Source organism: Maribellus luteus (assembly GCF_003576475.1).
Taxonomy (GTDB): Bacteria; Bacteroidota; Bacteroidia; order Bacteroidales; family Prolixibacteraceae; genus Draconibacterium; species Draconibacterium luteum.
This window is the reverse complement of sequence record NZ_QWGR01000018.1, coordinates 1-57,671: the sequence shown is the minus strand read 5'-3', so window position 1 is coordinate 57,671 and position 57,671 is coordinate 1. Positions and strand designations below refer to the sequence as shown.

Sequence of the window (57,671 nt, the reverse complement as noted above, 5' to 3'; positions counted from 1 at the left end):
ACTACCTGGTGGCGCTGATCGTTCTGGAACCGGTTTGGAAATACCGTTTTCTGTACTTGCTGGTGGCTGCCACATTTATTCCTTTGTTTTTTAAGAACGGCCCCACAGCAGCCTACCAGCCGGTCAACATTACGCTGGCTGTTCTTACGATCTTATTAAGCATCTCATTGTTGTTCTCGGGTTACCGGTTTAGAAAAGGAGAAATGTAAAATGGTAAAACTTAGCCGATACATATTAGTACTTATTGCCATAACCGGCTTGGCAATTGTCCTTCCGAAACTTTACTGGATGGCCTTTGCCCAACCCGTAAAAAGTCCCTTTGTCCAGTACAGTGCAGTTGACAATGATTTCTTGATCCTTCGCAACGAAGAGAAAACGGTTTTTACCAACACAAAAGGAGAAACATTTACACGCGAAGAGTACGAAGCCCGGCTTCCATTTGTGTATACACGACAGCTACTAATGAACCGGACTTTGCCCGATTCGATAAACGGCGTGGAGATGGACCCGCACCAGATTAGTAAATACCGTTCCATTTTCAGGTTAAAGCCGGAAGACATTCGCGCTCCCCAGCCCTCGCTGTTTCCCTTGTTTGAGTCGCAATCGGGCCGTGTAAATCTTGAAATGCCCGAAGATTTTTTCAGGATCACCTGGCGAATGGAGTTTATCGATGCCGAGACCAACCAAATTAACGAAGAGAAAAGCCGCATGTTTTCAGCCGTTTTGTACAAACGCGGCTTTCAGTTTCCGGCCACCTCCATCAGCGGGATTCCCACCACCTTGAAATCGTGCGACGAAGGTTACCTGGTGATCGATTCGGCCAATCAGCTCTTTCATATAAAAATGGTGGAAGGAAAACCTTTTGTCCGCAGGGTTGATTTACCCGAAGGACTGAAGTTCAAAACCATTCAGTGTACCGACAACAGCGACAAACTTTATTATGCCTACCTTTTTTCGGAAGATAAGCACCTGTACATGCTAACACAGTACGATTATCTGCTGGAACATTTCCCGGTGGATGACATCGACCCCGAAAAGCACGAAATACGTATATACGGCGATCTGCTGAATTTCAATGTCAGTGTTTTGGGCGAAGGCTTTGTCCGCTCGCATATTTTCGACCGCGACCTGAATCCGGTGGATGAATATTCAGAAATCTGGCCGGTTCAAAGTCAACGAAAAGAAGGAAAAATAGCCGCTGCTCTGTTTCCCGTTCAACTAAGTATGACCAATCCCAACTCCGGATTCATCAACTTTTATTTTCAACCAAGTCCTGCTTTTTATTGGCTTGCGGTAAGCCTTCTGCTTGCCATTGTTCAGTTTATTCTTATCCGGAAAAGAAAACAAAAATTAAGAAGTCAGCTGCCCGATCTGCTGATTATCTGCTTAACAGGAATCTTTGGCTTTTTAGCCGTGAATTTCTTCCCCAATAAATTTTTCAGCTAGAAGGAAAAAGCAAAAAATAGTGGCAGCCATTCGATACCCGGATGGCTGTTTTTTTTATACCTTCACAAAAAATTTTCCCATGGACTACAAAAAAGTAAGCATCGAAATAACCCCCTTTCAGGAATGGCTTCGCGAAGTGTTGACAGCACAGCTTGCCGACATTGGGTTTGATAGTTTTGTTGATTCAGAAATGGGATTCGACGCATATATTCCGGCCACTGCATACAACAAAGGAGAATTGAACGGGGTGTTGAATGAGTTCTCGGAAGACTTTTGTTTTGATGTAAAATCAGAACTCATTGAGGACCAGAACTGGAACGAAGAATGGGAGAAAAATTATTTTAAACCACTGGTGATTGCCAACGAATGCGTGGTCAGGGCTCCTTTTCATACCGATTACCCAAAGCTGAAATACGAGATTGTGATTGAGCCCAACATGGCTTTCGGAACCGGCAACCACGAAACTACCTCGCTGGTGCTGGAGTCGATACTTCAGAACGATATGTCAGGAAAATCGGTGCTTGACATGGGTTGCGGAACAGGAATACTCGGCATTATGGCCTCGATGAAAGGTGCGGATAAAATCACGGCCATCGACATCGACAAGTGGTCGTACGAAGGGAGCCAGGAAAATGCAAAACTCAACAACATCCAAAACCTCGATGTAAAGCTGGGCGACGCCAAATTGCTGAACGATGAGTCTTACGATGTGATTTTTGCCAATATCCAGCGCAATGTGTTACTCAACGACCTGCCCGCCTACAACCACGTTCTGAACGACGGCGGAATCCTGATCATGAGCGGTTTTTACAAAGAGGATATTCCGGCCATCAAAACAAAAGCAGAGAGTTTGGGCTTGAAAGATGCCGGGTTCAAAGAAAAAAACAACTGGGTGGCCTATTCATTTAAAAAGTAGGAGCCACTTCGTCTCTTGGAATTTGCCAAACTTCCAGGTCGCGTATTTCCTTCCCGTCAATTGTAAAACGCACGGCAGTGCACACTTTGTGAAAGCCTTTGTATCCGGCAGCCCCGGGGTTTATGTGCAGAAAATTATATTTCTGATCGTAAATCACTTTCAGAATGTGTGAGTGCCCGCTGATAAACAGATCGGGTGAGTTGGTAAAAATATCCGGTTTTACATAGCGTTCGTACCGCCCGGGGTAACCACCAATGTGTGTCATCCAAACATCCACCTGTTCGCATTTAAAACGCTGGTGCATGGGGTGAACAATCCGCACATCCTGCCCGTCGATGTTGCCGTAAACTGCTTTTAAGGGTTTAAAGGCTGCCAGCCGGTCGGCAGTTTGAATGTTGCCGATATCGCCTGCGTGCCAAATCTCGTCCACCTTTTCAAAAAAAGTAAAAATCCGCTCGTGAATAAATCCGTGTGTGTCTGATAAAAGTCCAATGCGCCTCATCTCTGTATTTTCTATTGCAATAAATTAAGTTAAATTTGCTTCAACCAAAATCAAATAACCAAAAATAATAAGCATGATTTCAATAGTAGCCAAATTTACGGTAAAGCAGGGAAAAGAAACAAGTTTCTTACAATTGATTAATGAACTCGGAGAAGCATCGAGAGCCGAAGCAGGGTGCATCGAATACATTTTGCATAAAGATCTCAAAAGCAATTCTGTTTTCTGTTTGATTGAGAAATGGAAAGACCAGGCAGCCGTTGATTTTCATAATAACACACCCCATTTTACAGGTATTGTTCCCCAAATAGTTGAACTCGCGCAGGCTGAAATTGACGTTTACGAAACAATTTAAGCGCCGCGAACAAACTGTCGGAATGTTTTTTACGTAAACTTTCAGTCTAAATACATGCGGTATGAAAAGAGTAATTATTGTTCGCCACGGAAAAGCCGTTCCTTACGGATACGATGATGATTTTAGCCGCGACCTTCAGGATCGGGGAAAAAGCGATGCTGCGCTGGTAAGCTCCGAATTAAACCAGCGCAAGGTTGCACCCGACCTTATGGTATCGAGCCCGGCGAAAAGAGCCCTTAAAACCGCACGTATTTTTGCCGATAACTTAGGCTTTAGCCAAAATAAGATTCAGGAAGTAGAAGATATTTACGACGGACTTACAACCGGTGAGTTCGTCGACCTTATCCGGGAATTGCCCGAAGAAGCAGAAACGGTTTTCTTTTTCGGGCATAATCCGGGGTTTTATTATTATGTAGCCAACCTGTTGCAGTCGTTTCACGGCGACATGCCCACCACCTCCACCGTTGGGATCGATTTCGATGTGGATTCGTGGAAAGATGTAAAAGCGCGCAGTGGTTCGCTGGCTTTTCATTTGGTGCCGCGGATGTTAAAATAATGCCTTTGAAAGTAGTGAGTATTTAAGCGGTATTAACGTCTTATCCCCAAACACCGTAAACTCCCTTTTAACTATCACCTGTAAATATTATGCGCTAAGCGGCTAAATCCGTTAAGCGCTGACAAGGCACGGCAATACGGGCATACTCAATCAATCACGCCCAAAGGACGTGATTTACCAGTAAAAACACAATTATTGTTCTTTCTCGCATTGATTTGACTTATACCTTAACTCCGCAGCGGAATTTAACGTCTCGCAGATAACGCAGATCTACGCAGAAAATAATTCCATCCAGATGGGTGAGATAAAATTTGCGATAATCAGCGCAATCAGCGTGAAATAAAAAGTACTTGCGAAATGACGATAATACTCGAAAGCGAAATGCAGTGCTTCCCTGACCACGCTCAGAGAACGTGAATTTATCAACGTCTTATCCCCAAACACCGTAAACTCCCTTTTAACTATCACCTGTAAATATTATGCGCTAAGCGGCTAAATCCGTTAAGCGCTGACAAGGCACGGCAATACAGCTTCACAGCAAAACTAAAACTCAATTAACGGAATACATCCAACGTTAAATCTGCTTTTTTACACTGACATCTGATCGTTCTTAATATCCAAACTATCAAAATATTGCCACCTCCTCCTTCGGCAATCGATGTTAACTTTTTCCACTTCATCAAACCGAAATCCATTTAGAACGTTGATGAATGTGAAAACAGTTACAAACAATTAATTCTACAACATGGATGCATTTATGGCTGCCCGTATGCAAATGGGGGTTTCGCTCGGATTTCATATCATTTTTGCCTGTATTGGTATGGTGATGCCCTGGTTTATGTTTGTGGCCGAATGGAAATGGCTGCGAACCAACAACCCGGTTTATCTCGATCTGGCCAAGGCCTGGTCGAAAGGAGTGGCAATTTTCTTTGCCGTTGGTGCCGTTTCGGGTACCGTTTTATCGTTTGAACTGGGCATGCTTTGGCCCGGTTTTATGGAACACGCCGGCCCCATTTTCGGGATGCCTTTTTCGTGGGAAGGAACCGCCTTTTTTGTGGAAGCCATTGCGCTTGGTTTGTTCCTTTACGGATGGAAACGACTGAATAAATGGGTGCACCTGTACACGGGGCTCATCGTAGGAATTGCCGGGGTACTTTCGGGAATTTTTGTAGTGGCCGCCAATGGTTGGATGAATGCTCCTTCGGGCTTCGACTGGATAGATGGAAAAGCCTATAATATCGACCCGGTAAAAGCAATGTTTAACAAAGCCTGGTTCTCGCAGGCGCATCACATGACCATTGCAGCCTTCTCGGCCACAGGCTTTGCCGTAGCGGGTGTACATGCCATTCTTTATTTAAAAAACAAACTGGAGATTCACGCAAAAGCGATTACCATTGCATTGACTTTTGCTTCGGCAGCTGCGATTCTGCAACCCATAAGTGGCGACCTGGCAGCAAAAAATGTGGCCAAACTGCAACCCGCAAAGCTGGCTGCTTTTGAGTCTCACTTTGAAACCCAGGAACGTGCGCCGCTTATTATTGGCGGAATACCCGATGTGGAAAATGAAACCGTAAAATACGCCATCAAACTTCCGGGATTCCTGAGTTTTCTGGCACATGGCGATTTCAATGCCGAGGTAAAAGGTTTGGACCAGTTCCCAAAAGATGAATGGCCACCCATTCCGATCACGCATTATTCGTTTCAGATTATGGTGGGGATCGGTATGTTTCTGATGCTGATTGCGGCAATTTTCCTGGCCGCTACCTTCAAATACAAACACTGGCTGGAAAAGAAATGGTGGCTGAGAATGTTGTTTATTGCCACGCCGCTCGGTTTTATTGCGGTAGAAGCCGGCTGGATTGTTACCGAAGTGGGCCGTCAACCCTGGATTATTTACGGCATTATGAAAACAAAGGACTCGCTCACTCCCATGCCGGGAATTCAATACACTTTTTACACCATATCGGCGGTTTACCTCATCCTGAGCTTTGTGGTTATCTGGCTCTTAAGCAGGCAAATCAAAGTTTTACAAGCTAAATATCTGTCCAATGGTTGAAATAAATTTCCTGATAATGGTTATCAGCCTCTTCTTGTACGTGCTGCTCGGAGGGGCCGATTTTGGAGGTGGAATCCTTGAATTATTTACCCGCGGAAAAGCGGCCAAGATTGTTACCAAAGCCATTGCGCCGGTTTGGGAGGCCAACCATATGTGGCTGATCCTGGTGGTGGTGATCCTTTTTGTTGGCTTTCCAACGGTTTACTCCACGGTTCTGACCGCCTTGCATATTCCGGTCTTGATGGTGCTGCTGGGCATCATCATGCGCGGATCGGCTTTTACCTTCAGGCATTACGACATTGATGAGAAGCGCCCGATGAAGATCTATTCAGCTATCTTTCAGTATTCCAGTCTTGTTACCACCTTCTTTTTAGGTGTTACGCTGGGCGGAATTATTCTGGGCGAAATCACGCTCGACTACCGCGAAGGCTTTTTCGAGGTGTACATTCATCCCTGGCTGAATCTCTTTTCGATGAGCATGGGCTTGTTCCTGGTTTTGCTGTTCGCATTTCTGGCTGGCATTTTTACGGTTAGCGAGATAAAAAACGAAGAATACGTGCAGTATTTTGCCAAAGTTACCAAACGCCTGCTGTTGGGACTGGTACTCACCGGAGCCTTGGTTTTTCTCACCGCCGAACTCGAAGGGCACCCTTTGCTGATGGAATTTATCCAGTCGCCGGTAAGTATTGCAGCCATTGTGCTGGCAACACTCGCCCTGCCCTTTTTGTGGAAATACCTGAATAACCCGAACCGTTTAATGCTTCGGCTGATCGGAGGTTTTCAAACCACTATGATCGTAATTGGCTGGTTTGCCATACAGTTCCCGATTATTGTAAACATCAAAGACGCGCCGGATATCACCCTGCAAAATGCCGGGGCACCGTACAAAGTCCAGCTGTATTTGCTGATCGCACTCGTGGTGGGGGTTATAATTATCCTTCCGTCGGTTGCCTACCTTTACAAGGTTTTCAAATTCGAAGAAAAGTCGGTCAGAGAAAATGAATAAACCACTGCCCAATGGAAAGGTGAGCACTAAAGCATGATTTGATTACTTTTGTGTAAATCAGAAATCGAAACAAAATGCAGCTTTTTTACATCCCGGAAATTACAGGAAATACAGTCGCGCTCGATGCCGATGAATCGAAACATGCGGTAAAAGTACTGCGCTTATCCGGTGGCGACCAAATACAGATTGTGGACGGGAAGGGTGGTTTTTACCAGGCCGAAATACTCGATGCCCACCCCAAAAGCTGCAGCATCTCGATTCTGGAAACCCATAAAGAATTTGAAAAGCGCGACTTTAGCCTGCACCTGGCCATTGCCCCGACCAAAAACATCGACCGTTTTGAATGGTGTTTGGAGAAATGCACCGAAATTGGTGTTGATACGATTACGCCCTTGCTTTCGTCGCATTCAGAACGAAAAATCATCAAACCCGAGCGGTTGGAAAAGATCCTTGTTTCGGCGATGAAACAATCGGTTAAAGCATACCTTCCGAAGCTCAACGAACTCACCCGTTTTGAAGATTTGATCAATGCTGGTTTTCAGGGAGAAAAGTACATTGCACACTGTAACGACGGCGAAAAACCACATTTAAAGAAGCTGGTTTCAAAAGGAAAAAATGTTTTGCTACTGATTGGCCCCGAGGGTGATTTCAGCCCAGAAGAAGTAGAGCAGGCCAAAGCTGCGGGTTTTACGGAGATTTCGCTTGGGAAAGCCCGGCTGCGCACCGAAACCGCCGGCGTGGTGGCCTGCCACATTGTAAACCTGGCCAACGAATAAAGCCGCAAGCCTGAACATTGAACGAAAGAATTTCGTTTCAGAAAGATTAAAACAGAAAATACCATGAAGACAACAAGAATGATGGCTGCTTTTATTCTACTTATTTTTGTTCAGGCAACGGCATCCGCACAATCGAACCACCTAAAATGGCTCGATCTGGAGCTAACAAATTATGACTACCCGTATCCGGTTGAATACCTTCGGTTAAATGTGCAATTGCAAAACCTGAAAATGGCTTACATGGATGTTAAGCCCGACAATTACAACGGAAAAAACATCGTACTTCTTCATGGAAAAAATTTCAACGGAGCTTACTGGAAAACCACGATCGAAGCTCTGACAAAAGAAGGTTTCCGGGTGATTGTGCCCGATCAGGTCGGCTTTGGAAAGTCGTCGAAACCCGAACATTTTCATTATACATTTCAGCAACTGGCAATCAATACAAAAATGCTCCTGGATTATCTTCAGGTTACAAAAACTGCCGTTTTGGGGCACTCCATGGGCGGAATGCTGGCCACCCGTTTTGCGTTGATGTTTCCGGAAACAACCGAGAAACTGATCCTTGAAAATCCGATCGGACTGGAAGACTGGAAACTGGTTGCCCCTTACAAACCGGTGGAATGGTGGTACGAAAACGAGCTTAAAAAAAGCTATCAGCAAATAAAAGATTACCAGCTGGCAAGTTATTACGATGGAAAATGGAGCCCTGATTACGATGAATGGGTAAACCTTTTGGCCGGATGGACATTAAATTCGGATTACCCGCGTATCGCCTGGAATGCAGCACTAACCTACGATATGATTTTCACCCAACCGGTATTATATGAATTTCCGCAGGTGCAGGTGCCTACCCTGCTGATTATCGGAACCCGTGACCGGACGGCCCTGGGAAAAGGACTGGTTTCGGAAGAAGTCAGGGAAAAAATGGGATTGTATGAAGAACTTGGCAAAAAAACACAGGCAGCCATCCCCCACTCTGAATTGGTAGAGATTCCGAATATCGGTCATCTTCCGCACATTGAAAGCTTTGATCAATTCATTACTCCGTTAACGAAATTCCTGAAACAATAGCCCCATAAATCCTCTTTCGATCCGAATTCTGCCGCCTCTTTTTGGGGCAATGTTAGCAGTATGTAACTAAAGCTGAAATACCCGTTGTTTTGACAGTTAAATTTTTATTCCCCTTTATATTGGATAGCTTTGCCCAAAATTTTGGAGATGGATTGTACGATTGTTCAAAAGGAGATTGAGGAGATTAAGCCAAGCAACATTCTCTCTCAAACACCTTTCTGGGGAAGATTAAAGGATAAGCAAGGCTTTCAACCCAAAGGATTTGAAATTTCAGTGTCAAAAGATACGCTTTTCAGCCATGGCGATGTGCAGGGAAATGAAAGTGATGATCTTTTGGTGCTTATCAAGTACATCGATGCCACCCATTGTTTTGCCTATGTTCCGTACGGTCCGGAACTGGAGCCGGAGTTTGAAAACCAGGGTGTTTTCCTGGAACAACTGTCGGAAACCATCAAACCTTACCTTCCGCGCAACTGTATTTTCATCCGCTACGACCTTGCCTGGCAAAACCAGTGGTCGGCCGATGACGATTATTTTGATGCCCATGGAAACTGGACCGGGCCACCCGATGAGCAGGTTCAGGAGTTCAGGGTTAATTATAAAACCATTAACTGGAGACTGAAAAAAAGCCCGAGCGACATTCTCCCCAAGAATACTTTTTTTCTGGATCTCACCCAGCAGGAAGATACCCTTTTGTCGAACATGCGCTACAACACCCGCTACAACGTAAAACGGGCGCTGAACCAGGGTATCAGGGTTCAGGAATACGGCATTGAACACATCAGCGAGTGGTACAGGTTGTATTACGATACAGCGGTTCGGCACAACCTGCCTTTGCAAAACGAACAGTATTTTCTGAGCATCCTAAAAAAACAGGATAACAACAAAAAAGGGGTGAAAGTAAAAATGCTAATGGCCGACTGGGAAGGAGAATTCATGGCTTCAATGTTTTTGGCATTGTCGCACAAGCGCGGCACCTATCTTTACGGAGCTTCAGCCACCAATAAACAAAATATCATGGCCAGTTATGCCTTGCAATGGGAATCCATAAAAATGGCAAAAAACTGGGGCTGTTCCGAGTACGATATGTTTGGTTCGGCTCCCAACATCAACCAAAGCCATCCTTTGCACGGGATTCATATTTACAAGAAAGGTTTCGGCGGCAATTTGTATCACCGCATGGGGTGTTGGGATTATCCTTATTCGCAAAAACACTACGATTTATTCATCGTTCAGGAACTCTGCAACTGATGGGTTGAAGAATTAGAGCCACCAACCCCATCTCCTTTAAAAAGTGAAGGAATAGTTTTGGGTTTCAGATTCGTGTTGTATTTTTCGGAAAAATTAAGATATGCGGTTTCAATTGATAATGTGGATGATTTTGGGGGCGATGGCTGTCAATGCACAAAACAGTGCCGTAAAAATAGCCTTGCTGAAATACAACGGGGGTGGCGACTGGTATTCTGACCCCACTGCGCTTCCGAACCTGATCGAATACTGCAACCGCACGATAAATACCAACATCCAGACCGAACCGTCTACCATTGAAGTAGGCAGTCCCGAAATTTTTAATTTCCCGTTTGTTAGTTTAACCGGTCACGGCAATATTATTTTTTCGGAAAGCGATGCCATGAACCTGCGCCACTACCTCGAAGGCGGCGGCTTTTTATATGCGGACGATAATTACGGAATGGATGAATATTTTCGCCGGGAAATGAAAAAAGTTTTCCCCGAAAAAGAGTTGGTTGAATTACCACCTTCGCACCCGGTTTTTCACCAGAAGTTTGATTTTCCCAACGGAATTCCGAAAATCCATGAACACGACGGAAAACCTGCGCAGGCCTTTGGAATTTTTATTGAAGACCGCCTCGTTTGTTTGTATACTTACGAATGTGATCTGGGCGATGGCTGGGAAGACGAAGCCGTACACAACGACCCACCCGAGCTCCGTGAGAAAGCACTTCAAATGGGTGCCAACATCATTTCATTTGTGTTTAATCAGTAACAGAAGAAATGCGTGAATGCTGAAATGCATAAATGCAAGAATACTGAAAAACAACCGCGATTCAGCACAAACTGAATAAGCTAAAACCTACAGCTATTTTATGACCAATTAGCTTACATATTGAGATAAATAATTATAAAGCATTAACGCATTCAAGCATTTTAGCATTAATTATGAAGATAGTAGCCATAAACGGAAGTCCCCGCAGAAACGGAAACACTGCACTTTTGATCCATGAAATGTTCAAAATTTTTGAAGCAGAAGGTTTCCAAACCGAACTGGTACAACTGGGGAACAAACCCGTGCACGGCTGCACCGCTTGTGCCAAATGCAAGGAAGAGCAGGACGGACGGTGCCACATCAAAAACGATCACCTGAACTTGTGCATCGAGAAAATGCTGGAAGCAGATGGGATCATCATCGGATCGCCGGTGTATTTTGCCGATGTTACCACGGAAATTAAAGCCCTGATTGACGTAGCCGGATATGCAACCCGTGCCGGCGGCCATCTTCTGAAAAGAAAAGTTGGGGCCGGAGTTATTGCAGTGCGTCGCGGCGGAGCGCTCCACGCCTTTGAAACAATCAACAACTTTTTTCTGATCAACCAAATGATCGTTCCGGGATCGAGTTACTGGAACTTTGCCATCGGGCGCAATCCGGGAGATGTGCTAAACGATGACGAAGGGATGCAAACCATCCGCACTCTGGCCGACAACATGGTCTGGCTCCTTAATCAACTAAAAAAGTAGCCCTTATTTAGTTACAATCACCAAAAACTTCGAAGCGTTCCAGAAAATATTTTGGTTGTCGATAAACAAAGTATCGGCTGTTTTTTCACCCGAAATATGAAACGATCCGGCCGGATGAACCGTGATCACCTCTGCTTTTTTGGTATTTAACGGGATATAGGCAAAGTCGCGAATATCAACCGCGGTAAACACTTCTTTATTGAAATCTTCTTTTACCACCGATGTACGGCCAATTCCCATGAAACCGCCACTCCGGTCAACTACCCCACTTTCCTCCAGTTCTTTGCGGCTGCCAATTACAAAAAAGGCCTTGTTGAGCTCCTGTACCTGTCTGTCAATGGTATTCGATTTCTCCTGGCTTTCGGTTTCCATCACCGCAATCTTCTCGTTCAGCTGAATTACATCACGGCTCAGGTTCTGAACGTCGGTATTCAAACGCGCAATTTCTGCATCCTTTTCGTCTACCTGTTTTTGCAAACTGCTTACCAGCCGTTCAAGCTCGGCAATGGTCGAATTCAGCTTTCCAACTTTGTAGTTCGCGTTGTTCAGCTTTTTTTGCAAGGCAGCCAACTGCTCCTTGTTCTTTTGCAACATCTCATTCAGCAGTGCCACATCATCCAGTATCGCCTGTTTCTGGGTGTAACTCATCTCACGTTGTCCGCTCGATTTTACGGTCACCAGCTTTTCCATTGTTTTAATGGAATCGAGCGTAGCCATTATCTCGTTAAAATCTTCGAGATAGCCTGTTACCGCGGAATCCTTTAACTCGGCCTCCCGGGCAATGCTGTCTCTTTCCTGGGTAAGTTTTGATACATCCTTTTTATAATTCTGGCACGAAACTGCTACCGTTAACAAGATCGCTGCAATAAATAACCTGTTCATCTCTTTCTGATTTTTATTACGCTATATTAACGAATTTCGCGCTCATAATGATACGTTACCTGGCAGAAGTTTTGAAATGAAAGCAAAACGTGAAAACGGAATGCTGACAACACTGATTTTGGAAGATAATCACTGATAAAACAGCGAAAAACAGTAGTATCTGAGTTATCGGTTTTCTATTTGCTTTAAATTATTTCTTCTGTTTTTCGAACAGCCCCGCCGAAATAATACAACTGTATTTTGTCGCTGATTTTGGCAGATAAAAAAGGCCATCCGTCAATTGACGGACAGCCTTGCTATAATATACTATATAGTCTAATTGAGTCTTACTTATTTTGCTCGAATTTCAGCGTTTCGGTAGTAAGGTCGCAAACCTCGGTTGGTCCAAAATACTGGATCGGGCCCGGGTAAACAAAGTCGGTATTGTAAGCCCACTCCCCTCTTTTCGATACAAAGTATTTGAACGGAGCTCCTTCCAGTTCAACCAATGCTTTTTGAATCACCGGTTTCATATGGCCGTGACGTTTCTCCATGTTCATCATCATGGTTACAGGCACACCACCGGCAATCCACTTATCAGCCGGAGCAGTGGTGTTTCTTACCGATGACATATAACCGGTTTTTCCGGCAGCCACTAAAACAGAAGCTGTGTAACCCAAAGAATAGCAGTAGTCGGCATCGAAATTCGACGGAGCAGCACAACGTCCTTCGTAACCGAAGAAGTGGTATTGTGTACCGAATTTACCAACGTATTCTCCGTTTGCTTTCATTTCATCCAAACGGGTGCTAACCATTTCGCCCAGTAACTTTTCAGTTTCAATCAATGAAACCTGAACGTTTCCGTGCGGGTCACGATCAAGCGTTAACTGGGTAGCAATACCATCGGGCAATGAACGGAATACGCTCGAAGAAATTTCGGTCAGGTGCGTAGCAACCCACTCGTTACGGTGGCTTTTACGCAACATTTTGAATTCCTTTTCTGAATCAGTGCCTTCAGCCAGCAGGTCGTTCAATTCCGAAATCAACACTTTCATTTCAGGAATAAATTCAACCAAACCTTCAGGAATTAGTGCTACACCAAAATTATCGCCGTTGTCGGCACGTTTGGCAACCACCTTTGCCATGTAGTCAACCACTTCGCCCAAAGTCAGTTTCTTGTCGGCAATTTCTTCTGAAATAAGCGTGATGTTGGGTTGTGTTTTTAACGCACACTCCAAACCGATATGCGAAGCTGAACGCCCCATCAGTTTAATAAAGTGCCAGTATTTTTTAGCAGAATTGGCATCACGCTGGATGTTACCGATCAGCTCAGAATAAACTTTTGTAGCGGTATCGAAACCAAACGAAGTTTCAATCATTTCGTTTTTCAGGTCACCGTCAATGGTTTTCGGACAACCGATTACCTGCACACCAGCATTGATTCTAGCATAGTATTCAGCCAACACACAGGCATTGGTGTTCGAATCGTCGCCACCAATAATAACCAGCGCATTCAGGTTCAGGTCTTTGGCAATTTCCAGACCTTTGTCGAACTGGGCTTCGTCTTCCAGTTTTGTACGGCCCGAACCAATGATGTCAAAACCACCGGTGTTGCGGTATTCATCCACAATCTCGGCAGTCAGCTCAACATATTTATGATCTACCAATCCGCCTGGACCACCTAAAAATCCAAAAAGTTTGCTGTCGGGATGAATGTTTTTGATGCCGTCAAAAATTCCGGAAATCACATTGTGTCCACCCGGAGCCTGACCACCCGAAAGAATTACACCCACATTAACAGGAGCACTTTCAGCAGCCTTTCCACCTTCTTCAAACGTAAGGATCGGCATGCCGTAGGTGTTCGGGAACAAGGCTGCAATCTCCTTCTGATCGGCAACCGATTCGGTTTTTGCACCTTCCACCACTTTAACAGCTCCTTTTAACGATTTCGGGAGTTTTGGCTGGTATTTGGCCCTTTCTTTTTGTAATGCGCTAATATTCATTTTAATATGTATTAATTGATTTTTCGAAAAGCGTCCCAAAAATACGGGGAATTTGGCAGGATGGCTCCTCTTAACAAGTTTAAAGTAAACGATTTAAAGTAAAGTTAAAAGGGGACCAAAATTCAGGAAAAAGAAAAACGCTAGGAGCTGAGAGCCACGATCTTTCGCCATCGTTTGCAATTTGCCGGCTATGCTCCAAACTTCAGACAAAGCGCTCTATTCGGTATAAACAAAAATTCACCGGCTGAACAGCTATCAACCGGTGAATTTCATATAGTGTTCAAGCCAAAAATCAGATTGAATTGGCTTTAATAAAGTCGATGATTTCCTGTTGGTAACCAAAGGCCATTCCTACCACCGTGTCGGCGGCACCGTAATAAACAGCTACTTTTTCTCCGTCGCTAAGGGCAGCACACGGGAAAACTACATTCGGCACATCACCGGCCAGTTCGTACGATTCTGCAGGAGCCAGCAAATACGGTTGTGTGCGGTACAGCACTTTCGAAGGATCTTCCAAATCGAGCAGAGCAGCACCCATCGAATAGCGGAAACCATTGCAGGTATTGATTACACCGTGATAAAATTCCAGCCAGCCGTCTTTTGTTTTGATCGGCACCGAACCGGCTCCGATTTTGGTACACTGCCAGGCACTTAGTTCAAAAGGAGTAACTTTCATAACACAGCGGTGTTCGCCCCAGTATTTCATATCCGGGCTGTAACTGATCCAGATGTCGCCAAACGGCGTGTGTCCGTTGTCGCTGGGGCGGCTTAGCATGGCATATTTTCCATTGATCTTTTCAGGGAAAAGCACTCCGTTCCGGTTAAAAGGAAGAAAAGCATTTTCGCACTGATGAAAAGTCTTAAAATCGAAAGTATAGGCAATCCCGATGGTTGGGCCGTGATAGCCGTTGCACCAGGTAACCCAGTAGCGGTCCTCGATCCAGGTTACGCGCGGATCGTATTTATAAGCCGATTCAATCATTTCAGTATTTCCTGCTATCATTTCGATGGGCTCGTGATTGATCTCCCAGTTAATACCGTCTTTGCTAAACCCGGCAAAAATATTCATCTGAACCGCTTTGTTGTCGCAACGGAAAACACCGGCAAAACCATCTTCAAACGGAACTACCGCACTGTTAAAAATACTGTTCGAAGTAGGAATGTGGTAACGACCGATCACCGGATTTTGTGAGTAGCGCCACATTACATCGGGACACCCCTGCGGGCGCTCTTCAAAAGGAATTTGAATCTTACTCATAATCATTGATTTTTATGTTGTTTCTTTTTTGAATCGTCATACGTGAAGGGGATAAAATAAGTTATCAGGAATGCCGGGATTGTGGCAATGAGCACATAGATAAAGAAGTCGCGGTATCCAAGTAAATCACTAAAATAACCACTTGCCATTCCCGGAAGCATTACTCCCAGGTTCATAATCCCGGAAGCAAAGGCATAATGCGACATCTGGTGTTTTCCGGGAGCAATCTGTTGCATCATAAACAATATTAAGCCCACAAAACCAAATCCATAGCCAAAATATTCCAGGGTGATGCAACTTCCGATTAAATAAAGATTAGTGGGCTGTGTAACTGCCAGAAATGTGTAAGCCATAAAAGGAAGGTTAAACACACAACACAGGGTAAAAAGAGTTCTCTTCAGCCCGAACCGGGAAACATAAATGCCAGCCAGTAAAGAACCAAGCACAAAGGCACCAGAACCAAAAACACCATTCAGCGTCCCAATCTCGGTTAGCGTCAGTCCAAGTCCGCCCACGTCTCTTGAGGCCCGTAAAAACAAAGGTGCAATCTTCATGATAAAGCCTTCGCCCAAGCGGTACAAAATAATAAAGCCGATATAGTAGAGAATGTGTTTTTTGGTAAAGAAATTGGCAATTACAGCAACAAGTTCCCGCCTCACTTCACGCGATGTTTTTTTTGCGGTTGACGGAACCTGCGTGGACGGCAAAACCCGTATGTGATACATTCCTATCAAAACCATTACTGCACCAATAACGCCGAAAATAATCATCCAGGCCGACAAATAAGCTTCCTTGTTCACACTTAAAGAAGCTCCCTCGATGGCTCCAAAATGCTCGGCCAATGCCCCGGCCAATGCCACCAAACCTCCGTTGGCTACCAGTTTGGCCACATTGTAAAAAGCGCCTTGCACTCCTATGTATTTTGCCTGTGTTTCTTTATCGAGTTCGGCCATGTAAACGCCGTCGCAGGCAATGTCGTGGGTGGCTCCACTAAAGGCAATCACCGCCATGGTAGAAATGCTGATCGCAAAAAAGTAGTCGAAAAACAGGGAAAAAGCTACGATTCCAAATAAAACGCCGCTTGTTAACTGCGTTATTACTACAAAGAACTTTTTGGTCCGGTACATTTCAAGAAAAGGGCTCCACAAGAACTTCAGTGTCCAGGGCATCATAATAAGAGAGGTCCAAAATGCAATTTGTGTATCCGAGACTCCCAGATCCTTGAACATAAATACGGAGACCAGATTAATGGCAATAAAAGGAAGGCCCATCGCAAAATAAGCAGTTGGGACCCAAAATGCCGGCTTTACCTGTTTCTTTCTTTCTTTCAGCATGTAATTGATTTTAATTCATCCGGTTGATTGATTCTTCTTAAATAACGAGGATTCGAAATTACATTATAATTTAGTTATTTTTAGAGATCCAACGAAAGATTTTAAATTTCTTTAAAAAGTTTTTAAATTCAATGAGGAAAAGCAATATTTTTACCCGCATAATTTAAGCTGTACATCATGAAACAATCCTTTCTTTTGATTTTAACCCTTGCCGTTTTGCAAATCTTTTCAGGCTGTAATCCGGCACCGAAACCCAAAACAGAAGCCCAGGCAGCCAACACCTCCAAAGATTACATGGTGGTAGCGTACGTGGCAGGCTACCGCAACTTTGATTTCTCGACCATTGATGTATCGGGAATTACGCACATCAATTATGCCTTTGGAAACATTCGCGATGGAGAAGCCATTTTTGACACCACAAAAATTGACGGGAAAAACCTGACTCCCGCTGACATTGTAAAGCTAAACTCGCTGAAATCAAAAAATCCCGAACTGAAAGTTTTGGTTTCTATCGGAGGCTGGTCATGGTCGGGTGGTTTTTCTGATGCGGCACTAAGCGAAGCATCGCGTGCCCGCTTTGCCCAAAGTTGTGCAAAGTTTGTAAAAGATTATCAACTCGATGGCATCGATCTCGACTGGGAATACCCCAACCAAACCGGAGCCGGAAATATCCACCGTCCGGAAGACGTTCAGAACTTCACGCTAATGCTGAAGGTTGTTCGGGAAGAACTGGACAAAATGGCCAGCGAAGAAGGCAAGGGCAAACATTATCTGCTTAGTATTGCAACGGGAGCCGATCAGGCTTATGTAGACAACACCGAACTGGGAAAATTGGGCGAATACCTCGATTTTCTGAATATTATGAATTACGATTTTTACAATGGATTGCATACCGTTAACGGGCACCACAGCAACCTTTATCCTTCGGCCCAACCGGAGCTGGACATGAACAGCGTGGTGAATGCGGTGGACATGCATACCAAAGCAGGTTTCCCGGTTGAAAAAATCAACCTGGGCATTCCTTTTTATGGCCGCATCTGGAAAGGTGTGAAAGCAAATAGTGACAAAATCCTGTTTAACAAGGCAGAAACCGTTGGTATGGGAATTGACTACGTTAATTTTTACCAAAACATAGATGCAAACGGCTATACCCGCTACTGGGACGATACAGCCAAAGCACCTTACCTCTGGAATGCGGAAGAAAAGACTTTTATCTCGTACGAAGACGAGCAGTCGATTGCGCTGAAAGTTGATTATCTGAAAAAACGCGGGCTGGCCGGTGTGATGTTTTGGGAATACAGTGCCGACCACGAGCAGCAACTGCTAAACGCCGTACTTTCCAATTTAGAAAAGTAGTTGTAACACTCTCATAAATGCAAAAAAGGATCCAATCTCGTTAAAAAGATTGGATCCTTTTTTTATTGTTCTCCATCTGCTTCTCACAGAAACTAAAACCGACAAAACTAATTGGTCAGGAAATCGAGTACATTGCTGGCACCACTCGAACGACCACCTTTGTAAAATTCGGTATAGCCACATCGTTTGCAGGATACAGCCGTAAACCGCCGGTTTTGAATATTAAAAAACTTGGTAAAACCAGCGCCGGTAGTGCGAATTTCATCTACTTCATAATCCCAGCCACTGCATTTCGGACAACTAAAAGCTTTTTTCATGACGTTTATTTTTGATTTTTCTGTTTCCTCCTTATCAGTATCACTTTTAAAAAGAAATTACTAATGAAATCAGCGACACAACCATCGAAAGAATAATGAAAACTCACCGCGTCTTTATTTTACTGCTTGCCGAAAAGCAAAGTTTTTCCCGATCGCTCTTACACCTATCTGTTTTTGCTTATTCGCTGTTCTTTTTTAAGCGTTTGGCGTCTTTTAATGCATTGTAAACAATCCATTCCAACTGCCCGTTAATACTCCGAAAATCATCAGCCGCCCATTTTTCCACTGCTTCCATCAGATCCGGGCTGATGCGTAACACAAATGTTTTCTTCTTTGACATTTCAAGCTGTTTTTTTCCCTTTCATCACTTTATCCATCGCGTATATAATGGCTTGCTTTTTCTGTGTGCCTATAAGTATTTTTTTCCCATTTTTCAGGTGTAACTGAAGTCCGGTTCTCCCCGAAATAATGTATGCCTTTCCTTTTCGCCTGCGATCCTTGATCCCATATCCGCCGTATTCCCGGTACGGTCTGTACTTTCTTAAACGGTAAGAATGAATGCCGGACACACTAATTTTTTCCCATCTCTTTTTATAGGGGAAATACCTGACATATATGCCGTCTTTGTCGATTTTAGTCTGCAAACGCGAAACTGAATTAATGACAATGACCATAGTCAGTATAGCTAAAAACAGTAAAACAACTACCATAAAAGCCGGATCCGAAAAAACTTCCCCCGTAACTCTTTTCCTGCTGTAGCCGAGACGGATAAACCAAAAACCCAGTATTCCCGTTCCGAACAGAGTTGTAATCAATATGGTTTTCAGCATCCTTCGTTGGCCTACCTGTTGTTCTTCCAGAAATAGTGGTTTTTCCATTCTTATCGTTTATTCTGAATTAATCCCTTATTGCGCCTGCATCATCTTCTTTATGGCGGATTCAATTGCCTGCTTTTTTTGTGTTCCAAATAAAATTTTCCGACCATCCGTAAGATAAAGTTGCAAACCAATATTTCCGGTTGCATTCAATGCCTTATTCCGCCGGCTTCCTTTTATCCCCCATCCTCCGTATTCTGTGATCGGATTGTATTTTCGAACCTTAAAACTTTCGATTTCACTTTTACCGACAAGCTTCCATTTTCTGATAATCGGAGGATAGCGGTATCTAATGCACTCTTCACTTATCTCAACAATAAGTTTCATTTTTGCAACAAGCCAGATGATACCTGACATTAAAACCATAACCAAAGAAAGCACAACAACCAAGTCAGAAATACTTCCTGAATGATTTCCGCAATGTTTTCCAACAACCACTTGTAAAAAAATGCAATAAATAAAAGGAAGAGTTGATATCAGCGTAACCGGTATAAGCAGCATCCATAACCATCGCTGAGAGAATTTCTGTTCTTCCCGAAAAAGAACTTTATCCATAACATTAATATAATGTTCCGGTATTTACGATGGGTGTGGCATCTTTATCTCCGCAAAGCACCACCATCAGGTTACTGACCATGGTTGCTTTTTTCTCTTCATCCAGGTCCACAATTTTCTTTTGGCTAAGTTCGTCAAGCGCCATTTCAACCATGCTAACCGCGCCTTCCACAATTTTGTAACGTGCCGCAACAATCGCCGTTGCCTGCTGGCGTTTCAACATTGCCTGGGCAATTTCCTGGGCGTAGGCAATGTGGTTTATCCGCGCTTCAATAACATGAATACCGGCAATATCGAGCCTTTCTACAATTTCCCGCTCCAGCTCGTTGTTCACTTCCTCGGTTCCGTCGCGCAAAGTAACCTTGGCGGTTTCGTCCTCTATATTATCGTACGGATAAAGACCAGCCAGTTTTCGAAGTGCGGCCTCGCTCTGTACCAGCACAAAATGCTCGTATTCATCCACGCCGAAAGCAGCTTTGTAGGTGTCTTCCACTTTCCAAACCAGCACCAAACCAATCATGATCGGGTTCCCCAGCTTGTCATTCACTTTAATGGTCTCACTGTCAAAATTCCGTGCACGCAGCGAGATTTTCTTCTTCGAAAAAAACGGATTAACCCAGTAAAACCCGTTCGTTTTAATGGTTCCTTTATAGGCACCAAATAAAACCAACACACAGCTCTGATTCGGATCTACAACCGTAAATCCGATGGCTCCGAGAATAAAAATCGGAATTAATACTACTGCAGGAACAATCATTTCCACCAGAAACCCTGCAACGATGAGTACTAAAATAACCAGTTCCAATAACAGAACCAGATAACCCGACAAACCAGAATATTGCTTTTCCATGACATTAATACTTTAGTAATTTGATATTATTTTAATATCACGAAGTTAAGATATTTTATCAGCATGACAATATTTGTCCGGTAATTTTTATTTTTGACATTTGAAAAGCAGGGTTATTATCACACAATTCAACATCTGAATTCTATATATGAATAAATCATCCATCAAGTTTATTAAAGAGCCAATCAATCAATTTATTAAGCTCGAAACATCCAGCAGTATCATTCTGTTTGGCACCACAATAGCAGCCTTAGTTCTCGCTAACAGTCCATTAAGCCAAGATTTTCTTGGTTTTTGGAAAGAGTACATAACTTTTAGCTTGCCCGGCTTTGAGCTATCAAAACCCATTTACAAATGGATTAACGATGGTTTAATGGCCATTTTCTTTTTCCTGATCGGGCTGGAAATTAAGCGCGAAGTTCTTACTGGAGAGCTGAGCCACATAAAAAAAGCATCGCTTCCGCTATTTGCTGCGGTTGGCGGGATGATAATCCCCGCAGCGCTTTTTACCATTTTAAATAAAGGAAATGCAGGTGGCGAAGGCTGGGGTATTCCCATGGCTGCCGACATCGCCTTCTCTCTGGGAATCCTGACTTTACTGGGAAAAAGAGTCCCTCCGGGAATAAAGGTTTTCCTGATGGCTTTTGCCATTATCGACGACCTGGGAGCAGTTCTGGTAATCGCCTTCTTTTACAGCACCAACCTGATTTGGACCAACATTTTCGTTGGGCTGGGCATTATCGTTATCCTCGGTCTTCTGACGAGATTCAATTACTACTCAAAATACCTTTTCTTCATCGCCGGTATGATTGTTTGGATATTGTTCCTTAAATCAGGAATCCATGCAACCATTGCTGGTGTGCTTATGGCACTTACCATTCCTTTGCAAAGGAAAACCAATACCCTTTCGTTCTATCGCAAAAGCAAGGAGCACCTCGATGCATTTATCGAAGAGTGTGATGAAAAAGAAGAAACAGCGGTACTAAGTAAGAAACAACTTCATATTATCGATGACCTGCAGGAGCTGACCGAAACAACTTCGTCGCCGCTTCAAAACCTGGAGCACCACTTGCACGGCTGGGTTTCGTACCTGATTATGCCGCTTTTTGCACTGGCAAATGCCGGGGTTATCTTCAGCTTCTCCGGCGACTCAAATGTGGCTTTGTCCGTCAACCTTGCCATCAGCATGATCATCGGAAACTTTATCGGAATCTTTACGTTCTCCTGGCTGTCCATAAAATTGAACATTGCTGAACTTCCTCAGAATGTAGGATTCAAACAGCTGGCAGGTGTATCCTTTTTGGGAGGACTTGGCTTTACCATGTCGTTGTTTATCAACAGCCTTGCGTACAGCGACACGGTCCTTATCGATTCGGCCAAAATGGGAATCCTCATCGGTTCAACCATTGCCGGAATACTTGGATACGTTACCATACGCTTAACAGCTAAAAAGGAAGAATAAAAGGTACATTTGAAAACAAAAAAAGTAGTGCGTCTAACTCAAGATGCACTACTTTTTTTTGCTCCAATTGGCTCTGAATAGCTGCTGAAATACGGTTCGAAGCAACCAACAGGAAATAAAAAAGGCACCGATTGGTGCCTTGCAATTAATTTAAAATCATTTCTACATATCCCGCCGATTCTGTCTCTAAAACATCGTAAGAGCGGGCAAAATCCAGAATGTTCCGGATGGACTTTTCTGATGGTCCCATTTCTTCAGTTTCTAAAAGATCAACCTCATTCTCAGTTTCTGAGTTACCGATAAAATCGACATTACTATGAATATGGCTGATACAATAAATCAAGGTAGAGAACTTTTGCATAGGCACTTTCATTTTTTATTTACCTACAAAACGCCCCCTGTTTGTTATTATTGTGTTAACGGAAGTTAAATCATTGTTAACGACAATTTCTTCTTATCTATCAGTTTCCGAAGATTAATCAGCGCATAGCGCATCCGTCCCAAAGCCGTATTGATACTTACATCTGTTTGTTCCGCTATCTCCTTAAAGCTCAGCCCCATATAATGCCGCATATAAATCACTTGCTGCTGATCTTCAGGCAATTCGCGGATCAAATCCTTAACCTCGCTTAATATTTGGGTATTTACCATTTCGTCCTCAATGGTCTGTTCCGAATATTTCTGAGAGTTAAAAATATCCACCTCCGAACTGTCGTTTGAGACGGTTCCTTTTAGCTTTACCTTTCTGAAATGATCGATGATCAGGTTGTGCGAGATGCGCAACACCCAGGAAATAAATTTTCCGTTCTCGATGTATTTTCCCTTTTTCAGCGAACGTATCACTTTTATGAACGTTTCCTGAAAAATATCTTCAGCCAGTTCCTGATTTTTAACAACCAACAGAATATACGAGAACACCCTGTTCTTGTGTCTTAAAATTAATGTTTCCAGAGATTCTTGATCGCCGTCCACAAACCTTCGAACGAGCTCATTGTCGTTCAGTGAGTTAAGTTTGAGCATTACCTTCTATTTAAGTGTAAACAAAAAGTAAAATTTTTCTATAGGCGTCAATTTTTAAGTGTGGTACAACTATTATTGTAATTTTGTGTGATCCAAAAATGGAACATTTCAACGAAAAATACAAGTTTTTTTAACGGATTATTGCATTTATCATCAAAATTATGTCCAATAGTAAAAGCTCAAAATACATAGAAATTCAAAATGCCAGGGTCCACAACCTAAAGAACATCAGTTTAAAGATTCCCCGGAATAAGTTCATTGTTGTCACAGGAGTATCCGGATCAGGCAAGTCGTCGCTGGCTTTTGACACGCTTTTTGCTGAAGGACAGCGCCGGTATGTGGAGAGTCTTTCTTCCTATGCGCGTCAGTTCCTCGGAAGGATTAACAAACCTGAAGTTGACTTCATCAACGGGATTCCGCCGGCCATTGCAATTGAACAAAAGGTAAATACAAGAAATCCGCGATCCACAGTCGGTACCTCCACCGAGATTTACGACTACCTGAAACTTTTGTTTGCGCGCATTGGAAAAACCTACTCCCCTGTATCCGGACAAACAGTAAGCAGGCACAGCGTAACCGATGTAGTGGACTTTATCAATTCGTTTGAAGAAGGCACCCGCATCATTATTGCATCGCCGCTGATTCCCAAAAACGGAAGAAGCATTTTGGAGGAAGCCGAACTTTTGATGCAACAGGGATTTTCGCGCCTCGAGACCAACGATGAAATAATAAAGATCGACGAGCTGATTTTGGCCAAAAACAATGATTTCTGCAAAGGAAGCTGCAACCTGGTTATCGATCGGCTGTCGGTACAGCGCGACGAAGATACCCAAAGCCGGATGGCCGACTCGGTTCAAACCGCTTTTTTTGAAGGACGTGGCGAATGCACCGTAAAAGCCTTTTTATCCGGCGAAGTGGAAAGCGCACAATTTTCCAATCGTTTTGAAGCCGACGGTATGGAGTTCGAAGAGCCAAGCGTTCACATGTTCAGCTTTAACAACCCGGTTGGTGCCTGCCCCACCTGCGAAGGCTACGGGAAAGTAATCGGGATCGATGAAGACCTGGTTATTCCCAACAAGTCGCTTTCGATTTACCAAGACGCCGTTGCCTGCTGGAAAGGGGAAAAAATGAGCGAATGGAAAAACGAACTGATCTACTCGGCCGAAAAATTCGGATTCCCGATCCACAAACCCTTTTACGAGCTCACCGAAGAGCAAAAATTCCTGATCTGGACCGGCAACCAGTATTTCCAGGGATTAAATGCCTTCTTTAAATTTCTGGAAGAAAACAGCTACAAAATACAATACCGCGTAATGTTGTCGCGCTACCGCGGAAAGACAGTTTGCCCCGAATGCAAAGGCAGCCGCTTGAAACGCGAAGCCGGTTATGTAAAAATCGCCGGAAAATCGCTTCAGGAGCTGGTTTTGATGCCTGTTACCGAATTGCGGGAGTTTTTCCTTCAATTAGAGCTAACACCTCACGATGTTGAAATTGCCAAAAGAATCCTCATCGAAATCAACAACCGGCTGGTATTTCTTTGCGACGTTGGCCTGGGCTACCTTACCCTCAACCGTCTGTCTTCCACTCTTTCGGGAGGAGAATCGCAACGTATTAACCTGGCCACATCGCTGGGAAGCAGCCTAGTAGGCTCACTTTATATTTTAGATGAACCCAGCATCGGTCTTCATTCCAGAGATACCGAGAAACTGATAAAAGTATTGCGACGTTTGCAAATGATCGGGAATACCGTTTTTGTGGTGGAACACGACGAAGAGATCATCCGGGCAGCTGATGAAGTGATCGATATTGGCCCGCTGGCCGGCCAACACGGTGGCGAAGTGGTTTTCCAGGGGAACCACGAGGAGCTGGCAAAAAAACCGGAAAGTCTGACCACCAAATACCTGACCGGCGTTGAAAAGATCCCGGTTCCTGAGCGCCGTCGTAAATGGACCAACTTTATTGAAGTGGTAGGTGCACGTGAAAATAACCTGAAAAACATCCGGGTAAGATTTCCGCTGAATACAATGACGGTAGTAACCGGAGTTAGCGGTTCGGGAAAATCGTCACTGGTCACCAAAATTCTGACACCTGCCCTTACCAAAATACTCGGTGGCTATGGCGAACGAACCGGCCATCACGATGCGGTTCTGGGCGATTACAAAATGCTGGATGCCATCGAATTTATCGATCAAAACCCGATCGGAAAATCATCCCGCTCCAACCCGGTTACTTACCTGAAAGCCTACGACGAGATCCGAAAGCTGTTTTCGGAACAACAGGCCGCAAAAATACAGGGATTAAAAGCCTCTCATTTTTCGTTTAACGTGGATGGCGGCCGTTGCGACGAATGCCAGGGAGAAGGAACCATTAAAGTGGAAATGCAGTTTTTGGCCGATGTTTTCCTGGTTTGTGAAAGCTGCGGCGGAAAACGTTTCAAAGAAGATGTTTTGGATGTTCGTTATCATGATCACAACATTGACGACATTCTGAATCTCACCGTTAATCAGGCGATCGAACTGTTTGCAAAAGGAAAAAGCTCAACCGAAAAGAAAATTGTGAAACGCCTGCAACCTTTGCAGGATGTTGGATTGGGCTACATAAAACTCGGGCAGTCGTCGAGTACTCTTTCCGGGGGAGAAAGCCAACGCGTGAAACTGGCCTCGTTCCTGGCGCGCGAAAAAGATGCTCCTACCCTTTTTGTTTTTGACGAGCCCACTACCGGTCTGCACTTCCACGACATCCGGAAACTGCTTGATTCTTTTAATGCCTTGATCGCGCGCGGACATTCGATTATTGTTATCGAACACAACATGGAGGTGATTAAATGCGCCGACTGGATCATCGATTTGGGACCGGAAGGTGGAGACAAAGGAGGGAAACTCGTATTTGAAGGACTGCCTGAAGATTTGATCGGGATGGAAGATTCATATACCGGACAGGCTTTGAAAGAAAAATTAACGTCGTAGAATACTACCCGCTAAAGAGTAAATTCCTGCCACAAGCAAAACAAAAAGGGGGAAAATCAGAATTGTGCCGGTAATAGCTGTCCACAAAGTAAAGTTTAGCGGCGCATTTTGAAAAGAAAAGGACCAATTACCTGAAAGCAAAAAGGAAATAATCCCCCAGGCAATTGCAAGAATTAAATTGGCACTCAGTATTTTCCTTGCAGTCCGACGGATATTTCCAGAGGGTTCTCCTGCCACAAAGCTGCGGGTGAGATACGCATAAGCCACAAGCATACTCCACGAGATTAGTGTCCCAAATGGGAAATGAATTTGCCCGATCAATTCATACGTAAGTATGTCAGGGTTAATCCGATAAAAATACACCATCAGCAAAACCCAATTAAGCAGGGCAATTACTTTTATAACTTTACTTCGCATTACTTTCACCAACAATTAAAGGTAAACGTTTCCATTCGCGGGTCAACATAAAAGCAACCACTATTGCCGACAAAAAATCGGAAATGGGGAAGCTCATCCAAATGCCATCAATCTGAAAAATACCGGGCAAAACAAGCAACAAAGGAATCAGCGCAATCACTTGCCTAAACAGCGTTGCAAACATCGACAAGCCGGCTTTTCCGATCGCCTGAAAAAAGTTGGAAGCCACCACCTGGAAACCAACAAAGGGGAAAGCCAGCACAAAAATCCGCAGTCCGCGCGATGCAATTTCGTACAGCTGCTGACTGTCGCTGTTAAACACCTTAATGATGATTCCGGGGAAAAATTCGATAAACACAAATGCACCAACTGAAATTAGCGTAGCTGCCACCAACGAAATACGCAAGGCATGTCTGATCCGTTCCACCGATTTAGCCCCGTAACTAAACCCGATAATGGGCTGCGAAGCCATATTCAGCGCCACAATAGCCATTACCACCAGAGAAACCACCGAATTGATGATTCCCATCGCACCAACAGCCAAATCACCGCCAAAGCCGATCAGTTGTTTATTGAGTAATCCCTGTACAAAACTGCTGCTTATTTGCATCGAAAAGGGTGCCATTCCAATTGCCACAATTTCCAGCAGAATATACCAGTCGATTCTTATATTCTTCAATCTTAAGCGAAGAACCGCCCGCTTGCTCCACAAGAAATGGAAAAGCACCCAGACCATTAGCACAAACATGGAAATAACGGTTGCGTAAGCAGCTCCTTTTACTCCCATATCGAGCCAAAAAATAAAAATCGGGTCCAGAATCAGGTTGGTGACGGAACTCAACAACATCGAAATCATGGCAATCCGGGCATTCCCTTCCGAACGGATTACGTTATTCAGCGAAAAGCCCACGATCATAAAAAGGGTTCCGGCCAGAACAATGTCCAGGTAATCATTGGCATACTGGAAGGTTTCTTCCGTTGATCCAAAAGATTTTAGGATGGGAACTTTAAAAATGTAGGTTACAACCGTAATCAAAAGCGATACGATTACCATCAGCACGAAGCCCGTTCCCAGCGTCTGCTCGGCGCGGTCCATTTGTTTTTTCCCCATGTTAATGGAAACATAAACACCGGTTCCGATCCCGATCAGCATTCCAAATCCCATCATCACCAGCATAATCGGGAAAATAACCGAAACACCCGAAAGCGCCTCTGCCCCAACTCCCTGCCCAATAAAAATCCGGTCAACAATATTGTACAGTGCATTGACAAACACACCCACAAAGGCCGGAATAAAGTACTTCAGCATTAACCGGCCAACATTAGCCTCCTTTAACTCTTCAATATTTTTCATGAATGCCCCAAAGGTACCGAATAATGGAAACATTTAAGAACGAGCTTTGTTTTGGCTCATTTATTAACGTATTTTTACAGCCGTTCAACAGAAGAAAATCAGATAAATGAAACAGCAAAAGATAGATACAGCAACAAGAGACAAACTGTTTTCAGCCAATGCAGAAACGGTTTTGGCAGCCGTAGAATCACTGCAAGAAAAGGGAAACAAAGAATATCTTCCGATGCTTTTTGAAATTCTGCTTTCGGCTCCGGAAGCAGAAGTAAAAGAGGCGATTTTGAAGCTGCTGGGAACCGTGAAAGACAAGGAAACCATTCCGGTTTTTATAGAAGTGCTTCAGAATGAGAAATACAAAAACATCAGAAAAGAGATTATCACCACCTGCTGGCAAAACGGGCTCGACTTTGGCAATTATATAGGAGTTTTTGCCGACCTCGTAATCACCGAAACCTGGGAGATTGCTTTTGAGGCCTTTACTGTAATAGAAAACCTGGAACATTTTCCACCGGAAGAGGAGTTCAAAGCGATCCGTTTAAAAATTGCGGGAGCCTTACGAACGGCTGATGAACGTAAACAATATTTTCTGGAAGAGATATTACGAATGTCCTCCTAAAAAGAGGTGAATACTTGAAAGTTGCGGTAAAAATAGGGGTCCTGTGTATGTTTGCGTGTGCAAACCTGCTGGCACATGCGCAAAACGAAAGCCAGTTAAATCCGTTTTGGAACCCGGTAATCGCCAACCCCGGATTTGCGGGGTTTGACAACACCACTTCCCTGCGAACCGGCAACCACTTTTACCAGCTGAATGACTCCATAGCCTTCAATCTATTTTATGCCACTTACGATACGTATTCCGACAAGCTGAAAGGCGGAATCGCATTTTATTTCCAGCAGGGACTGATTGGCAGCCGCAACATCAGCACCACAGAATTTGGTTTTAGTTATGCAGGGTTGCCGAAAAAGACAAAAAACGGTACCATCCGTCTTTCGGCAGGCGGCTATATTTTAATGGCGACCAAACAATCGTGGGTTCACACGCTCGACCGGATGTTGATTGATCCCGAAACACCGTCCAACCTCCCGGGTCCAGAGTTCATGCGCTACGTGATAGTCAAACCGCGCGTTGGCTTTTTATGGGATACCGAAGCGCTCACCTGCGGAATGACCATGAGTGTTCCCCTGAAAATGGACATGGCCAGCGACTCGCTTGACACAAAAAATAACCCGGTCAGCCTGGTTCTCTACTTGTCTAAAAAAAACCGAGGCTTTAAAAACGGACTCCGATCTAAGCCGTTTATTCTCACTCCCGAACTGATTGTATCGTACAACACCGACCTGTTTCTGAGTCGTTTCAGAGTATTTACCCAACACACCCGTCATACGCTGGGGGCTTTTCTTCAAAGCGATTTTACCAACAACGTTCACACCCTTGGAGGCACCGTTGGCTATGCCAGTGATTATACCCGGATTGACTTGAGTGCCGGAGCCGGAATTCCGGGAATTTCAGATGAAATTGGCTTCTGTGTGGAACTTGCCCTGCGCGTTACTATTCCAGAAGTTGATTACTCCCGAATTAATCCGTGGGCAGTTAAAAGAAAGTAGAAATGATTTTGTACTTTGGCCGGCCTAACAACTTAACCGGGATCTGATGAACCTTGGTAGACTCGTGTATATAGTGCTCTTTTTCCCCGTTGTACTCTTCGCTCAAGATCCGGGGTATTCGCAGTTTTTTGCCAATCCGCTTCATTTAAATCCAGCTTTTGCAGGCACCTCGGAGCTCCCGCGTGCGGTTGCCAATTACCGGAATCAGTGGCCTCAAAACGGCTCTGCATTCAGCAACTATTCTGTTTCGTATGACCGCCTAACCCAAAACCTGAAATCAGGAATCGGTTTTCAACTCTATTACGACCGCGAACCCAACAGCATCGTAAACACGACTTCAGCCAATGTTGCCTATTCTCATCATGTTCAACTGGGAAAAGAGACATTTATGACTCTTGGCTTACAGGGAGGACTTATGGTAAAACAGTTCGACCTTAACCAGCTGGTGTTCCCCTCCAACATCGATCAGATTTCAGGAGTGATTACCGGAGGTGCTCCCATGACTATTTCCAACGACCGAAAGATATTGCCCGACTTTGCCTTTGGAACAGTGGGACAATACCGCGAAGTATTCTGGGGAGCAAGTGTTCACCACCTTAACCAGCCTAACGAGTCGATTATTGAAGGAGATCAAAAAGGCAGATTGCCTATGAAAATAACCATACACGCAGGTGCCCGTTCAAAAAATTTCCATCACGGACTCTTGTCGCGCGAATACAAGCTTTCGCCCAACATACTTTACCAGCAGCAGGGAAGCTTTAAACAGTTAAACCTGGGAATTTATATGATTGAAAAAGCATTTGTATTTGGCGGCTGGTTCAGAAACAATCTTGACAAACGCCCCGATGCCATAATTGCATTAATAGGACTTGCCCGCGAGAAATTCCAGTTCGGCTATAGCTTTGATTACACGCTTTCTAAACTATCGAACTACAGCTACGGTTCTCACGAAATATCACTGACATTTTTTATGAATGTTAAAAGAAAAAGAGTTATACAAAACAAGTTGCTGGTACCGATGATTTAATGAGTGGTTGCTTTGCATTCCTCATGTTTCATCTCCCACGGCACTACAAACTGCTGTTCAACCGTCTCCCAACTTTTTTTCACAACCTTCACCCGATACCCTTTAAATACCTGATACTTTTTGTCAGCCAAGTCTCTTCTGGTCCTCTCCATTTTATTCATTTTTTCATTCATCAAATGGAGTCTACAAGTTACGAAAATTAGGAGCGAAATAAAATGTTACAGAGAATGTGGAATGTTAATATTTTTGAAAAGAAAAGGTTAATACAACAAGGTTACATTGCCTTGCTGCGTGTGCTTTTTTGATTTAACATCGATGTATTGAAACACCCAGGTATAAACACCCGCCGGCGCATCATTCCCGTTACTCATCTTGCCATCCCAGCCCACGGAAGAACTGTTGGATTCAAAGACCGTTTCTCCCCAGCGGTTATAGATCATCAGCTTGTAACCATCTTCAATTATCCCTTTTCCGTAAATCCTGAACTCACGATCTTCTTCCGTTGCAGCATTGGGCGAAAAAGCATTGGGGGGGAAAAAGCGGTCGAAATCAATACCGACAATGCGCACCAGCGTGTCACTGCAACCAAAATCGTTGGCCACCTCCAAACGCACATGAAAATCCCCAATATCATTGTATTTGTGTACAGGATTTTCTTCTTCCGAAGCAGAAGTATTGTCTCCAAAATCCCACAAAGACGAAGTGGCCGCGTGGCTGTTATTGTAAAAACTGATTCCCGGCGAAGTAATCACCGCCACTTCAGGAACAGGGTCGAATGCAGCTACAGGAACCGGGTAAACACTAACAAGATCGTCCATCACTTCGAAATTCCGGCAGCCTGTGTTCGACAGTACAGTTAGACTCACATCAAATGTGCGAACGGTATCCGATGGATTAACAAATGAATAAATGGGTTTCTGTTCCGGCGAGCTGTTTCCATCACCAAAGTCCCAGGAATAAGAAGCAGCTGACTCAACAGCAGTTGCAGCCAACTGGGTTGAATGAGGCGAACAACCTACCGGATCATCCACTATTACCGAATTTTTAGGAACAACCGAAACCGGTTTCTCAGATGAATCAACACACCCTTGTTCGTTTACCTTTAGTCCAACGCTACGGTCCATTGTTTTAAAACCGAGCGGAATTTCCACTTCCATCAGATCAGTTTCCGAAGCAAACTCTTCGCCGTTGTAATACCAGGTAAAAGTGGCTTCGTTTACAGTTATTCCTTCAAATTCCAATTGCAGGTTGTAGCCTTCGCAAGTAGTCTCATCCAGTTTAAATTTTGCTTCCGGCTGGTTATGCACCCCCAGATGAATGGTATCGATGTATTCGCAGCCTGACTGGGCAATCATATCCAGTTGGAAAGGATAAGTCCCGAATTCGGAGACAGTAATTGTGGGTGAATATGTATTTCCATCAACAACTGAGACACGTGAATCAAGCGGTGTCAGGCTTATAGCAGGTTGACCGTTGGTAAACGCGATTTTAAATTTCTGCGTCAGTGTGCCGCATAAAAAGGTATCCATCTGGTTGTAGTCGAGTTCAGGCGCTTTGCTGTCTTTCACATCCACATAACTGGTGGCAGAAAGTTTTAATTTCGGATCGCCGGGCATACCGCCGTATTCCACCACATATCCCTGCGCCCTGTAATACTGGGAATTTGGACCGCCCCCTGCATTGGGCAGATCGTTCCATGATTTTGGTATCGTACCCGGATTCGCATTAATATGTGCATAATCTTCCCCAATTCCAATGTTGCCAACATTATTGGGTTCCCCGTTATTCCAAAACGAAAACATGTTGTTTACACGGTAACCATTGGGGTAGGTCCCCTGCCAGAAGTGCGTACCGGCTTCGGGGCCGGTTACCCACATCCACTTTTCTTCGGTGGCTTCGTCGCTGGCGCCAATCCACCCCACTCCATCAATTTTTGTCCAGATAAAATCGTTTTCAGCTCTCGACGTTATGGTGGCCAAATATCCCTTCAATCCATAATAATCGGCATTGGCAGCCAAATCGCGGGCTTGTTTCCAGGTAACATCCAACTTGGGAATGTACTGATAAAAGTGACCGGAATCCGCCGTAAAAGGCAGGTAATCGGCATCGCGTAAACTAATGGAAAAAGAACGAGTTCCACCAGTCGGATTCGAGGATATATTCCGGTAATAAACTTTTTTTGCGGCCTCTTCATACGCTTGATCGGTTCCCACACCCGTAATTTCCAGAGACCCCGTGTTTCCATCCCATTTATATTTAAAAGATCCTACTTTATCAAACTCCAGCACATCTTCCCCTTTTATGTAATTTGAGATGGAAATCTTAATCCCCTCGTTGTCCTGATCTACCTGGATGTTTTCAATGGTGATTAGAGGTGCCACTGCAACCGGCTCGGCACAATACAACATTACTTCGGTACTTGGATTCTCAATTACCGGATTATCTGCACTTTCGGCCAAAACTAAACCGGCCATCCCCATAAAAATGACAAGTTGGAAGAGGAAAGCCGGTTTAAAGAAGGTCATTGTATAATTTCTTACTTTTTGTTCGAGAAATATTTCATAAACTGCGAACGCTCGTACAGCAACGGATCAGGAATGTTTTTGTACGACAGTCTTCCCCTGAAATCGGCCACCGTTTTAAAGTTCCATTTTTTCATAAAAGCAGTCATGTCTTCCAGCATTTTCGGAACAACACCCGCTCCATTCACATACAACGAAGAACAAAGCTGGGCAACTTTGGCACCGGCCAGCAGTTGTTTAAGAACGCCATCGCCATCGTGAATACCGGTAGATGCAGCAATATCTAGATTATTAATCGCTGACGAAACAATACCCACCCAGCGCAGACTTCTGCGTATATCTGCCGGAGAACTAAACACTTCGGAAGCGGTCAGTTCCAGTGTTTCAAGATTAATATCAGGCTCGTAAAAACGGTTAAACATTACAATACCCGCAGCGCCGTTGGCCTTCAGTTTATCGGCCATACCGATGATGTTGCTGTGGTGCAGTCCGAATTTCACCGACACCGGAATGGATACTTCCGACTTTACCTTTTTCAACACATCCAGATACAATTGCTCCACCACACCGGGTTTCTCGTTGCGATCGGTTGGCAGGTAAAAAATATTCAGTTCGATGGCATCGGCACCGGCTTCTTCAAAATCCCGGGCAAAACTGGTCCACTCGGCCGAGCTCACACAGTTAATGCTGGCAATAATCGGCACATCCACTGCTTCTTTGGCTTTCTTCACCAGCTCCAGGTGTTTGGTAACCGTATTGTCGCGCAGGTAATTCTTTATGTAATCCTCCGCCTCGGGGTACGAAGTGTTCTGCTGGTCTTTGCTCAGCATATTGGTTACTTCGTTGTTAATCTGCTCCTCGAAAATCGATTTCAGCACAATCGCGCCAATACCGGCTTCGGCCAGTTCTTTAATTTTTTCTACTGAACTCGTTAAACCCGAGCTGGCTGCCACAAGCGGATTTTTCAATTTCAATCCCAGATATGTTGTTTCAAGATTTACCATCGAATTTTATTTAAATGATTATTTTCTACACCCAACTTCTTTCGTCGGGCGAAAAAGTATCGAAATTTAGTTTTTATTTTGATAATTCCTCTCTCCAAAAATTTTACTCCCCACCCGTATCATGGTACTTCCTTCTTCAATCGCAAGCGGGTAATCGTCCGACATGCCCATCGAAATTTCACGAAACGAATCGGCTGCCGAAAAATATTTATTTTTCAGAACAGAAAAAATATTGTGCAACACACGAAACTCTTTTCTGATCTGATTTTCATCATCAGTATAGGTAGCCATTCCCATTACTCCGGCAATTTCAATGTTTTGAAGCTTCTGTACTTCGCCTTTATCCAGCATTTCAACGGCTTCCTCTTCCGAGAGGCCAAACTTGGTGCTCTCTTCGGCAATATGAAACTGTAGCAAACACCGGATGGTCCGCTTGTTTTTAGCAGCCTCCTTGTCGATCGTTTTCAGCAATTTCAGCGAATCCACGCCATGGATCAGGCTCACAAAAGGAGCCATGTACTTCACCTTGTTGGTTTGAGGGTGCCCGATAAAATGCCACTCAATATCTTTGGGCAGTTCCTCGTATTTTTGGGCCAAATCCTGTACTTTGTTCTCACCAAAAACACGCTGTCCGGCTTGGTAAGCCTCCAGAATATCCTCGTTGGGCTTGGTTTTCGAAACAGCTACCAGCTGCACGCCGGGCGGTAATCCTTTTTTTAGTTCAAGTAAATTATTCGCAATCTCCATCCTTTCGGGAATTTGCTGTAAAAATAGCAATATTGCAGAGAATCGGCGAGGAATGGCGGAAGGAATTTGAAATGAGCTACCAGCTTCGGGCTTCAAAGATTGCTTCTCCGTCATTTGACGGATCGCAATGACTCAGTTTTTATTTTTATTCAGCAGCGGACGTGCAGTGCAGTGCCCCAAACATATCATGTACTGTCCGCTGCGTGGTACTTTTCTATCGATTGTCATGGCGAGGAATCCATCCCGTTTTGACGGACGGATTCCGAAGCCAACTGCGTGCTGCTTGGTTTCAATCAATAACAATCCCTGAAATACATAAACTGCAAAACGGCATCACGCCAACATTCCCCGTTCATTATTATGCTGATACAAAATCCCGCAAGCTTTTTTATCTTTGCGCCCGCAAGATGGATATCAGGGAGGAAATAGCACAGCAAATGAATGCTTTGGGAAGCAGGGGCGAAGCCTTTGTTTTCCTGATCGACTTTGAAGAAAAGGAAGCCATTATTTTGCCGCCCGGTGACGATTCTCAACTGCTCTGGCAGGCGGGCAAGAAAGCTAACTTCACTTCCAAAAAGCCGGATTCCTCGATCGAAAAATGGGAAATACATCCGATCTCTTTTGAGGATTATAAAAAAGGCTTTGACCGGGTGCAATACCACATTCACAACGGCGACACCTATTTACTCAACTATACCCGCCCCACCTCCATCGACTGCAACCTTTCGCTCGAAGAAATTTTCCACCTGAGTTCTGCCCGCTACAAGCTTCTGCTGAAAAATCGTTTTGTGTGCTTTTCGCCCGAAACCTTTGTGCAGATCAGGCAGGGCAAAATTGCGTCTTTCCCGATGAAGGGAACCATCGACGCCGATAGCGAGAATGCACAGGAAGAATTGCTGAAAGATTCGAAAGAACTGGCCGAGCACAACACCATTGTAGACCTGATTCGCAACGACCTCAGCCTGGTGGCAGAAAACGTGACGGTGGAAAAATTCCGTTACCTCGACCGCATCAAAACCAGTCAGCGCGATTTGTGGCAGGTAAGCTCAAAAATTACCGGCGACCTTCCCGTGAATTATGCCCAAAACATCGGCGATATCCTTTTTACGCTTTTACCCGCGGGATCGATTTCAGGAGCGCCCAAAAAGAAAACCTTGGAGATCATCCGGACAGCAGAGAACTACCAACGGGGTTTTTACACCGGTATTTTCGGTTATTTCGACGGCCACGATCTCGACAGTTGTGTGCTTATTCGTTACATCGAGAATGAAAACGGGCAACTGGTGTACAAAAGCGGAGGCGGAATTACATTTATGAGCGACGCAGAAAAAGAATACGAAGAACTTTTAAAAAAAGTGTATGTCCCAATTATTGATTGAAACCATTAAGTCTCTAAACGGAGAACTTTATAACCTCCCCTATCACCAAAGCCGCTTTAACCTGGTCAGGAAAAACTTCCTGGGCTGTACCGATACTGTTTTACTCAAAGACCAGATTCAGGTGCCCGAAGAATGCAAAAACAGCCTTTTTAAATGCCGCGTACTGTATTCGGAACAAATTGAAAAGATCGAGTTTTTACCACATGAATACAGGACGATCCAATGTCTGCAAGTGGAAAAAAACGATACGATCGATTATGCCTACAAATATGCTGACCGCGAAAAACTCACTGAGCTGTTTAGCCAGAGAGGTGATTGCGATGATATTCTGATTGTAAAAAACAACTGCATTACCGACAGCTACACAGCCAACCCGGTATTTTTTGACGGCAACGAATGGTGGACACCCGACACGCCTCTTTTAGCCGGTACTCAACGTGCCCGCCTGCTTTCGGAAGGAAAACTAAAGGTTTGCCGCATTACACTCGACGACCTGGGGAAATATTCAAAAATAGGCTTGATCAACGCGCTGCAAGACCTCGAAACCATGCCGTTGATGGACGTGGAAAACATTCGGCGCTAGCACCGTTGTTAAAATTTCAGTACCAGCAGGAACAATAGAAGATCTTCTCTCAGACAATGTAAAATGTATCAGCCAGGTCTCTGCTTACAAAAGAGCCGGATGATTTCCGAGGCAAAATAGGATGTGTATTCATTGAGCATTTGGGCTACAATGGCTATATTCGCGGGTCAAAGACGCTGAAGTACCATAAATCAACTAAAAAATGAGAAAAATATTTTTCCTGGCTATTGTCGGCTCCCTACTTTTTACGATCGGATGCTCTCCAAAGAATTCCACTCAGAAACCCAATGTAATTCTGATATTTATCGACGACATGGGCTGGTCAGACCTTTCGTGCTTTGGCAATACCGACGCCCAAACGCCCAATATCGACAAACTGGCTACGCAGGGGATTTGTTTCGAACAGTTTTATGTGAATGCCCCGATATGTTCTCCGTCGCGGGTAGCCATTTCCACCGGAACCTATCCGCAACGCTGGAATATTACTTCATACCTTGAGTTTAGCCAGCGCAACAAGGAACGTGGTATGGCCAACTGGCTCAGCACGTCAGCTCCTATGCTGGCACGAGATCTCCACGATGCCGGCTACACTACGGGGCATTTTGGGAAATGGCACATGGGGGGTCAGCGCGATGTAACCGACGCCCCGCCAATCAGCGATTATGGTTTCGACCAGTCGCTGACCAACTTCGAAGGAATGGGTGCCAAGCTGCTTCCCCTCACCAAAGATGAAAGCGGGAAAGTGGGACGCATTTGGGAAGGAGCAGAAAAACTGGGACAGCCCTTTACATGGATGCAACGCTCGGAAATCACAACCGGCTTTATTGATTCAGCTATTCAGTTTATCGGAAAAGCAGAGAAAGCCCAGCAACCTTTTTATGTAAATATATGGCCCGATGATGTGCACAGCCCTTACTGGCCTCCTTACGAAGAATACGGCTTGGCAAAAGAAGCCGGAAAAAGAGGTTTGTACCTCGCCGTACTCGAAGCCATGGACCAGCAGTTTGGTAAATTGTTCGAATACATTCAAAACAATGAAAACCTACGCAACAATACCCTGATTCTATTCTGCTCGGATAACGGGCCTGAAAAGGGAGCAGGAAGAGCCGGTAACCTGAAAGGCTACAAAGCACATTTGTACGAGGGTGGAATCCGCTCGTCGTTAATTGCCTGGGGACCCGGATTTATGCAAGAGAAGGTTCAGGGAACAAGAAACAAGGAATCTGTTTTTTCGGCCATTGACATTCGCCCGTCTCTGCTTGAGTTTACAGGAACCGGCAAGCCCGAAAATTCGCTCTGCGATGGTGAAAACCTTGTGGAAACGCTGCTGGGTGAATCTGCTGCTTCGCGACAGGCGCCTATTTTTTACAGCCGCCCGCCCGACAGAAAGAATTTTTACGGATTTGACAGCCTCCCCGACCTGGCGGTTCGCGAAGGTGACTGGAAACTGCTGTGCGATTACGACGGAAGCCGTCCGGAGTTGTACAACATTGTTTCAGATCCGGGAGAAAACAACAACCTCGCTCCTGACTATCCGGAGAAGGTTAGCGAACTGGCAGAAAAGGTGACATCGTGGTACCGGTCAATGCCCTGTAGTACGGCGCCCACATCCGATTAACGAACATGGAAAACATCAGAAGCTAACAAGTGGCTTTCGCAACCGGGAACGTGGAATTTTCGCCATTGGCATCTACCAGTGAAAAGGCGTTATTACCACACCCGTTTCAATCCAGTCGGCACTGGCTCCCCGGCGGGTTTTTAAGCCCAGTTGTAACTTCACATGCCGGGTCCAGTCAAAACGCAATGCAGGCCGTAAAAACAACGGATCTTTTCCTTTGTCATCACCCAGGTAGGTTCCGGCTTCCAAAAGAACAGCCAAACGCCAAAAATGAAAGGCTGCTCCGCCATGAACTCCGAGCAAATTCCAATCTTCCGATTCCGGATACCTGGGCTTCAGGCTTTCATCCCTAAAAAAGTCGAAACCAGCCAGAAACGAAAGCATTGTATTGTAACGATATTCATAGTCTAATACAAAAGAATAAGCAGGGTAACGGTTTACTTCCGCAACACCGTCCTCCGCATAGTTCTGCACGGTTCCCATGGCGGCATAAAATGAAACGCTGTTTTGCCCGATCCATTCATTGGCTTGCTTAGAAACCCTTTTTCGGCGTGCCTCCACAACGTTTTTGGGATACGGAGCCGGATCTACCTGTTTTTGTAAGCGGTTGTAATGGTAGCGGAACCCCACGTTTAAACCCAACATATTCAGGCCCCAGTTTGGCACAAAAGTCCTTCCGTTGGAGAAATGCGTGATGTCGATTCCATAGATCAAATCAAGCTCGCGGGTAAGCTGGCACGAAAAACCGGCATGCATGTTAAAGTAAACGGCAAAACGCGATCCGATGGCATCGTTCAGTGGGTTTGTCGCTTCATTATAAGGCTGAAGGTTATAGGTTAAACCAAAGGCAGGACTTATCTCGAACACATTACGCCGATGGGGCTTGCTGGTTTGAAAAGTCATCCATCCAAATACGGCATTGGGATTTCCAAAAATATCAGCATTGCCGATGTTCCCGCTGTAAAGCCCGATACCATACATCGGCTGTCCATATTTAGCAGACCATTCCGATTCTTTATCCGACTGCCACCCAAAACGGATTTCGCCTGATGAGTAGCCATCTTTAAGGAATTCACCCAGGTTTTCTCCGCCATACAAATGCGAACCACTGTGTCCTCTCAGTTCAATAATTCTAAACTTGTTGGATTGCCCCATCAAACTTCCTGTCATCAACAGAAAGAGTCCCGTAAACATCCAAATCCGTCGATTCAAATTCAATCGCATGCTGATTTTATTTTCGTTCTCTTATCAGGACAGTTGCTATTTCCAGCAACCAAACAGAGATTCAAAGATAGAGGTTTTCGGTTTTTGAGTCCATACTTCATTCCATAAAAACCCTCATTCCGCGTTACCCCAATAGTGTACTTATTTTTTTGAAGGTCGTTGTTAGAGCAATTGAGTGAACCGGATCATTATTCAACAAACACCTCCACTTCGGCCCACGAGGCTTTTCCGCTCTCCCGAACATCCGACAAGGCAAGCATTTTAACATACCGGGCTTTTACCGGCTTATCAAATTGAACGATTCTGCGATTGGGGTTATTTTCAATGTTGCTAAAGGTTCCCCGGGAAAGTTCAAACCATTCAGAACCATCCGCGCTTCCCCAAAACTCATATTCGTATATGATTCCCTCCTTCTCCCCGTCCTGCCGAGGCAGGTACGAAAAAGCATTTATTTCGCGAAGTTCCGCCATGTCGATAATGAGCTCGTGCACATGTTTTGCCGGCCGTTCACCGGCAAGCAGAAAACTTTCCGGATCATTATCCATGATGAATTTACCCGCTTCATTTGCCCGTCCGTCAACCGAAACAATCTTCCACTTGCTGCGCGCTACGCCAAATTCAGCTACTATTTTATCGGTGCTGAATCCAGTTTTCTCATCCTTCGAGAAACAATGTACTTTACCTCCCCCGGGCATAAAAACAGGACTTGTATATTTTCTAAATTCGCTCGAATTGGGATTTTCACCCAGTGCATAATACACCGAAATTCCTTCGGTTAAAGCAAAGCTCAGTTCTCCCTCTAAATCAATTGCAGGAAGCGGATCGGGAACCAAAGCAGGAGCCTGATACACCCCCATGTTCGACAAGGTTAAACAAGATGCGTTGGTTGCCATGGTCAGCCTGGCTCTTTGGGTCGTTACTTCTTTAAAACGCAGCAGGCGCTTGTAGCCAACAGTCGTTTCACGGGCTATCTCAACAAATTCTCCGTTCTTTTCAATCTCAAACGAAAATTCGTTCACCCGTTGTCCGAGTGCAATGTATTCCTGCAACATCAGGCGGTTGAAAACGGTCTCTTGCCCAAAATCAATTTCCAGAGTTGCCTTTTGCACACCGTCAGCTGTTGCCCAATAGGTTTCGGAATTGTTGTCGGCAGCTTTCCCGGCGCTGAATGCTCTTCCACGTTCATTGTCCGCAGTTACTTTTGCCCGGGCAAGGAGGTTGTTTTCAAATTCACGTTTTACCTGTTCCCCAAATTTCAGCAGAGCCCGCCGGTCGGCCTCGCGAATAAGCCCGTCCGGTGAAATCGCAAGCCCCAGGTTTAAAGGCGAACCGCGCCCCACCGAGGTGTAGTAAAGATCCATCAGGTTGGCAAGGCTCCGCACCGGGTGCCCTGTATGATAATACCAGGCTTTGGGCCATAACAGCGTGGTATTCACTTCGGCCGGTATCCACTTTTCACCGCCTTCTTCTCCGCTCGAAAGCTTTTTTACATATTCACTATCCGATGTTCCGGGCGACTTATCTCCGGGACTTATCGTATTCCAGTTGGTTTCGCCGCCCATGCCGTTTTCATTACCCACCCAGCGGGTCCCAGGTCCCACATCACTAAAAATTACCGCATTGGGCTGGTATTTCTCCACGATCGAAAAAATGGAATCATAGCCGTAATAGGTTTTGGCATCGATGTTCCGGCGCTCGTTGGCGCCGCCGTAATAACCCGTTCCACCGTTCGCCCCATCTATCCAGAACTCAAAAATATCTCCGTAGCCGGTTAGCAGTTCTTCCAGCTGCCGGTAATAATAATCCACGTATCCGGGACGGCCGTACTCAGCATGATTCCGGTCCCAGGGAGAAAGGTATACGCCTAGTTTCAAACCGTATTTTTTGCATGATTGTGCCAGGTCACCCAATACATCCCCCTGCCCGTTTTTCCAGGGCGTTGCTTTTACCGAGTAATCGGTGTATTTACTGGGCCACAGGCAAAACCCATCGTGGTGCTTGGCCACCAGGATCATCCCCTTCATTCCGGCTTCGCTGGCGGTTTGCGCCCACTGGTCGGTATTCAGATCTGAGGGATTAAACAAGCCGGGATTTACGTCACCATAAGCCCATTCTTCTTCGGTGTAGGTATTCAGTCCGTAACAAACCAGGCTGTAATATTCCATTTCGTGCCAGGCTAGCTGTGCCTGTGATGGTAACACCCCATACGGTTCAGGCTGATTTGGCTGACTGCATCCGAAAACAGTAACGGTAATTAAAAAAGCTACAGTTTGCTGAAAATGCTTCATCATCATAACTGTTTATTTATTGGTGCGGATCATTTCGCCCACCTGTTCCAGTGTTTTCACATCAACCTGCCGAATCCTCCCCGCATAATCAGGCCCGACATCGATTGAAAAAATATTTCCATATTTAACCGCTCCCACATAATCGTTGTACAATTTTTCGGCTGACTGACAAAGCGTATCGTGCTTGGGCAATGAATAAAACCAGTCGGCACCGCCTTCATGTTTTGGCAGAATCGGATAGGTAAATTCAGCAACCAGAAAATTATCATAACTGTCTTTTAAATGACCTTCATTCCAAACGGTACTTTTATCGCCGATTGGTCCCGGCCGTCCTCGTTCCCGCAGGTTTAACCGACCGGCTGTTTCTCCGGTATTAAATCCGATAAAACAGTTGGGCTGAAACTGGTGAATAAAATCGACTGTTTCCTTGTGCGATAAACCACCATCACCCACGGCATGATCCATCCAAAAAAATTCGATGGGCCCATACCCGGTACACAACTCTTTAAGCTGCGCTTTTTTCATCTCAGGGTTCTTGCCAATTCCTGCCTTCGCGCCCTTTCCGTCAATAGCTCCCGGCCAGTTCCAATCACCCTCCGAAAAATACAGCGCCAGTTTAATCCCGTATTTATCGCACGATTTTCGAAGTTTTGCCAAAACATCAATACCCAACTTACTATTTGTTACCTTTTTATCGGTGGTTTGCGTATCCCACAAACAAAAGCCATCGTGATGCTTGGTGAGAAAAAGGATGTAGCCCATACCGGCATCTTTGGCCAGCTTGCACCACTGATCGGTATCCACTCCGCTGGCAGTAAAATAAGAGGCATCCTTGTCAAGTGTCGGTGTCCATTCGTGGCCAGAGAAAGTGCTGAACGACCAGCAGATAAACATCCCCCATTTCATTTCCTTTACCTGTTCTGCACGTATGTGATCCTCCAATTTAACGGTATAATCTGTTTTTGACTGGCTTGTTGCCCCCGAGAGAATGGCGACCATCAGCAAACACAGTAAACTAACTTTTAACAACATAACTTTGACCTTTTGGTATGAATATAGAAAAATTGATTTATTGACTTTTACCAATCCACTTGTTTTTATCCTCTTTTGACCGGCTTCCTGCCCCGTTTACTTCCTTTTATTCCGCCGGGCTTACTATATTTGACTATCTAAACAAATATTTTCTGACAGGAATATTCAAAACAACATAATTACAGGCAGATAATAAATAAACGATTCCAACCAAAACTTATACGATCTTATCTTTATGGCAGTAGACTCATTTGAATGCAGAATAATTACCGGCGGATTCAACCGTTGCAACAGCTCGTGGAACAAAACATCGGATGAACTCGACAAGTGCTTCAAAATCTATCACCCGGTAAACGGAAATGCCACCGTTACAATAGACGGACAGGAGTACTCCATAAAATCAGGGAATGTTTATTTTCTTTCGGGCTACAACATTGTTTCGCAAAAATGCACTTCTTCCATGGACATTTACTGGTTGCACTTTGTTCCGGTTTCGCTCCACCTGAAACATATTCTGCAAAATGCAACGCCTATTTATGCGCGGAGTGCTGACGACTACCCCTTTACCAGCACTTTCGACCAATCTGTTCTGAAACTGTTTCGCAGCACCCATTATTTATCGGCCAATACCTCCAGCCTTCCCTATTCCACCGAAGAAGCCCAACTGCACAGCTACATTCTGGCGGTTATCGCCGAGCTTATCAAGGACATTCCGGCAGAGCAACTTTCGGTGTCGGGCAGTTTTACCAGGCTTAGTCCTTCCATCAAATTCATGAACGATGAATTCCGCAACAACCCGCCTCTTCACGTAATTGCGTCAAAATCAAATCTTGCCCCCAATTACTTTCACCGGGTTTTTACCCAAAACTTTGGCCTTACTCCTTACAACTACATGCTCAAACTACGCATGGAACATGCGATTAAACAACTTTGTTCTACCAACAAAAGCGTAAAGGAAATTGCTTTTGAATGCGGTTACAGCAACGAATTTTATTTTCACCGGCAATTTAAGAAGCACTACAACTACAGTCCGGGCAAACTAAAACGGATCCGGCCATTTTAGCCCCTTGGTTTGAAAGATTGAATCGTCATTAAAATAACATTGTTTTACCTACGGAGGAAATTTTAAGTCTATTTATGATATTGGGATTGGAATCTAAATCCAACCAGCGCGAGATTATCTATTCAATTTTAAACGGGCCATATTTCATGCTTCCATCTGGCAGCAGCACCGAATCGCAACAAATTATACTGTCGGGTTTGGCGCTGTTTGAGCTGCTATACATTAGCAACTTACCAAAGGAAACATATTTTTGAGTGACCGAATCCCTGTTAATGTGTAAAACCGTTCCCTCTGAACTTGAGTAAAAAGTCGTCACCGCGCTATTTCGCAACAAATGTGTTGATAAGTTCTCCCTACTTACCGATTCAGCGCCATGAGGAGCGTCTTTTCTTTTTCTCGAAATAAAATAGGATTTCTGTTGATTGTAATCCAAAATCACCCTTTCGAAAGACCAAATAAAAGGAATCCCTATTAAGTCGCTTTTAGCATTCTCCAGGCATAAAATATCTGTAAATTCATTATCCCCCAGTCTTACATCAGTAAATTTCCCGTTGTGGGTCCTTCCGTTTACCGTATCAATATGGCTTAACATGCCTCTTGTTGATTGTGGAGCATTTACTTTACCCAACTCATCGCTTTGGTCTACCGCAACAGAATCAGATACTATAATTGGGGGGATTGATCCAAAATCCAATACCAGCATTTTCTCAAAGCCATTGATGTATACAGGCATTTTCATGCGATGAGAAAACGGGACAAGAGCTATTCCCAGTGAATCGGGAATAGCAGCACAATATTCACGGTTTCTTGACACCGTAACTTTCTTTTGCGGTAAATCGAAATCCCAAACAAACTTTGAAATCACATTATTCCCGATAATTCCCACAATACTATCATCACCGTGGAAGATCCCTCTTTTGTGTGTCCAGGCAGCACTGTCTAGCGGAACTACGATTAAATTACCAAGCTGCATTTCACCCAATTGAAAATCTTTGATTCTGACTTTGTCCCCGGATTGATTCAATTTATTAGCATCAAACATGGTAATTGATTCTGTCCGCATGTCTGCATCCGGAATAAATTTCTCGTTAACAACCGTAAATGCGGCACCGGTATCAAAAACAAAAAGTCCGGGAACACCGTTAACTTTTGCTTTCATTAAAATAACTCCACCTTTTCCGGCTATAAAATCCAATAAAAAAGAATCTTGCTTAGAGTTCCAGTGAATCTTTTCTTTCTCCGCTGAGGTAAAATTCTGCAACACAAAAAGAAGACTGATAAAAATTAATGCCACCGAAACCAACTGGGATATCGCCAGCACCGGATTTCGTTTTCGGACTAAGAAAAACACGGTCAGACTAGCTACTCCAATCGCACTAAAAATAAGATAGCGAGAAGCCAGAACATTGAAATAGTGGTACACAACCAAAAATCCAGTCAAGACTATCACCCACAATAAAACGGCGGAAAAGAAACCGACCACTATGCTGACTGTTTTTCCCATCATCTGCTTGCGTTTTAAGCTCCACTTACGTAGCCATGTATTTTACGTTTTGACAACACTCCTCCATCTATTTCAGATACACACCCAGCTTTGCTCCCCAGCACTGGTCCCGTACCGTCAGGCCTTCGCTTTTGAAGTTTCGGGTAAGACCGGGATTATACTCCAGTTCAAAAAACAGGAAGTCATTGAACTTGATCCCCACCCCCACCAGCGCACTCACATTGAATTTATTAAACTTTTCCAGTGCCGGTTCGTAGACGTTGATTTTCATCCCAGATTCCGGTTCTACAATTACAGCATCTTTGTACGACAGCAGGTAGTCGGCCCGGCCCCCCAGCACCAGGTAAGGCAAATGCATGCTAATGAAGGGGTGAATCTTTACCCCAAGATCAAGTGCCAGGTTGTGCAAAACCACTTTGTCGTTCCTGACATCTGCCACCGAGCCATCGGGAAAAGTAAATGTAAACTCATCTTTAAAGCCTTTCTGAATATAGCCCAGCCCCGTACGCAAGCTCATCATTTCGGCCAGGTCTTTCTCGGCAAAAACAAAAGCCTGCAAACCCACCTTGTAGTCATTCTCCATATCGTTCGGAATGTGCCGGTATTGCCACTTCTGGCTGGCATACGAAGTTCCCAGGCTCACACCCAGCCGGTCGGCCACCTGCCCGGCAGCACACCAGGCGATCAGCAAAAAAGTAGAAATCAGTAGTAATTTTTGTTTCATGGATTTTAAGGTTAAATCGTTATTGAGGTACTATTTATTACCATAAAGTATATCCGAATATCACAGAAAAGGTCTGATAGTCATTCCTCATAAACAAATAGTTGTAAAACATATCTCTATTGGTAAGGTACCTCAGTTCAACGCCATACCTGTTGTTGTATTTATACCCAAGCCCCAACGCAAAATTATAGCTTGTTTTTATTTCCAGGGTACTGGAATTTGCTGATACAAATTCTGATTTCCCCGCAAAATCTAAGACCAATGAACCATTCAGAAATAACTTAGATCCCTTTTCCAAAAAGAAATAGTGCCTTACTCCCAATGGTAATTCAATCGATTTATAATTTGATTTTACGGGACGTCCACTTACATTCAAGGCTTCTGTATTAAAATACTGGTAAGTAGGCTCCACTATTACTGCCCATTTATTCTTGTTAAAAGGCATAATAAACTCGGCTTCCATTCCGATCCGGAAATTTATTTTATTCCCAAAATCTGTTTCCCATGCACGTGACAATGGATTGCTAATGGATAACGAAGAATAATTCACACCTGGCCTGAGGCTAAGATTAAACAACAACTCTTTATCCTGCTTCCGCTCATATCTCACAAAGTCGAGCCCATTGCACTGATAATACATTTCGAACAGTTTTATCAGGTCTTTTTTGAAATACCTGATACGATTGATATCATTAACCGAAATACACTTTCCATCCAAACCAACCAAAAGTTGTTGTTTAAACATTTCGTTTACCCCGATCTTACCTCCTTCCACCAGATACTTTTTAAATACCAGTTGCTCAATATCTGCCCCTTTTTTCTTGAAAAAGTACCTTCGCAAATTTCCGTCTTCATACAAATAGAGATTAGCCTCTCCCTCAATCAGGATTTTCAAAAAAAGTGTTTCTTCCTTAAACAAAGGTTGACTAACGTTGTCAAGAAACTGAGGAGCACTGGAAGACCGTTCTATATTTACCGTTTGCCTGACATACTTTAAACTATTGCCTATTCCGAACTCTTTAACAGAATCGATGGTTGCAATCTTTGATTCAGATAATTCCGATAGTTTGTATTCCAGTTGGGTTGGATTATTTTTCCAGTCATAGTTTTTGATCAAACACTCCGTTTTTTTGTTTGAATTGTCTATGTAATATCCCTTTTCAAAAATAATTTGAGAAAAAGAGTTTAAACAGAAAAACGTAATGACCAGAGATAAAAATGTTTTTTTCATGTTTAGTACGTTTCAAATAGGTTTATTAAATCTTGATTATATCAGCGCATTACAGAACTCACACATAAGCTCACAATGTCTGTATTTTAATAATCCCGGGGTGAATAAATCTTCTGCGGTACAATCGTTCTGGGTGTCACCTGGATTAGTTGGTTAAATGTATCGGTTATTTTATTACAATCCAATAAGGTATCTAATTTTAGGATTTCGAAACAAACTGTTCGGTTCAACTAAAGCTATTTGCGTCATGGCCCAACTCATGTTAATGAGTATGACTTTTAAACGCCCTGTCTACCACCGGCACGACTAAAAAAGGCGGCAAGCCAAGTTTTTCCACTGCCTTTCTACAATTGTTCAAGGTACCGGCATCATCGCTTTTGTAGCATTCTTCTACCACCGAATTAATATGCCTCATATACTCCTCTCCTTCCTGAAGAATTTTATGAATTGAATCCTGCTCAAACATCGGTGGAGTCCACGAGGTAAGTAGTGTTTCAAATTCGGTATTGCGCTTAATTTTCGCTAAAGAACGCATCAGCTCGGAATAATTATCGTAATTCGGAATGTCATTTTTCAAGGGTATCGAATCTGCGGTGAAAAGTATTTTATCCTCCACAAAAAACAGGTTCAACGAGCCTTTTGAATGCCCCGAAGATTGAATAAAGCGGATGGTTATCGCCTCATCAACGGCCATTGACTGACCGTCCGAAATAAAACAATCGACACTCACGGGCGTATCCACAAGATGGTAAAACCCGGGAACCGGACGTTCGGTATTTTGCAGATCGATGTTTTCGATCCAGTCCCGTTCCAGTTCGTGCGAACAAACCTTGCAGCCGCTTAGCTCTTTGATTCTGGCAGCACTTCCGATATGATCGGGATGAGCATGCGAAAGTAGGATTGTACCGATCTCCGAAAAATCGCGGTTTTGCTCTTTTATATAATCGAATATCACCTTCTCGCTTCCCTTTACTCCCGTATCAACCAAGGTGATTTTATCCCCGAAAATCAACACCACATTTACAAAGCGGGGAATCTTTTTTTCGGGGCTTAAGCTGATCTCGAAATCAATGCGCAATAAATGAATTTTGTCCGTCAGTTTCATGTTTTATCAAAGTGTTTTAACTGTGCTGAAGCATTGTTGAGCAGAGCGACAACAACTTGTACTTCAACCAGTTTTATTTATTTTAGCTCATTCAATATTTCAATTATTTCTAGTCCAATTTTCTCAATTTCTGATACATATATGTCCGTATCTTCACTAATTGCTTTGATAATTATCTCGTTTTGTTGAATCCTCAGATCGCAATATTTTATCAACTTAGCATTTTGCTCAATTAGTTCCTGGGGTAGATTATCTAAAGAATTCAATCTCCCAACTATTTCCTTGTTCTCTTTCCACAGTACCACTCCTTTTGTGAATTCTTTAATTAAATAGTCTGGTTTCGCTGTTTCAATCACATTGAAAACAGCAATTGCCTTATTCTCATTCTCTACAAAATTTTCAACTTCTCTATCATAAGTTGAAAAGTCAAAGTCAGCAGTTTTATTAGATAAGTCTCCAGCAAAGAATGCAACAACCGCAATACCTACAAAAAGAATTATCATAGCGATAGCTCCAACACCTGCAGCATTCCATCCAGAATAAAATTCACCACCAGATTCTTTATGTTGTTTTAAATTTTCGCCCTGAAGTCGTTCTACAATTAAATAGATAATTCCGGTGTAGATTAAAGGAATTAGTGGTTGGGGAATTTTGTCAATTATTGGCTCGGGAATTGAAAATATTCCGGCAAACAATAAAATACTTGATACAATTCCAATAATTAAAGATTTTCGAGCATTGTCAGGTTGGTCTAGTACCTCAAAATTCTTCTTTACCAGGTAACCTGCTGCAAGCGGTCCGCCAAAATAGGTAGCAATTGTAATGGCTCTTTGAGAATAGAATTTTTTAGTTTCTTCCATTTGTGATTAGGTCAATATTTTTGGTTTTTAAAGTTAGCTGTAACCGTCACTTATAATTTGTCGTTGCGGATTTCGGAGCTCGTTCCTGTCCGGCAGGACGGAACGATGTTGCGAGAATCCAGCGAACGACATACCACGAACCCCGCAATACAATTTGCAAAATGTTATGGCCTGGTTTTTATATTTTTCAATCAACAATGTCATTTAATTGCGGATTAAATTAAATAGTGATAGTTTCTCACTTGTTTCAACATCCTTTAATCCAAGAGTCTTTGTCAAGAAGTCGGTGAAAATTATTTTCTGTCCATCAACCAGAATAATCTCGGTATAGTTGTAAAAAAATGGTGGTAGAGCATAAGTCATATTGTTCTCGTTGTTTTGACTTTTGTGTCTAACGATTTTGTCTATTTCTTTAAATTGAAACTCTTTTTCTGTTTTTCCATTTTTGTCAACTCTAACAGTCAGTTGAGAATGATTTACTGTTATTTTTTTGTTTCTATCATTTAGTCTGTATTGAAAATGCAAAACCAATTGAGGAATTGTCACAAGGAGAAAACCAAATCCCAAATAAAGTCCTAATTTTCCCCTTGTTATAAAGAAGTATAAGAACCCAAAGAGCGTCCCAATGTAAAAGAGAATTGATTTTCTGAGAATTTTCCATTCATTTCTTTTATCAAAATCAAATTCTAATATAAAATCATTTCCCATGTATATATTGATTCTGTCTTTTTTTAAACTTGGCCATAACGGTTACCTGTATGTGGCGTAGCCGATTGCGGGGCTACTTTCCTGTCAAACCGAGATGAAATAAATGCGGGATTTAACCTTCAATCACTCACAAAACCGGCTATGACATATACAGATTGTTAGGCGTATGTGCTTTTTTTTTAATCATCTAAGATAAATCAAATTATTTAAAAAATAGTCGTGAGTGTTACTTATAGTCTTTGGCTTATAGTCTACATTTATAAATCTTTGCAATATGGATGTAAAATCTAAAATCGGTATAAGAATTAAAGAACTTAGAGAACAGAAAAATATGTCTCAAAAGGATTTAGCATATTCTGCTGATTTAGATAGAAGTTATATTGCAAGTGTTGAAAACGGTCAAAGAAATATTTCCATTGTAAATATTGAAAAAGTGTCAACTGCACTTGGCGTTACCCTAAAGGAATTTTTTAATAATGGCAAATTTGATAACAATTCAACGGGCAGTTGATAATTTTAAAGAATTGATTGAGACTTCAATTCTCGAAGGTGGAATCAAAGCCAAAGAGGCAATGATTAGGTCATCAAGACCGATTAATAACATTCACGAAGCAGTTAAGGCAGATTTAATTCGAAAAGGAATTTCAGCTGCAAGAATACACCCACCACTCGGTGAAACTACGCCCGAGTTAAAACTAGCTGGTTTTATTAAACAAAAGTATCAAGATGTATCTGTTTCTCCGGAAGGGCATGTGCCTGAAGAAGAAATAATGACTGAAGGCATCCTGCGAGAAGCAACTGACTATTATGGTAAAGACTATACGGAAAGAACTATTTCTATCAATGTTAGAAGTCAAATGAGTTCCCTGGCAAAAAATTTTGATACTCTTTATGAAAGGACTATTGCCGAAGCTCAGAACCTGCATGTAAGATGCCCAAAGATGGTTTTAGGTGAAGTCTATATGATTCCAGTTAAAGAGTATGATGCCTCGGTAATGGATAATAATGAAATTGCTTTTATTGACCGAATTGGTGCTGTTGAAAAATACATTAAGTCATTCCAAGCAATAAATGGACGACCAAACTATCAAAGAGAAGATTACAAATATGAGAGAGTTTGTTTACTCCTTGTAGATTTTCAACAATCACCTGCAAAAATTTACAGTACAAACCAAGAGCTTTATGATGATGGTTTGCTGGAAAGAAATTCAGATGCCAGTATAGAAGAATTATCGTGGGAAACTTTTACTGATTCTATTCTTGAATCTTATAATGATAGATTTAATGGCTAATAAAATTTTAAATCATACTGGAATTCCATTTACACCAATTACAATACAAACCGCGGTTAATAACATTAAGCAGGTTTATGAAGCAGCAATATTAAATGGGAATAGAGGCAATATTATTAGGTCAAGTGTCTTGATTAAAAATATTCATAATGCAGTAAAAACAGACTTAATAAATGCGAATGTTCACCCAAGCTTAATAAACCCATGCCCTGATTATTTGCAGCGAGTGATAAGTCCAAATCAACGTGCATACAATAGAGCAAGAGTTTTAAAAGATAAAGAACTCAAAATAGCAGGTTTTCTTAAAACTAAAACTCAAGATATTTCTGTAATTCCTGATAATATTCCAATTTCTCCAACAACAATGAATGTTAATTCTGGAATGAATGGATATAATGATATTTATGGGGAAACATTCACGGAATCCATTTTAAGCATAAATGTTAGAAGTCAGCTCAGTAGCGTTAATAAGAACTTTGATACACTTTATGAACGTACTTTTGCTGAATCATTAAACTTGCATCTTAGAACACCGAATATGGTTCTTGGGGAAGTTTATTTAATTCCAGTTAAAGAATATGTTGATGGGAATGTTGTTGGTTTTAGTACTATTGATATTGGTAGATATATAGAGACTTTTCAAGCAATTAATATGAGAATAAACAGGAATGATGAAAAGTTTAAATATGAAAGGTGTTGTCTATTAATTGTAGACTTCGATAGACCTGTACCTAAAATTTATAATACTACTAATGAATTAATCCAAGATGGATTCCTTCCTGTTGGTTCAGCTTGTTCAATGACCAATTTGGATTACACCAACTTTGTAAGTGACATAATGCAAATTTATTCTACAAGATTTCCAGCTAATATATTAACCTGATATTTTGTTATAAGAAATTCATTAATTTCTTCCTTACTATTTAAATTTCTTAGCAACTCAACTTCTTCCTTTGAAAAATCAGGGATTGTAAATTTTTCAATGAAGTTTTTTTGATAGCAAGGAAAACCACCTTGAATGGAAACACTGGTTTTACTAATATAATAGTCCATTACTATGGAGTTGAGTATTTTTTGTGCAACCAAAATGTTTGCTTCTTTTGATAATTCGTGTGTATCATCATCAAATAAAGACATTGATTTTGAATTATCCTTGTCAAAATAAATTCCGTAACCATTGGTATAATAAGCATCTTCTTCCGGCACAAACAGAAATCGTGGATGTTTACTAAAAGTTGGATTAAGTATTTTTTTACCGAATCTTGTAATTCCTTGTGTTCTGCCCCAAACATAAAATGGTGAATAATTACTTTTCCCTTTATCTCTGGTTTCCAACGTTTCCTTTTCTGATAGAAGATACTCATAACACTTGGGATATTTGATTTGAAATTCTTCTTCGGAAATTGGAGTTGCATTTTTTAAGTCGGTAAAATAAGGTGTAATTATTCTCAATGTATTTCGCTCAATGTCATTTTGGTTTTTGAATTGAGAAATTTTATATACAGGTTTTGTAATTTCCCTCTCGATATAAAAGGTACCTTTTTCAGTATTTTTAATTAAATAACCATTTTCTTCATTTGCAGAATCAACAAAGAAAATTTCATCTTTCAGAGTAGCAATTCCAACAGCAATATTAAATAAATTCTTAATTGGAGTACCAATATTCTCAATAATCCGAATATTGTCCTGTTCTGCAGTTTTAAGCAACCGCCACTTTTTTACATTTAGCTGTTTCAAATAGTTTGGAGAACCATTTGCCGTTTTTAAAAATTCTTGACAAGTTTGTTTATCTCCAATTTTATCAAATAGAACTGCCTCATTCTCCTTTTTACTAGCAAATGTGATTGCTGTGTATGTTTGGGCGTCAAATACTTTTTTGTGCCTAAAATCTACAATTCTAGTTAAACACTTGGTCTTTAGGAAATATTGGCGAAGAGATAAACCAGCTAAAGAGGTGAAATAATTGTTAGGAGTTATATAACCAAGTTTACCGTTAGATGCTAATAGTTTGTATCCTAACTCAAAAAAAGCAAAATATAAATTGAATGTTCCATATTCAATCGTTTGCCATTTATTAGCCAAATATTGTCGGTTTTCATCGCTCAAATCTTGGTATTTTACATACGGCGGATTTCCAACAACAATTTCATATTTATTAGCCCAGTTTGCTTTTAAACTATCTTGGTTAAATAAATTAAAATCAGATTCTTCAATCACTTCATTGTTTTGAAGCCCCAACAAACTTAAAATTGTTTTCGAGCGATTTATATTGTAGTCAAGTATGTCAGAGCCGAAAATATTTTCTTTGATTGTTTTTTTTATCGGCTTACTGAAATTCTTTTGATAATATTCCGCAAGTCCAATTAAAAATGCTCCGCAACCACAACTTGGGTCAAGGCATTTATCTTCTTCTTTTGGGGCAACTTCACTAATTATATAATCGACTATATATGTTGGTGTAAAAAATGCACCATTTACTTTTCTGTCTGTTTTTGGAATTAACAATTCCAAGTAATTTTCTAACTGTTTTAAATCACTTATTTCCAATGCAGATAGTTTTAGATAAACATCTGCCTGAGGCTCAAAATCATTTAGTAATTCTTTAATAATTGGACTTTTTTCAAAGTCAAGATTATTGCTTTGAATGAATGAATAAACAAGGTGTTTCTCAATAACGTCAATGTCTTGAGTTTTTAGAATGTCGTTTATGATACCTTTGTTTATCACCTTCTTGTGTTGATTATAAGCAACAAAATTAATCTAAATTCTTGCGGTTTGCAAATAAACTTTTAAACAATTTTTTCTTGATATGATGAACTTGGGAGCAAGGATTTTAGCATTACGCCTAACGGTCACTTGTATGTGGTCGGGCGGGATTTCGAGAAGAAATCCTGTCAGACCCGCAGAAGGGAACGCACGAGGTCTGACTAGTCAGACCGCTAAAACCCCCGCCTGCCATATACAATTTGTTGTAACCCGTTTTTTATTCATAATCTTTATATACCCAAAATTGGTCTCATGATTTCAAAAAGAGGTGAGGATACGAGATTAACAAAAATTCCTATCCCAATTTCTTTAATCATTGAGCCAATAGTTAAAAGTCTTGTTTCTACTTTTTTCCCTTTATTCAACTGCTTTATAGCGTTTTCAATTTCCAATTCGAAATCTTCTTTTGAATCTGTATTTAAATTCTCAATGTCTTGTTTTAACAAATTGAGTAATTCTAAAATATCATCTTTATCGTAGGATATCTGTTGAGATTGACTTGCATTGTCTGAATTCATTTGAATCTGCATTGGTGCATTAATGTCTCTAATCTTTAAATTCACTTTTGCCGCTTTTTCTTTTTTTGTAGTCATATTATTCTTATCAAGCCAGTTTGTGATTAATTCATCATAAATTTCTTTGTTGTTTTTTTCTTTTATGATTGGTAAAATGACAAACTTGATTTGATTTAAAAATCTCAACTTTTCACCCTGTCTAATCTCAACATAGTAATTTAGATGATAATCCAATATTTTTTCTAAATCATATGGAGGTCGACACTTCAAAAGTTTATTTGCAAATAGTCTGTCATAATCTTCCTCGTTTGTGTCTCTATAGAATTTCTGAGATTGAGGACTTTCAGTTTCACCCCAATAGTTTCGGCGAGATGGTTTACCTACAATCATCATTATTGTTTGTTTCCCTAAATTTTTTAATTGATATTCATCGTCGGGCTTTTGATTTTCTTGGCTAATTGAATAAAATTCATTCATTATCTCAGTGATTTGTTTCTTTTTCAAAATGGGTTACAACGGTCACTTGTATGTGGTCGGGCGGGATTTCTGGAAGAAATCGTGTCAGACCCGCAGGAAAGTGGGCGCAAGGTCCGACTTGTCAGACCGCTAAAACCCCCGCCTGCCATATACAATTTGTTACCAGCCGTTATTTTTTATTTACAATATAAGTGTCACTATAATAAAACTCTCCAATATCATAGCAGTCTACTTTTTTTATTCTCTTTAAATTATCGTATTCATAGAAATATTCGTCCCCAGCTGCCACATCCAGAGAAAAACCAAAACCATTATATCCTTTTTGCAGGATATTTTTACGAGATATTAGTAATTGGTTTTCGTTAAAAGTCTCAACAGATAAAGACAGCGTGTCATTTAATGGATTGTATACAGTATAAGTTTTTGTTTCTTCATCTGGATTGAATATTTGATATTCGTTACCAGTATGAATTCCATTCACAAAATATTTTATAAATGTCGTGTCATTAAAATAATAAAACCGTTTTTTTCTCATAGTACCCGAAAGCATCTTTATTGAGTCATTCAATTCTAATGAACTTGGTTTAAACACTTGGAATTTGATAACATTGGGATGTCCTTTTTCAGAATATGTTTTACTTTCAATTTGCCCCTTCGAGTTATAAATAAATTTTATCTCCTCGTCCAAATATGATTCTCCTTCAGACAACTGTTCATAAAGTTTAATAGAGGATACTTTTCCATTCTCATAATATTCCAGTGTCATATATTTATTGAGGTTGGCACTTTTTTCCCAATCAATTTCTTCTGGATTAACCTTTTCATACATTGTTGAATCAATTTTTTCCACAACTGACCAATCAATATTGTCGACTAAAGAACATTTTGAATAGCTTTTATAAGAAATTAATTTGTCATTTTGGTACTCATATTCATCTTTGTATTGATATGAAGAATTATATCCAGTGTAAATAGTTCGTTGCTGTTTTTGAGGATTAAAAACGTATTTCTTAATTAAATTTTCTTTTTTATCTGAAGCATGTTTTCTATACACAAGCACTTCCTTAACATTCTTTCCAAAATTTAGTGTATCCAAAATTGGATATTCTTGTGAATAAACAAGAGTGGGAATAAACAATAATATGATTAGTATTTTCTTCATTTTATAATGGCTGGTAACGGTTGGTACATGTTGTCGGGGCGGATTTCGGAGAGCGTTCCTGTCCGAAGGACACGGAACTGCGATGCGAGAATCCGCAGTTGGCGTACCACCGAACCCGCCCTGCAATATGTATTTTGTTACACACTGGCATTTTATTTTATTGTATCATAAACTTTATTCCATATAAAAGTCCTTGCATAATAGCTGCAGGAATAATTACAGTCAATAGGGCGTATCCAAATGAATATTTATTAAAATATGCTAGTCCAATTACTAATATTCTTAAAGCAAAAATCCAAAGTATATAAATGGTGACAGGGTGTTGATAGCCAATCAATCCTTTATTGTCTAGAATAATAGCAGGGATAAGCAAAATTACTCCGATTAATAGATGAACCAAATGTGGAATAATTGAATAGGCAAGAGCTAATCTTATTTCATTAATTGAAGCTTTTCCTTGAAATATTTTTCCTGCTCCCCAAATGATGTACGATAAAATATATTTGTAAGCGAACAGTCCTAAAAGTCCTGAAACGATTAATGAAATTATAAGGACGAAATAGTAATTAATTTCTAATCCTAATATTTTATTAATGTCAAAAGACATTGAGAATCCTGCATACATTGAGGTCAAGAAAAACAAAATGTGAATCATAAAATCATTTTCTTTTTCATCTCTTTTTTCAATTAATTGAAATGTCTGTCGAGTTTTAATCCAAATGGAAATAATAGGCTTCATTTATATAGTTTAAAGTTGTTTGGTTTTTCTTTCATGCTTGTGTGTAACGTATGTGGAACCCAACCAGTCGGGTTATATCTTTATTAGCAGGTTGGGTTATAACACCCATTGGGGTGGATAAACCAACTTTTTCTGATTTTTCGGGAGGGAGTTGTTTCATGAGCAGGCGGTTTCGTTTTTTCGTTTTTCCGAAGATAACAAGAAAAATGTTTTTAGAAAGCTGTTTAACAATACATTTCACAGGATCCGAATAACCACGTTCTTCCGAAAAAGTAAAAAGAAACGCTTTAATCTCCTGTGGGCTGTAGCGGGTAAGTCCTTCCTTCAGTCCTCAGAGCCGCCCTGCAAGATTTTTCAGCGTCCTGCGGCATTTTTTCGGTTTCCTGCAGGATTTTTGAGCGTCCTGCGGGCTTTTTTGTCGCCCTGCAACGCTTTT

At 42.5% G+C, this 57,671-nt stretch carries 56 protein-coding genes (1 of these 56 running past the window's edge); 25 read left to right on the top strand and 31 right to left on the bottom strand.

Annotation, left to right across the window (positions count from 1 at the left end):
• The 3 genes from D1614_RS20870 to prmA form a co-directional block, all read left to right on the top strand.
• Positions 1-209, top strand: partial view of a hypothetical protein gene (locus tag D1614_RS20870; protein WP_206610098.1) — the 3' portion only. The gene continues 448 nt to the left of window position 1, outside the view; 209 of the gene's 657 nt are visible here — the last part of the coding sequence; its start codon lies beyond the left edge, outside the window; its stop codon occupies positions 207-209.
• A 1-nt stretch (position 210) separates the two neighbouring features.
• A complete protein-coding gene (locus D1614_RS20865; RefSeq protein ID WP_119439932.1) occupies positions 211-1,446 on the top strand; it encodes a DUF4857 domain-containing protein in 1,236 nt (411 codons plus the stop codon).
• A 79-nt stretch (positions 1,447-1,525) separates the two neighbouring features.
• A complete protein-coding gene (gene prmA / locus D1614_RS20860; RefSeq protein ID WP_119439972.1) occupies positions 1,526-2,362 on the top strand; it encodes a 50S ribosomal protein L11 methyltransferase in 837 nt (278 codons plus the stop codon).
• Here prmA and D1614_RS20855 read toward each other — a convergent pair.
• Positions 2,352-2,864: a metallophosphoesterase family protein gene (locus tag D1614_RS20855; protein ID WP_119439931.1), complete on the bottom strand. Its 513-nt coding sequence runs from the start codon at positions 2,862-2,864 to the stop codon at positions 2,352-2,354. The genes prmA and D1614_RS20855 overlap by 11 nt on opposite strands.
• A 73-nt stretch (positions 2,865-2,937) precedes the next feature.
• Here D1614_RS20855 and D1614_RS20850 point away from each other — a divergent pair, with 73 nt between their 5' ends.
• From D1614_RS20850 to D1614_RS20810, 9 genes are all read left to right on the top strand, one after another.
• Positions 2,938-3,216: a putative quinol monooxygenase gene (locus D1614_RS20850; RefSeq protein WP_119439930.1), complete on the top strand. Its 279-nt coding sequence runs from the start codon at positions 2,938-2,940 to the stop codon at positions 3,214-3,216.
• A gap of 61 nt (positions 3,217-3,277) precedes the next feature.
• A complete protein-coding gene (locus tag D1614_RS20845; protein ID WP_119439929.1) occupies positions 3,278-3,772 on the top strand; it encodes a SixA phosphatase family protein in 495 nt (164 codons plus the stop codon).
• Between the two features lie 745 nt (positions 3,773-4,517).
• The gene (locus D1614_RS20840; RefSeq protein WP_119439928.1) at positions 4,518-5,828 is read left to right on the top strand and encodes a cytochrome ubiquinol oxidase subunit I; all 1,311 of its coding nucleotides are present in this window, start codon (positions 4,518-4,520) and stop codon (positions 5,826-5,828) included.
• Entirely contained in the window at positions 5,821-6,834 is a 1,014-nt protein-coding gene (locus D1614_RS20835) for a cytochrome d ubiquinol oxidase subunit II (protein WP_119439927.1), read from the top strand. The genes D1614_RS20840 and D1614_RS20835 overlap by 8 nt, the downstream gene beginning before the upstream one ends.
• A gap of 74 nt (positions 6,835-6,908) precedes the next feature.
• A complete protein-coding gene (locus D1614_RS20830) occupies positions 6,909-7,610 on the top strand; it encodes a 16S rRNA (uracil(1498)-N(3))-methyltransferase (RefSeq protein ID WP_119439926.1) in 702 nt (233 codons plus the stop codon).
• 63 nt (positions 7,611-7,673) lie between these two features.
• Positions 7,674-8,681, top strand: a complete 1,008-nt coding sequence (locus D1614_RS20825; protein WP_119439925.1) for an alpha/beta fold hydrolase — start codon at positions 7,674-7,676, stop codon at positions 8,679-8,681.
• Between the two features lie 147 nt (positions 8,682-8,828).
• Entirely contained in the window at positions 8,829-9,932 is a 1,104-nt protein-coding gene (locus D1614_RS20820; RefSeq protein ID WP_119439971.1) for a lipid II:glycine glycyltransferase FemX, read from the top strand.
• 100 nt (positions 9,933-10,032) lie between these two features.
• Positions 10,033-10,686: a DUF4159 domain-containing protein gene (locus D1614_RS20815; protein WP_119439924.1), complete on the top strand. Its 654-nt coding sequence runs from the start codon at positions 10,033-10,035 to the stop codon at positions 10,684-10,686.
• Between the two features lie 173 nt (positions 10,687-10,859).
• Positions 10,860-11,435 carry a flavodoxin family protein gene (locus D1614_RS20810; protein WP_119439923.1) on the top strand — a complete coding sequence of 192 codons (576 nt, stop codon included), beginning with the start codon at positions 10,860-10,862 and terminating at the stop codon, positions 11,433-11,435.
• 3 nt (positions 11,436-11,438) lie between these two features.
• Here the strand turns inward: D1614_RS20810 and D1614_RS20805 are convergent, their stop codons facing one another.
• From D1614_RS20805 to D1614_RS20790, 4 genes are all read right to left on the bottom strand, one after another.
• The gene (locus D1614_RS20805) at positions 11,439-12,317 is read right to left on the bottom strand and encodes a Cbp1 family collagen-binding glycoprotein adhesin (RefSeq protein WP_119439922.1); all 879 of its coding nucleotides are present in this window, start codon (positions 12,315-12,317) and stop codon (positions 11,439-11,441) included.
• Between the two features lie 326 nt (positions 12,318-12,643).
• On the bottom strand, positions 12,644-14,299 hold the full coding sequence (locus D1614_RS20800; protein WP_119439921.1) for a diphosphate--fructose-6-phosphate 1-phosphotransferase: 1,656 nt from the start codon (positions 14,297-14,299) through the stop codon (positions 12,644-12,646).
• 292 nt (positions 14,300-14,591) lie between these two features.
• Positions 14,592-15,557 carry a glycoside hydrolase family 130 protein gene (locus tag D1614_RS20795; protein WP_194086718.1) on the bottom strand — a complete coding sequence of 322 codons (966 nt, stop codon included), beginning with the start codon at positions 15,555-15,557 and terminating at the stop codon, positions 14,592-14,594.
• A gap of 2 nt (positions 15,558-15,559) precedes the next feature.
• Positions 15,560-16,891 carry an MFS transporter gene (locus D1614_RS20790; protein WP_119439919.1) on the bottom strand — a complete coding sequence of 444 codons (1,332 nt, stop codon included), beginning with the start codon at positions 16,889-16,891 and terminating at the stop codon, positions 15,560-15,562.
• A gap of 177 nt (positions 16,892-17,068) precedes the next feature.
• On the opposite strand from D1614_RS20790, the gene D1614_RS20785 reads away from it, so the two are divergent.
• Positions 17,069-18,247 carry a glycoside hydrolase family 18 protein gene (locus tag D1614_RS20785; protein ID WP_119439918.1) on the top strand — a complete coding sequence of 393 codons (1,179 nt, stop codon included), beginning with the start codon at positions 17,069-17,071 and terminating at the stop codon, positions 18,245-18,247.
• A 107-nt stretch (positions 18,248-18,354) separates the two neighbouring features.
• Here the strand turns inward: D1614_RS20785 and D1614_RS20780 are convergent, their stop codons facing one another.
• The 5 genes from D1614_RS20780 to D1614_RS20760 form a co-directional block, all read right to left on the bottom strand.
• A complete protein-coding gene (locus D1614_RS20780; RefSeq protein ID WP_119439917.1) occupies positions 18,355-18,564 on the bottom strand; it encodes a zinc ribbon domain-containing protein in 210 nt (69 codons plus the stop codon).
• Between the two features lie 178 nt (positions 18,565-18,742).
• Positions 18,743-18,904 carry a type II toxin-antitoxin system antitoxin gene (locus tag D1614_RS20775; protein WP_119439916.1) on the bottom strand — a complete coding sequence of 54 codons (162 nt, stop codon included), beginning with the start codon at positions 18,902-18,904 and terminating at the stop codon, positions 18,743-18,745.
• A gap of 1 nt (position 18,905) precedes the next feature.
• Positions 18,906-19,442, bottom strand: a complete 537-nt coding sequence (locus tag D1614_RS20770) for a hypothetical protein (protein ID WP_119439915.1) — start codon at positions 19,440-19,442, stop codon at positions 18,906-18,908.
• Between the two features lie 27 nt (positions 19,443-19,469).
• Entirely contained in the window at positions 19,470-19,994 is a 525-nt protein-coding gene (locus D1614_RS20765; protein WP_119439914.1) for a hypothetical protein, read from the bottom strand.
• A 4-nt stretch (positions 19,995-19,998) separates the two neighbouring features.
• On the bottom strand, positions 19,999-20,844 hold the full coding sequence (locus D1614_RS20760) for an SPFH domain-containing protein (RefSeq protein WP_119439913.1): 846 nt from the start codon (positions 20,842-20,844) through the stop codon (positions 19,999-20,001).
• Positions 20,845-20,992: 148 nt separating this feature from the next.
• On the opposite strand from D1614_RS20760, the gene nhaA reads away from it, so the two are divergent.
• A complete protein-coding gene (gene nhaA / locus D1614_RS20755; RefSeq protein ID WP_119439912.1) occupies positions 20,993-22,306 on the top strand; it encodes a Na+/H+ antiporter NhaA in 1,314 nt (437 codons plus the stop codon).
• 145 nt (positions 22,307-22,451) lie between these two features.
• Here the strand turns inward: nhaA and D1614_RS20750 are convergent, their stop codons facing one another.
• Positions 22,452-22,679: a hypothetical protein gene (locus tag D1614_RS20750; RefSeq protein ID WP_119439911.1), complete on the bottom strand. Its 228-nt coding sequence runs from the start codon at positions 22,677-22,679 to the stop codon at positions 22,452-22,454.
• A gap of 53 nt (positions 22,680-22,732) precedes the next feature.
• Positions 22,733-23,326 carry an RNA polymerase sigma factor gene (locus D1614_RS20745; protein ID WP_119439910.1) on the bottom strand — a complete coding sequence of 198 codons (594 nt, stop codon included), beginning with the start codon at positions 23,324-23,326 and terminating at the stop codon, positions 22,733-22,735.
• Between the two features lie 161 nt (positions 23,327-23,487).
• Here D1614_RS20745 and uvrA point away from each other — a divergent pair, with 161 nt between their 5' ends.
• Complete coding sequence (gene uvrA, locus D1614_RS20740; protein ID WP_119439909.1) at positions 23,488-26,292, top strand: excinuclease ABC subunit UvrA; 2,805 nt, start codon at positions 23,488-23,490, stop codon at positions 26,290-26,292.
• On the opposite strand, the gene D1614_RS20735 is transcribed toward uvrA, so the two are convergent.
• Both D1614_RS20735 and D1614_RS20730 read right to left on the bottom strand, forming a co-directional pair.
• The gene (locus D1614_RS20735) at positions 26,281-26,709 is read right to left on the bottom strand and encodes a hypothetical protein (RefSeq protein ID WP_119439908.1); all 429 of its coding nucleotides are present in this window, start codon (positions 26,707-26,709) and stop codon (positions 26,281-26,283) included. The two genes, uvrA and D1614_RS20735, sit on opposite strands and share 12 nt — an antisense overlap.
• Positions 26,699-28,096, bottom strand: coding sequence for an MATE family efflux transporter (locus tag D1614_RS20730; RefSeq protein ID WP_241558145.1), 1,398 nt, complete (start codon positions 28,094-28,096; stop codon positions 26,699-26,701). Before D1614_RS20730 ends, D1614_RS20735 begins: the two co-directional genes overlap by 11 nt.
• 73 nt (positions 28,097-28,169) lie before the next feature.
• Here D1614_RS20730 and D1614_RS20725 point away from each other — a divergent pair, with 73 nt between their 5' ends.
• From D1614_RS20725 to D1614_RS20715, 3 genes are read left to right on the top strand one after another with little or no spacing between them, the layout of a single operon-like run.
• A complete protein-coding gene (locus D1614_RS20725) occupies positions 28,170-28,676 on the top strand; it encodes a HEAT repeat domain-containing protein (RefSeq protein WP_119439906.1) in 507 nt (168 codons plus the stop codon).
• Between the two features lie 47 nt (positions 28,677-28,723).
• Positions 28,724-29,665: a type IX secretion system membrane protein PorP/SprF gene (locus D1614_RS20720; RefSeq protein WP_119439905.1), complete on the top strand. Its 942-nt coding sequence runs from the start codon at positions 28,724-28,726 to the stop codon at positions 29,663-29,665.
• A gap of 46 nt (positions 29,666-29,711) precedes the next feature.
• Positions 29,712-30,692, top strand: a complete 981-nt coding sequence (locus tag D1614_RS20715; protein WP_119439904.1) for a PorP/SprF family type IX secretion system membrane protein — start codon at positions 29,712-29,714, stop codon at positions 30,690-30,692.
• Here D1614_RS20715 and D1614_RS25700 read toward each other — a convergent pair.
• From D1614_RS25700 to D1614_RS20700, 4 genes are all read right to left on the bottom strand, one after another.
• Positions 30,689-30,844, bottom strand: coding sequence for a hypothetical protein (locus tag D1614_RS25700; protein WP_155523346.1), 156 nt, complete (start codon positions 30,842-30,844; stop codon positions 30,689-30,691). The two genes, D1614_RS20715 and D1614_RS25700, sit on opposite strands and share 4 nt — an antisense overlap.
• A 108-nt stretch (positions 30,845-30,952) precedes the next feature.
• Positions 30,953-33,217, bottom strand: coding sequence for a PKD domain-containing protein (locus D1614_RS20710; RefSeq protein ID WP_119439903.1), 2,265 nt, complete (start codon positions 33,215-33,217; stop codon positions 30,953-30,955).
• An 11-nt stretch (positions 33,218-33,228) separates the two neighbouring features.
• The gene (locus D1614_RS20705) at positions 33,229-34,218 is read right to left on the bottom strand and encodes a dihydroorotate dehydrogenase-like protein (protein ID WP_119439902.1); all 990 of its coding nucleotides are present in this window, start codon (positions 34,216-34,218) and stop codon (positions 33,229-33,231) included.
• Between the two features lie 66 nt (positions 34,219-34,284).
• Positions 34,285-34,965 (bottom strand): YggS family pyridoxal phosphate-dependent enzyme, encoded by a 681-nt coding sequence (locus D1614_RS20700; protein ID WP_119439901.1) that lies wholly within the window; start codon positions 34,963-34,965, stop codon positions 34,285-34,287.
• Positions 34,966-35,372: 407 nt separating this feature from the next.
• On the opposite strand from D1614_RS20700, the gene D1614_RS20695 reads away from it, so the two are divergent.
• From D1614_RS20695 to D1614_RS20685, 3 genes are all read left to right on the top strand, one after another.
• Positions 35,373-36,344, top strand: a complete 972-nt coding sequence (locus tag D1614_RS20695; RefSeq protein ID WP_119439900.1) for an aminodeoxychorismate synthase component I — start codon at positions 35,373-35,375, stop codon at positions 36,342-36,344.
• Entirely contained in the window at positions 36,325-36,927 is a 603-nt protein-coding gene (locus tag D1614_RS20690; RefSeq protein ID WP_119439899.1) for an aminotransferase class IV, read from the top strand. The genes D1614_RS20695 and D1614_RS20690 overlap by 20 nt, the downstream gene beginning before the upstream one ends.
• A gap of 202 nt (positions 36,928-37,129) precedes the next feature.
• Positions 37,130-38,545, top strand: coding sequence for a sulfatase-like hydrolase/transferase (locus tag D1614_RS20685; protein ID WP_119439898.1), 1,416 nt, complete (start codon positions 37,130-37,132; stop codon positions 38,543-38,545).
• Positions 38,546-38,617: 72 nt separating this feature from the next.
• Here D1614_RS20685 and D1614_RS20680 read toward each other — a convergent pair whose 3' ends face one another.
• From D1614_RS20680 to D1614_RS20670, 3 genes are all read right to left on the bottom strand, one after another.
• A complete protein-coding gene (locus D1614_RS20680; RefSeq protein WP_119439897.1) occupies positions 38,618-39,769 on the bottom strand; it encodes an acyloxyacyl hydrolase in 1,152 nt (383 codons plus the stop codon).
• Between the two features lie 188 nt (positions 39,770-39,957).
• Positions 39,958-42,063 carry an alpha-L-fucosidase gene (locus D1614_RS20675; RefSeq protein ID WP_119439896.1) on the bottom strand — a complete coding sequence of 702 codons (2,106 nt, stop codon included), beginning with the start codon at positions 42,061-42,063 and terminating at the stop codon, positions 39,958-39,960.
• Between the two features lie 6 nt (positions 42,064-42,069).
• Positions 42,070-43,089, bottom strand: a complete 1,020-nt coding sequence (locus D1614_RS20670; protein ID WP_119439895.1) for an alpha-L-fucosidase — start codon at positions 43,087-43,089, stop codon at positions 42,070-42,072.
• 235 nt (positions 43,090-43,324) lie between these two features.
• On the opposite strand from D1614_RS20670, the gene D1614_RS20665 reads away from it, so the two are divergent.
• Positions 43,325-44,152: an AraC family transcriptional regulator gene (locus tag D1614_RS20665; RefSeq protein ID WP_119439894.1), complete on the top strand. Its 828-nt coding sequence runs from the start codon at positions 43,325-43,327 to the stop codon at positions 44,150-44,152.
• A gap of 118 nt (positions 44,153-44,270) precedes the next feature.
• On the opposite strand, the gene D1614_RS20660 is transcribed toward D1614_RS20665, so the two are convergent.
• From D1614_RS20660 to D1614_RS20635, 6 genes are all read right to left on the bottom strand, one after another.
• Positions 44,271-45,659, bottom strand: a complete 1,389-nt coding sequence (locus D1614_RS20660) for a retropepsin-like aspartic protease (protein WP_119439893.1) — start codon at positions 45,657-45,659, stop codon at positions 44,271-44,273.
• Positions 45,660-45,723: 64 nt separating this feature from the next.
• The gene (locus D1614_RS20655; protein WP_119439892.1) at positions 45,724-46,380 is read right to left on the bottom strand and encodes a porin family protein; all 657 of its coding nucleotides are present in this window, start codon (positions 46,378-46,380) and stop codon (positions 45,724-45,726) included.
• Between the two features lie 37 nt (positions 46,381-46,417).
• Positions 46,418-47,497 (bottom strand): outer membrane beta-barrel protein, encoded by a 1,080-nt coding sequence (locus D1614_RS20650; protein WP_206610097.1) that lies wholly within the window; start codon positions 47,495-47,497, stop codon positions 46,418-46,420.
• Positions 47,498-47,873: 376 nt separating this feature from the next.
• Entirely contained in the window at positions 47,874-48,716 is an 843-nt protein-coding gene (locus tag D1614_RS20645) for an MBL fold metallo-hydrolase (RefSeq protein ID WP_119439890.1), read from the bottom strand.
• Between the two features lie 77 nt (positions 48,717-48,793).
• A complete protein-coding gene (locus tag D1614_RS20640) occupies positions 48,794-49,576 on the bottom strand; it encodes a hypothetical protein (RefSeq protein ID WP_119439889.1) in 783 nt (260 codons plus the stop codon).
• Between the two features lie 204 nt (positions 49,577-49,780).
• Entirely contained in the window at positions 49,781-50,284 is a 504-nt protein-coding gene (locus tag D1614_RS20635; RefSeq protein ID WP_119439888.1) for a PH domain-containing protein, read from the bottom strand.
• Between the two features lie 274 nt (positions 50,285-50,558).
• Between D1614_RS20635 and D1614_RS20630 the strand changes: the two genes are divergently transcribed.
• Genes D1614_RS20630 through D1614_RS20620 form a run of 3 tightly spaced genes read left to right on the top strand, consistent with a single transcriptional unit; the run spans position 50,559 to position 52,459 of the window.
• Positions 50,559-50,795: a helix-turn-helix domain-containing protein gene (locus D1614_RS20630; RefSeq protein ID WP_119439887.1), complete on the top strand. Its 237-nt coding sequence runs from the start codon at positions 50,559-50,561 to the stop codon at positions 50,793-50,795.
• Positions 50,761-51,576 (top strand): restriction endonuclease, encoded by an 816-nt coding sequence (locus D1614_RS20625; RefSeq protein ID WP_119439886.1) that lies wholly within the window; start codon positions 50,761-50,763, stop codon positions 51,574-51,576. The genes D1614_RS20630 and D1614_RS20625 overlap by 35 nt, the downstream gene beginning before the upstream one ends.
• The gene (locus tag D1614_RS20620; RefSeq protein ID WP_147384333.1) at positions 51,569-52,459 is read left to right on the top strand and encodes a hypothetical protein; all 891 of its coding nucleotides are present in this window, start codon (positions 51,569-51,571) and stop codon (positions 52,457-52,459) included. Before D1614_RS20625 ends, D1614_RS20620 begins: the two co-directional genes overlap by 8 nt.
• Here the strand turns inward: D1614_RS20620 and D1614_RS20615 are convergent.
• The 4 genes from D1614_RS20615 to D1614_RS20600 form a co-directional block, all read right to left on the bottom strand.
• Positions 52,423-54,303: an Eco57I restriction-modification methylase domain-containing protein gene (locus tag D1614_RS20615; RefSeq protein WP_119439884.1), complete on the bottom strand. Its 1,881-nt coding sequence runs from the start codon at positions 54,301-54,303 to the stop codon at positions 52,423-52,425. The two genes, D1614_RS20620 and D1614_RS20615, sit on opposite strands and share 37 nt — an antisense overlap.
• 269 nt (positions 54,304-54,572) lie before the next feature.
• Positions 54,573-55,334 (bottom strand): hypothetical protein, encoded by a 762-nt coding sequence (locus D1614_RS20610; protein ID WP_119439883.1) that lies wholly within the window; start codon positions 55,332-55,334, stop codon positions 54,573-54,575.
• Between the two features lie 169 nt (positions 55,335-55,503).
• The gene (locus tag D1614_RS20605; protein WP_147384332.1) at positions 55,504-56,496 is read right to left on the bottom strand and encodes a hypothetical protein; all 993 of its coding nucleotides are present in this window, start codon (positions 56,494-56,496) and stop codon (positions 55,504-55,506) included.
• Between the two features lie 157 nt (positions 56,497-56,653).
• Positions 56,654-57,235, bottom strand: coding sequence for a YIP1 family protein (locus tag D1614_RS20600; protein WP_119439881.1), 582 nt, complete (start codon positions 57,233-57,235; stop codon positions 56,654-56,656).
• Positions 57,236-57,671: the final 436 nt, after the last annotated feature.

What these genes read in the sequence shown, in the direction of transcription:
- D1614_RS20865 (WP_119439932.1), top strand. Translation starts at nt 211, where the DNA reads ATGGTAAAACTTAGCCGATACATATTAGTACTTATTGCCATAACCGGC.
- prmA (WP_119439972.1), top strand. Translation starts at nt 1,526, where the DNA reads ATGGACTACAAAAAAGTAAGCATCGAAATAACCCCCTTTCAGGAATGG.
- D1614_RS20855 (WP_119439931.1), bottom strand. Translation starts at nt 2,864, where the DNA reads ATGAGGCGCATTGGACTTTTATCAGACACACACGGATTTATTCACGAG.
- D1614_RS20850 (WP_119439930.1), top strand. Translation starts at nt 2,938, where the DNA reads ATGATTTCAATAGTAGCCAAATTTACGGTAAAGCAGGGAAAAGAAACA.
- D1614_RS20845 (WP_119439929.1), top strand. Translation starts at nt 3,278, where the DNA reads ATGAAAAGAGTAATTATTGTTCGCCACGGAAAAGCCGTTCCTTACGGA.
- D1614_RS20840 (WP_119439928.1), top strand. Translation starts at nt 4,518, where the DNA reads ATGGATGCATTTATGGCTGCCCGTATGCAAATGGGGGTTTCGCTCGGA.
- D1614_RS20835 (WP_119439927.1), top strand. Translation starts at nt 5,821, where the DNA reads ATGGTTGAAATAAATTTCCTGATAATGGTTATCAGCCTCTTCTTGTAC.
- D1614_RS20830 (WP_119439926.1), top strand. Translation starts at nt 6,909, where the DNA reads ATGCAGCTTTTTTACATCCCGGAAATTACAGGAAATACAGTCGCGCTC.
- D1614_RS20825 (WP_119439925.1), top strand. Translation starts at nt 7,674, where the DNA reads ATGAAGACAACAAGAATGATGGCTGCTTTTATTCTACTTATTTTTGTT.
- D1614_RS20820 (WP_119439971.1), top strand. Translation starts at nt 8,829, where the DNA reads ATGGATTGTACGATTGTTCAAAAGGAGATTGAGGAGATTAAGCCAAGC.
- D1614_RS20815 (WP_119439924.1), top strand. Translation starts at nt 10,033, where the DNA reads ATGCGGTTTCAATTGATAATGTGGATGATTTTGGGGGCGATGGCTGTC.
- D1614_RS20810 (WP_119439923.1), top strand. Translation starts at nt 10,860, where the DNA reads ATGAAGATAGTAGCCATAAACGGAAGTCCCCGCAGAAACGGAAACACT.
- D1614_RS20805 (WP_119439922.1), bottom strand. Translation starts at nt 12,317, where the DNA reads ATGAACAGGTTATTTATTGCAGCGATCTTGTTAACGGTAGCAGTTTCG.
- D1614_RS20800 (WP_119439921.1), bottom strand. Translation starts at nt 14,299, where the DNA reads ATGAATATTAGCGCATTACAAAAAGAAAGGGCCAAATACCAGCCAAAA.
- D1614_RS20795 (WP_194086718.1), bottom strand. Translation starts at nt 15,557, where the DNA reads ATGAGTAAGATTCAAATTCCTTTTGAAGAGCGCCCGCAGGGGTGTCCC.
- D1614_RS20790 (WP_119439919.1), bottom strand. Translation starts at nt 16,891, where the DNA reads ATGCTGAAAGAAAGAAAGAAACAGGTAAAGCCGGCATTTTGGGTCCCA.
- D1614_RS20785 (WP_119439918.1), top strand. Translation starts at nt 17,069, where the DNA reads ATGAAACAATCCTTTCTTTTGATTTTAACCCTTGCCGTTTTGCAAATC.
- D1614_RS20780 (WP_119439917.1), bottom strand. Translation starts at nt 18,564, where the DNA reads ATGAAAAAAGCTTTTAGTTGTCCGAAATGCAGTGGCTGGGATTATGAA.
- D1614_RS20775 (WP_119439916.1), bottom strand. Translation starts at nt 18,904, where the DNA reads ATGTCAAAGAAGAAAACATTTGTGTTACGCATCAGCCCGGATCTGATG.
- D1614_RS20770 (WP_119439915.1), bottom strand. Translation starts at nt 19,442, where the DNA reads ATGGAAAAACCACTATTTCTGGAAGAACAACAGGTAGGCCAACGAAGG.
- D1614_RS20765 (WP_119439914.1), bottom strand. Translation starts at nt 19,994, where the DNA reads ATGGATAAAGTTCTTTTTCGGGAAGAACAGAAATTCTCTCAGCGATGG.
- D1614_RS20760 (WP_119439913.1), bottom strand. Translation starts at nt 20,844, where the DNA reads ATGGAAAAGCAATATTCTGGTTTGTCGGGTTATCTGGTTCTGTTATTG.
- nhaA (WP_119439912.1), top strand. Translation starts at nt 20,993, where the DNA reads ATGAATAAATCATCCATCAAGTTTATTAAAGAGCCAATCAATCAATTT.
- D1614_RS20750 (WP_119439911.1), bottom strand. Translation starts at nt 22,679, where the DNA reads ATGAAAGTGCCTATGCAAAAGTTCTCTACCTTGATTTATTGTATCAGC.
- D1614_RS20745 (WP_119439910.1), bottom strand. Translation starts at nt 23,326, where the DNA reads ATGCTCAAACTTAACTCACTGAACGACAATGAGCTCGTTCGAAGGTTT.
- uvrA (WP_119439909.1), top strand. Translation starts at nt 23,488, where the DNA reads ATGTCCAATAGTAAAAGCTCAAAATACATAGAAATTCAAAATGCCAGG.
- D1614_RS20735 (WP_119439908.1), bottom strand. Translation starts at nt 26,709, where the DNA reads ATGCGAAGTAAAGTTATAAAAGTAATTGCCCTGCTTAATTGGGTTTTG.
- D1614_RS20730 (WP_241558145.1), bottom strand. Translation starts at nt 28,096, where the DNA reads ATGTTTCCATTATTCGGTACCTTTGGGGCATTCATGAAAAATATTGAA.
- D1614_RS20725 (WP_119439906.1), top strand. Translation starts at nt 28,170, where the DNA reads ATGAAACAGCAAAAGATAGATACAGCAACAAGAGACAAACTGTTTTCA.
- D1614_RS20720 (WP_119439905.1), top strand. Translation starts at nt 28,724, where the DNA reads ATGTTTGCGTGTGCAAACCTGCTGGCACATGCGCAAAACGAAAGCCAG.
- D1614_RS20715 (WP_119439904.1), top strand. Translation starts at nt 29,712, where the DNA reads ATGAACCTTGGTAGACTCGTGTATATAGTGCTCTTTTTCCCCGTTGTA.
- D1614_RS25700 (WP_155523346.1), bottom strand. Translation starts at nt 30,844, where the DNA reads ATGGAGAGGACCAGAAGAGACTTGGCTGACAAAAAGTATCAGGTATTT.
- D1614_RS20710 (WP_119439903.1), bottom strand. Translation starts at nt 33,217, where the DNA reads ATGACCTTCTTTAAACCGGCTTTCCTCTTCCAACTTGTCATTTTTATG.
- D1614_RS20705 (WP_119439902.1), bottom strand. Translation starts at nt 34,218, where the DNA reads ATGGTAAATCTTGAAACAACATATCTGGGATTGAAATTGAAAAATCCG.
- D1614_RS20700 (WP_119439901.1), bottom strand. Translation starts at nt 34,965, where the DNA reads ATGGAGATTGCGAATAATTTACTTGAACTAAAAAAAGGATTACCGCCC.
- D1614_RS20695 (WP_119439900.1), top strand. Translation starts at nt 35,373, where the DNA reads ATGGATATCAGGGAGGAAATAGCACAGCAAATGAATGCTTTGGGAAGC.
- D1614_RS20690 (WP_119439899.1), top strand. Translation starts at nt 36,325, where the DNA reads ATGTCCCAATTATTGATTGAAACCATTAAGTCTCTAAACGGAGAACTT.
- D1614_RS20685 (WP_119439898.1), top strand. Translation starts at nt 37,130, where the DNA reads ATGAGAAAAATATTTTTCCTGGCTATTGTCGGCTCCCTACTTTTTACG.
- D1614_RS20680 (WP_119439897.1), bottom strand. Translation starts at nt 39,769, where the DNA reads ATGCGATTGAATTTGAATCGACGGATTTGGATGTTTACGGGACTCTTT.
- D1614_RS20675 (WP_119439896.1), bottom strand. Translation starts at nt 42,063, where the DNA reads ATGATGATGAAGCATTTTCAGCAAACTGTAGCTTTTTTAATTACCGTT.
- D1614_RS20670 (WP_119439895.1), bottom strand. Translation starts at nt 43,089, where the DNA reads ATGTTGTTAAAAGTTAGTTTACTGTGTTTGCTGATGGTCGCCATTCTC.
- D1614_RS20665 (WP_119439894.1), top strand. Translation starts at nt 43,325, where the DNA reads ATGGCAGTAGACTCATTTGAATGCAGAATAATTACCGGCGGATTCAAC.
- D1614_RS20660 (WP_119439893.1), bottom strand. Translation starts at nt 45,659, where the DNA reads ATGATGGGAAAAACAGTCAGCATAGTGGTCGGTTTCTTTTCCGCCGTT.
- D1614_RS20655 (WP_119439892.1), bottom strand. Translation starts at nt 46,380, where the DNA reads ATGAAACAAAAATTACTACTGATTTCTACTTTTTTGCTGATCGCCTGG.
- D1614_RS20645 (WP_119439890.1), bottom strand. Translation starts at nt 48,716, where the DNA reads ATGAAACTGACGGACAAAATTCATTTATTGCGCATTGATTTCGAGATC.
- D1614_RS20640 (WP_119439889.1), bottom strand. Translation starts at nt 49,576, where the DNA reads ATGGAAGAAACTAAAAAATTCTATTCTCAAAGAGCCATTACAATTGCT.
- D1614_RS20635 (WP_119439888.1), bottom strand. Translation starts at nt 50,284, where the DNA reads ATGGGAAATGATTTTATATTAGAATTTGATTTTGATAAAAGAAATGAA.
- D1614_RS20630 (WP_119439887.1), top strand. Translation starts at nt 50,559, where the DNA reads ATGGATGTAAAATCTAAAATCGGTATAAGAATTAAAGAACTTAGAGAA.
- D1614_RS20625 (WP_119439886.1), top strand. Translation starts at nt 50,761, where the DNA reads ATGGCAAATTTGATAACAATTCAACGGGCAGTTGATAATTTTAAAGAA.
- D1614_RS20620 (WP_147384333.1), top strand. Translation starts at nt 51,569, where the DNA reads ATGGCTAATAAAATTTTAAATCATACTGGAATTCCATTTACACCAATT.
- D1614_RS20610 (WP_119439883.1), bottom strand. Translation starts at nt 55,334, where the DNA reads ATGAATGAATTTTATTCAATTAGCCAAGAAAATCAAAAGCCCGACGAT.
- D1614_RS20605 (WP_147384332.1), bottom strand. Translation starts at nt 56,496, where the DNA reads ATGAAGAAAATACTAATCATATTATTGTTTATTCCCACTCTTGTTTAT.
- D1614_RS20600 (WP_119439881.1), bottom strand. Translation starts at nt 57,235, where the DNA reads ATGAAGCCTATTATTTCCATTTGGATTAAAACTCGACAGACATTTCAA.